Genomic DNA, 47550 nt, shown 5'->3' on the forward strand with positions numbered 1-47550 from the left:
CAACAAGGTCGGCGCGTTTTACCTGACGTAACTCTATGGCTGGTATAGGGGCTGCTTCGCAGCCCAGCGGGAGCAAGCTCCCTCGCCACAAAAGCGCTCTCCTTCTTTAGAGATTCCCCGTCTCATGTCCCAAACCCCACCCCCCAGCCAACTCGCCTACGTCCTGCACAGCCGCGCCTACCGCGAGACCAGCGCTTTGGTGGACTTCCTCACGCCCCAAGGCCGCTTGCGCGCGGTGTTGCGCAGTGCGCGGGGCAAAGCGGGTACGTTGGCACGGCCGTTTGTGGCGCTGGACGTGGAGTTTCGTGGCAAGGGCGAGCTGAAAAACGTCGGCCGCCTGGAGAGCGTCGGCACCTCGGCCTGGCTCAATGGCGAAGCGCTGTTCAGTGGCCTCTACCTCAACGAACTGTTGATCCGCCTGCTGCCCGCCGAAGACCCGCACCCCGCCGTCTTCGATCACTATGCCGCCACGCTTATGGCCCTGGCCGAAGGTCGCCCGCTGGAGCCGCTGCTGCGCGCCTTCGAATGGCGCCTGCTCGATGACTTGGGCTACGGCTTCGAACTGAGCAACGACCTGCACGGCGACCCCATCGCCGCCGACGGTATGTACCGCCTGCAAGTCGACGCCGGCCTTGAGCGCGTGTACCTGCTGCAACCGGGCCTGTTCCAGGGCACCGAGCTGTTGGCCATGAGCGAAGCGGACTGGACAGCCCCTGGTGCCTTGTCCGCCGCCAAGCGCCTGATGCGCCAGGCGCTGGCCGTGCATTTGGGCGGGCGCCCGCTGGTCAGTCGCGAGTTGTTTCGAAAGCCCTGACAAGCCCGTGTATGCTGTGCAGCGTTTCTTTCCCTTTTCAGGAGCGCTTCCGTGACCACCAGCAATCGCATTCTTCTTGGCGTCAACATCGACCACGTCGCCACCCTGCGCCAGGCCCGGGGCACCCGTTACCCCGACCCGGTCAAGGCCGCGCTGGACGCCGAAGAAGCGGGCGCCGACGGCATCACCGTGCACCTGCGCGAAGACCGCCGCCACATCCAGGAGCGCGATGTACTGGTGCTCAAGGACGTGCTGCAAACCCGCATGAACTTCGAGATGGGCGTCACCGAAGAAATGATGGCGTTCGCCGAACGCATCCGCCCGGCGCATATCTGCCTGGTGCCGGAAACCCGCCAGGAACTCACCACCGAAGGCGGCCTCGACGTGGCCGGCCAGGAAGCGCGGATCAAGGCGGCGGTGGAGCGCCTGTCGAAGATCGGCAGCGAAGTGTCACTGTTCATCGACGCCGACGAGCGCCAGATCGAAGCGTCGCGTCGCGTCGGCGCGCCGGCGATCGAACTGCACACCGGCCGTTACGCCGATGCCACCACGCCCACCGAAGTGGCTGAGGAACTGCAGCGCATCATCGACGGCGTCAAGTGCGGCCTCAACGAAGGCCTGATCGTCAACGCCGGCCATGGCTTGCACTACCACAACGTCGAAGCCGTGGCCGCAATCAAGGGCATCAACGAGCTGAACATCGGCCATGCGCTGGTGGCGCATGCGCTGTTCGTCGGTTTCAAAGGCGCGGTTGCCGAAATGAAAGCCCTGATTCTGGCGGCTGCCAAGCACTGATCAGACACTGGAAATCTCCTGTGGAGCGGGCTTGTGTGGGAGCTGGCTTGCCTGCGATAGCATCACCTCGGTAAAACTGAAAAACCGAGGCGCCTGTATCGCGGGCAAGCCCGGCTCCCACACAAGCCAGCTCCTACAGGAAATCTTCAGAGTCTTCATCGGCGTTTTCGCCATGCGGCAATGCGAAGCCTTACTGTTTAGCCGATGCAGGTGTATCGTATCTGCCCTTTGCGGGCCTCTGGCCTGCGGCAGATACGTGAGGTTGTTGTGTCCCGATCCTTTTCCCGTCGACAAATCCTGGGTGGCCTGGCAGGCCTGGCCGTCGTGGGCGTCGGTGCCGGTGGCGCCTATCGCTACTGGCTGGGGAAAGTCGCCGAGGCCAACGCGGGCCACGATTACGAGCTGATTGCCGCACCGTTGGACGTGGAACTGGTGCCCGGCCACAAGACCGAAGCCTGGGCGTTCGGCCCCTCGGCGCCAGGCACCGAGTTGCGTGTGCGCCAAGGCGAGTGGCTGCGGGTACGTTTTATCAACCACCTGCCGGTCGCCACCACCATTCACTGGCACGGCATCCGCCTGCCGCTGGAAATGGACGGCGTGCCCTACGTCTCGCAACTGCCGGTACTGCCCGGTGAATATTTCGACTACAAATTCCGCGTGCCCGATGCCGGCAGCTACTGGTATCACCCCCATGTGAACAGCAGCGAAGAACTCGGCCGTGGCCTGGTCGGCCCGCTGATTGTTGAAGAGCGCGAGCCCACCGGTTTCAAACACGAATGCACCTTGAGCCTGAAAAGCTGGCACGTGGACGAAGAGGGCGCTTTTGTCGCCTTCAGCGTGCCCCGTGAAGCGGCGCGTGGTGGCACGGCCGGGCGGTTGTCGACCATCAATGGCGTGCCCCAGGCGGTGATCGATCTGCCTGCCGGGCAGATCACCCGCGTGCGCTTGCTCAACCTCGACAACACCCTGACGTATCGCCTCAACATCCCCGACGTTGAAGCGCAGATCTACGCACTGGATGGCAACCCCATCGAGCCGCGCCCGTTGGGCAAAGAATACTGGCTGGGCCCGGGCATGCGCATTTGCCTGGCGATCAAGGCGCCACCGGCGGGTGAAGAGCTGTCGATCCGTAACGGCCCGGTGCGTCTCGGCACTTTCCGTTCAGTCGCCAATACCGACGCGCCGAGCGAATGGCCGCCAGCACTGCCCGCCAACCCGATTGCCGAGCCGGACCTGGCCAATGCCGAGAAACTCAACTTCAATTTCGAGTGGGTCGGCAGCGTGTCGGTGGATGACGGCAAACCGCCGAGCCTGTGGCAGATCAACGGCAAGGCCTGGGACATCACCGACAAGACCTGCGCCGACCGCCCGATTGCCAGGCTTGAGAAGGGCAAGAGCTACATTTTTGAATTGAAGAACATGACCCAGTACCAGCACCCGATTCACCTGCACGGCATGAGCTTCAAGGTGATCGCCTCGAACCGCCACAAGGTGATTCCGTATTTCACCGACACCTACCTGCTGGGCAAGAACGAGCGTGCGCGCGTGGCGTTGGTGGCCGATAACCCAGGCGTGTGGATGTTTCACTGCCACGTGATCGACCATATGGAAACCGGCCTGATGGCCGCCATCGAGGTGGCGTGATGCGCCAGATTCGCCCCGCAGCGATTATCGACCGCAGCCGCGACCAGCACTTCATGCGTGAGGCTCTGGCCCTTGCCGCCCAGGGCGCGGCACTTGGCGAAGTGCCCGTGGGCGCGGTGCTGGTGCAAGGCGGTGAAATCATCGGCCGTGGCTTTAACTGCCCGATCAGCGGCAACGACCCCAGCGCCCATGCCGAGATGGTCGCCATTCGCGCCGCTGCGCAGACGATCAGCAACTACCGGCTGGTGGGCAGCACGCTGTACGTGACGCTGGAGCCGTGCAGCATGTGCGCTGGTTTGATTGTGCATTCGCGTATCGCGCGGGTGGTGTACGGCGCGCTGGAGCCCAAGGCCGGGATTGTGCAAAGCCAGGGGCAGTTTTTTACCCAGGGCTTTCTCAACCATCGGGTGCTGTATGAAGGCGGGGTGTTGGCCGAGGAATGCGGCACGGTACTGAGTGAATTCTTCAAGGCCCGCAGAGCCAAGCCCACACTCTAAAGAACACCGAGGAGCCAATGTGGGAGCTGGCTTGCCTGCGATAGCGGTGCATCAGTCACTGATGAGTTGTCGGGCTGGCCGCCATCGCAGGCAAGCCAGCTCCCACATTTTGATCCCCATTTAGTCAGGGACATCAGTGTTTATTTCTTGGCGATAATCACCGCCCGCATCGGCGCCGGCAGCCCTTCGATGGTCTTGCTGTGATCATCCGGGTCCAGGAAATCACTCAGCGACTGATACTTCATCCACTCGGTGCCGCGTTGTTCTTCAACCGTGGTCACGCTCACATCCACACAACGCACCTCACTGAAACCCGCGCGGCGCAGCCACAGCATCAGTGCCGGCACCGACGGCAGGAACCACACGTTGCGCATCTGTGCGTAGCGGTCTTCCGGCACCAGCACTTGCTGCTGATCGCCGTCCACTACCAGGGTTTCCAGCACCAACTCGCCACCTTTGACCAGTGTGTCCTTGAGTGCCAGCAGGTGCTCGATCGGCGAGCGACGGTGATAGAACACGCCCATGGAAAACACCGTATCGAAGCCTTCCAGGTTCGACGGCAGGTCCTCAAACGGGAACGGCAAGTGCCAGGCCTTTGGCGCAGACAAGTAGCGCTGCACCGCCTGGAACTGGCAGAAAAACAGCCAGTTCGGGTCTACGCCAATCACGCTGTCGGCGCCCGCGCCGAGCATGCGCCACATGTAATACCCGTTGCCGCAGCCCACATCGAGGATGCGCTTGCCCTTCAAATCCAGGTGCGGCGCCACCCGCGACCATTTCCAGTCCGAACGCCATTCGGTGTCCACGTGCACGCCGAACAGGTTGAACGGGCCTTTGCGCCACGGGCTCAGGCCCATCAGGGCGGTGTGCATTTGTGCGCGGGTGGCGTCGTCGCAATCGGTATCAAGCGTCAGGCCATTGAGCAAATCGACTTCGCTGGGCTGGATCTGCGGCAGTGCGTCCAGCGCACTTTGCCAGCGCTCCAGGTCGCCATGGCCCTTTTCCATTTTGCTGTCGAGCTGCGCTTGCAGGCCCTGGGCCCATACGGCCAGAGGAGTACCGACCAAGTGGCGGGCGAGGGGGGACAAATCAATCATGGCAAGGCAATCAACGAGGCAAAGTTAAGACACTGGAACCACGGCACGACTTTCGAGAACCCGGCCGCCAGCAGGCGTTCGCGGTGTTCTTCGAGGCTGTCGGGTTTCATGACGTTTTCGATGGCGCTGCGCTTCTGGGCAATTTCCAGTTCGCTGTAGCCGTTGGCGCGTTTGAACGCGATATGCAGGTCGGTGAGCAGCGCGTGTTCTTCGGGATCGTTGAAACGCAGCTTTTCCGAAAGGATCAGCGCCCCGCCTGGCAGCAGCGACTGGCGGATACGCCCGAGTAACGCCAGGCGTTGGTCAGGCGCGATAAATTGCAGGGTGAAGTTCAACGCCACCACCGAAGCAGGCTTAAATTGCAGCGCGAGAATGTCGCCCTCAATCACCTCAACCGGCAGCAACTCCTGGAACATCGAGTCCTGACCGTTGAGGTATTCGCGGCAGCGCTCGACCATGGCGGCGGAGTTATCCACTGCAATCACCCGGCAGCCGTCGGTGCGCACGTGGCGACGCAAAGCTTGGGTCACAGCGCCTAGGGACGAACCGAGGTCGTAAAGCACGCTGCCCGGCTGGGCAAATTGCGCCGCAAGCACGCCGAGGTTCTCGACGATGGTCGGGTAACCCGGCACCGAGCGCTTGATCATGTCCGGGAACACCCGCACCACGTCCTCGTTAAAGGCGAAGTCCGGCACCTGGGGCAGGGGCTGGGCGAATAGGCGATCGGGTTCTTTGCTCACGGTTGTTCCGGCGACGAGGGGGGAAAGGCCGGCATTTTAGCCAAGTTGGCCCTCATGTGCGCGGGTTGTCTGATGGAAAGCCGAAGCGGTAATACCCCACTGACCCAGCCAATAGGTGGTGATCAGCAAATACGGTGCCGCATCGAAGGCCAACACAAACCGGTTGATGCCGATCAGCGTGTCGGAAAACACAAACGACACCGCCCCCGCTGCCGCAAGCCATGCCGAGCGTTTGGGCACTTCACTGCCCAGCCGTGCGAGCGCACGCCAAAGCATGGCACTGATCACCAGGGCGTAAACCACCACTGGAATCAGCAAGTCGCCGAGGCCGTGGGAAATCAAAATACTCAGCAGGATTGCCCCCACACCCAGCGCCAATACCAATGGCAACACCGCCAGGCGGCGGCAATCGCTGAAATAGGCTTTCAGATACGCCAGGTGCGCAAACAGGAACGCGCCGAGGCCAAAGATAAACAGGTCGCCCGGCCAAGCGAGCAGCACATCACCGACCAGGGAAAAAATCAGCCCCAGGCTGATCCAGCGTCGATAGTCAGTGGGCGGCGCATCATGCAGCCAGCCCAGCAGTGCCAGCACCGGCAGTGGTTTGACCAGCAGGCACAACAAGGTGGCGTGGGTGGTCAGGCCGTAGATAAAGGTGCCGGCGCCCATCAGCGCAAGGATCAGCCATGGCATATCAGTTCACCGTAATGGCGCAGTCGAAGGTTTCGGCCGGTTCGGCTTCCGGCTCCCAGGGTTGCTGGGATGTCAGGCGCAAACGGCCCTGGCCGGCCGCGAAGGCCTGGAAGCGCCAGGTGGAGTGGCCACCGCCGCCGATCACACCGGATTCCGCGCTGCTGTAGACCTCTGGGCTCAAGGCGCGCAGCACACCGCCGGCGGAATCCTGGATGGCCCAGCGGTAGCCGGTGGTGGGGTTGCTCGGCAGGGTGAGGATCAGGTTTTGTCCGGTTTTAAGCTGCAGCGGGCAGGCGCTCTGGTTGTCCACTGTGACGTTTTGCTTGGGGGCACTGGCGCATCCGGCCAGCAGGGCAAGGCTCAAGGGGAGAAGCAGGCGGGCAGCGGTCATGGAGGCTCCGTTGTGTGGCGACGAAGGGCGAGCATAACCGAAGATGAGACAAGGTGTGACAAGCAGACAGTGACAGAAACCTTTGTGGCGAGGGAGCAAGCTCCCTCGCCACAGGGTTGGAGTGAAATTTAGAAGAGCACCTTCGCCACATCCGCAAAGCGCTTGGCAAAGTGTACCGTCATGCCTTCCTTCAGGTACTCCGGCAACTCCTCAAAGCTCCCGCGATTCGGCTCCGGCAAGATCAGCTCGTGAATCTTCTGGCGGCGCGCCGCAATCACCTTCTCGCGCACGCCGCCAATCGGCAGCACATGCCCGGTCAACGTCAGCTCGCCGGTCATGGCCACGCCTTTTTTCGGCGGCTGGTTGCGCGCCAGCGACAGCAGCGCACTGGCCATGGTGACACCTGCGCTCGGGCCGTCTTTTGGTGTGGCGCCTTCCGGCACGTGCAGGTGTACGAAGGCTTCATCGAAGAACTTCGGATCGCCGCCAAACGACTTCAGGTTCGAGCTGATGTAGCTGTAGGCGATCTCGGCGGACTCTTTCATCACTTCACCCAACTGCCCGGTGAGTTTGAAGCCGCGATTGAGCGTGTGGATGCGCGTCGCCTCAATCGGCAAGGTCGCGCCGCCCATGCTGGTCCAGGCCAGGCCAGTGATCACACCAGTGCCCGACAGCACTTGCTCGTTGCGGAACACCGGCATGCCCAATGAGCTTTCCAGGTCCTTGTTGCCGATCTTGATCACCGAGTCTGGCTCATCCAGCAGCTTGACCACCGCCTTGCGCACCAGTTTGCCCAGCTGTTTCTCCAACTGGCGCACCCCGGCTTCCCGCGCATAACCGTCGATCAACGCACGCAGGGCGCCGTCGCTGATGCTCAGGCTGGTTTTCGCCACGCCGGCTTTTTCCAGCTGCTTGGGCCACAGGTGACGCTTGGCGATGGCGACTTTTTCTTCGGTGATATAGCCCGACAGGCGAATCACTTCCATACGGTCCAGCAACGGGCCGGGGATCGAGTCCAGGGTGTTGGCGGTACACACGAACAGCACTTTGGACAGGTCCAGGCGCAGGTCCAGGTAGTGATCGAGGAATTCGACGTTCTGCTCAGGGTCGAGGGTTTCCAGCAGCGCAGACGCCGGGTCGCCCTGGAAGCTCTGGCCCATCTTGTCGATCTCGTCGAGCATGATCACCGGGTTCATCACTTCCACATCTTTAAGCGCCTGCACCAGCTTGCCCGGCAGGGCGCCGATGTAGGTGCGGCGATGGCCCTTGATCTCGGCCTCGTCGCGCATGCCGCCAACGCTGAACCGATAGAACGGCCTGCCCAGGGATTCGGCGATGGATTTACCCACACTGGTCTTGCCCACGCCCGGCGGGCCGACCAGCAGCACGATGGAACCGGCGACTTCGCCTTTGTAAGCACCGACCGCGAGGAATTCGAGGATGCGACTTTTGATGTCGTCCAGGCCTGCATGGTGCTTATCCAGCACTTTGCGCGCGTGTTTCAGGTCGAGCTTGTCCTCGCCATATACGCCCCACGGCACGGAAGTGGCCCAGTCCAGGTAGTTGCGTGTGACCGCGTATTCCGGCGAACCGGTTTCCAGGATCGACAGCTTGTTCATCTCTTCGCCGATGCGTTTTTGCGCCTGGGCCGGCAGCACTTTGCCCACCAGGCGTTGCTCGAACTGTTCGACGTCGGCGCTGCGGTCATCCTTGGTCAAGCCCAGCTCTTGCTGGATGACCTTGAGTTGTTCCTTGAGGAAGAACTCGCGCTGATGCTCACCGATCTTGCGGTTTACCTCGGCGGAGATTTCCTTCTGCAGGCGCGCGACTTCAACTTCCTTGCGCAGCATCGGCAATACTTTTTCCATGCGCTTGAGCATGGGGACGCAGTCCAGCACTTCCTGCAACTCGTTACCGGTTGCCGAGGTCAACGCGGCGGCGAAGTCGGTGAGCGGCGACGGGTCGTTGGGGCTGAAGCGGTTGAGGTAGTTCTTCAACTCTTCGCTGTACAGTGGGTTGAGCGGCAGCAGTTCCTTGATCGCGTTGATCAACGCCATGCCGTAGGCCTTGACCTCGTCGGTCGGCTGGGTGGGCTGGTGCGGGTATTCGACTTCCACCAGGTATGGCGGGCGATGGTGCTTGAGCCAGGTCTTGATGCGCACGCGGGTCAGGCCCTGGGCGACGAACTGCAGCTTGCCGTTCTCGCGGCTGGCGTGGTGCACCTTCACCAGCGTGCCGTACAGCGGCAGGCTGGAGGTGTCGAAGTGGCGCGGGTCTTCGGGTGGTGTGTCCATGAAAAACAGCGCAAGCGAGTGATGGTCGGATTTGCTCACCAGCTCCAGGGTTTCGGCCCACGGATCTTCGTTGACGATGACCGGCAATACCTGCGCCGGGAAGAACGGCCGGTTGTGGATCGGGATGATATAGACCTTGTCCGGCAGGTTTTGCCCAGGCAGGGCCAGGCCGGTGTTGGACGAGGTTTCGTGCTCAGCGTTTTCGGGATCGGCGTAATCGTTCAGGTCGATGTCCGGGAATTCTTGCTGGTCGCTCATGGGGCACCTGCATAAGGAAGTATGCAGGTTAGATGGGGCGGGGTAGCGGTGGTTTCAATGGTGGGCGTGAGATAGCAACATATTGCATGAAATTTCTAAAACGACGCTGAGTCCATGTGGGAGCTGGCTTGCCTGCGATAGCGGTGTGCCAGTTGATACATCGGGTGACTGATACACCGCCATCGCAGGCAAGCCAGCTCCCACATGTCAGACCGAGTGGCGTCAGCTGATTTTGTGCAGGTAAGCCGGCAGCGGCTGCTCCGGTAACACCGACAGCACCTTCAGGCGCTGCAACATCCGCTGTCGCGCCCGCTGCAAGTGCTCACGCAAATTCAGCGCGGCCGCATCAAATGCCCCATGCAGCAACAACTCCAGAATCAAGCGATGTTCGGCGAGCATGGCGGGATCTGCACCGATTCCCAGTAAACGGTAAAAAATACGACTGATGATCATCGGGCTTTGGCCCTGGCGGATCAGCGCGGCGATCTTGCGGTTTTGCAAGCCGGCCAGGCAGCGTTGGTGCAAGTCCTCTTCGATCTGTTCGATGGTTTCCAGGCTGCAGTGTGGGCTTTGCTGGGCATCCAGCACGCGCTGCAACATCGCTTCGAGCATTTCGCGGTCCAGGTTCGGCGCACTCTGGCGCAGCGCTTCGGGTTCCAGGCAGGCGCGTAGTTCGTAGTCTTCGGTGACTTCCCGCGCGGTCAACGGCCCGGCCAGCCACTGGGAGTAGGGTTCTTTTTCCACCAGGCCACGGTCGCGCAGGCGCATCAGCGCTTCACGCACCACCGCGCGGCTGACGCTGTAGTGGTCAGCGGCGGCTTGCTCGTCCAGGCGGTAGTGGCCAAAAGCGATACACGTGGACAGCGCCGCGCCGATTTCCTCGACGATCCGCTCACCCAGCGGCCGCGTATCCACCAACTCAGCTTCGCCATCAAGGCCCAGGTGCGCATGGCTCAGGGGCAAGCGCAGCGGCTCCATGACCAGGCCTTTGGGGTTGATCAAGTAACCTCGGCCATTGAAACGGCAGATCAAGCCCTCGTCATGCAGCAGGTCCAAAGCCTTGCGGACTGGAACGCGGCTGGTGCCGAACAGCTCGGCCAGCGGCGCTTCCAGCAACACCAGCCCGTGGCGCGCAGTGCCGTTAACGATCGCATCACGCAACAGTTGGTGAATCATCGCGTAACGGGAGGCCGAGGCGGACACTGCTTTCATCGTGTTCTCTTGGGCGTGTAGGAAATTGGTCGGGGATTCTCTCATAGATGCACCTGTCACTCTGCGCTACAGCGGTGGCACTTTTTTGGGGCCGCCAAGAGAGAAACGTTACTTTTTGCACCAAAATGTATTTATTAATAAAAGATACATTATTTCAATTCGGGCCAGGCCATGCACGTGCGCCGATATTTTTTGCAGCCTGCAAAACCATCTATCCCGCTGGTGTTGACGTTATGGCTTAGGAACACCACAACACGTCCAAAGAGACTGGCACGAAATCTGCCTTTGTAAAACGTACATTTTATTAATATGTACGTTTTGTGAGGGTCATCTTGATGTCAGACGCCACCTCAATGGCCCAAGCGTTCGCCAGCGGTCGCAACGACCCGGTGCAGGCACTGGAGCAGGCACTCGTCCACGCGAGCATGGCGCCCAGTGTCTTTATTTCCCTGACCGCCGAGCGCGCACGCCGTGAGGCCGAGGCTGCCGCCGCGCGCTGGCGTGCCGGGCAGCCTTTGAGCGCATTCGATGGCGTGCCACTGGCCTGGAAAGATTTGTTCGACGTGGCCGGCAGCATCACCACCGCAGGCGCCGCCTATCGCCGCAAGGCTGCGCCGGCCTTGGTCGATGCGCCCAGTGTCGGGCTGTTGTGCCGCGCCGGAATGGTCAGCCTGGGCAAGACCAATCTCAGTGAACTGGCGTATTCCGGCCTGGGCCTGAACCCGCATTTCGGCACGCCCCATAACCCCAATGGCAGCGATCAACCGCGCATTCCCGGCGGCTCGTCGTCGGGCTCGGCGGTCGCTGTGGCGGCGGGGATCGTGCCCATTGCCATGGGCACCGACACCGCCGGCTCGATCCGCATCCCCGCAGCGCTCAATGGTGTGGTGGGCTACCGCAGCAGCTGTCGGCGCTACAGCCGTGACGGTGTATTCCCGCTGGCGCACACCCTCGACAGCCTCGGCCCGCTGACCCGCAGCGTGCGCGATGCGCTGGCCATCGACGACCTGCTCAACGGCCGCACGCAACAGCACGTCGCCCGCAGCCTCAAGGGCCAGCACTTCGTCCTTGAGCAGGGCACGTTGGAAGACATCGAACCCGCCGTACGCAATAACCTGCTGCGCGCGGTGGACCAGCTCAAGGCTGCCGGTGCGCTGATCGAGGTGCGCGCGTCAGCCACCTTCCAGGCCACCCTCAACCTGATCAAGCAGGACGGCTGGCTCGGCTCATTCGAAGCCTTCGCCCTGCACGAAAACTTGTTGGACAGTCGCGATGCCGAGCAACTCGACCCGCGTGTACGTCGCCGCCTGGAGGCCGCGCGTGAATTGCCTGCCAGCCAATTACTGCACCTGATCGACGCGCGTCGCCGCTTGCAACTCCAACTGGTCGATGAACTCGACGGTGCCGTTCTCATTACCCCGACGGTCGCCCATGTCGCCCCGGCCCTTGCACCGCTGCAAGCCGATGACGAGCTGTTCGTCAAAACCAACCTCGCCACCCTGCGCCTGACCATGCCCGGCAGTTTGCTCGACATGCCTGGCGTCAGCCTGCCCAGCGGCCGTGATGCCCTGGGTTTACCCACCGGCCTGCTGCTCAGCGCCCCAAGCGGCGAAGACGCACGTCTGCTCAGGGCCGCACTGTCGGTCGAAACCACCCTGAATTTTTAAGGAGACATACCATGGCTAAAGACATTCTCTGTGCATTTGGCGTCGACGTAGACGCCGTCGCCGGCTGGCTCGGCTCCTACGGCGGTGAAGACTCGCCGGACGACATCTCTCGCGGCTTGTTCGCAGGTGAAATTGGCGCGCCGCGCCTGCTCAAACTGTTCGAACGCTACGGCCTGCGCACCACCTGGTTTATTCCCGGTCACTCAATGGAAACCTTCCCCGAGCAGATGAAAGCGGTGGCCGACGCCGGCCACGAAATCGGCGTGCACGGCTACAGCCACGAAAACCCGATCGCGATGACCGCCGAGCAGGAAGAAATCGTCCTCGATAAGTCGATCGAGCTGATCACCCAGGTCACCGGCAAACGCCCGACCGGTTATGTCGCACCCTGGTGGGAATTCAGCAAGGTCACTAACGAGTTGCTGCTGAAAAAAGGCATCAAGTACGACCACAGCCTGATGCACAACGACTTCCATCCGTACTACGTGCGCAAGGGCGACAGCTGGACCAAGATCGATTACAGCCAGCACCCGGATACCTGGATGAAACCTTTGGTGCGTGGCGAAGAAACCGACCTGGTGGAAATCCCGGCCAACTGGTACCTCGACGACCTGCCGCCGATGATGTTCATCAAAAAAGCCCCCAACAGCCACGGCTTCGTCAACCCGCGCCACCTGGAAGAGATGTGGCGCGACCAGTTCGACTGGGTTTACCGCGAACACGAACACGCGGTGTTCACCATGACCATCCACCCCGACGTGTCCGGCCGCCCGCAAGTGCTGTTGATGCTCGAGCGCCTGATCGAACACATCCAGAGCCATGCCGGCGTGCGCTTCGTCACCTTCGACGAAATTGCCGACGATTTTATCCGCCGCCAACCGCGTACCTGATCTGAGTCATCCGTTACCTGTGGTTCAGGTTCCACCTTGGCTAGTCGGCATTTGCCCCAACCCTGCGAGGCGCGATTTATGTCCATCTACAACAAGCTTGACCTGACTGGCTGGAAACCCCGGCAACTGACGTCGCAAGAGGTGCGCTTTGCCACCTGGATCGCGTTTTTCGCCTGGGTGTTTGCGGTGTATGACTTCATCCTCTTCGGCACCTTGCTGCCGGAGATCGGCCGGCATTTTGGCTGGGGTGAAGTGGAGCAAGCTGAAATCGCAACATGGGTGGCGGTGGGCACAGCGGTGGTCGCCTTTGCGATTGGCCCGGTAGTGGACAAGTTGGGCCGGCGCAAAGGCATTATTTTTACCGTGGCAGGTTCCGCGCTGTGCTCGGCACTTACCGCGATTGGCGGTGCGTGGGGCAAGTCACCGCTGATTCTGATTCGTTCGCTGGGCGGCCTGGGCTATGCCGAGGAAACCGTCAACGCCACGTACCTGAGCGAGCTGTATGGCGCCTCGGAAGACTCACGACTGACCAAGCGCCGCGGGTTTATCTACAGCCTGGTGCAGGGCGGCTGGCCGGTGGGCGCGTTGATCGCTGCCGGGTTGACCGCGCTGTTGCTGCCGATTATCGGCTGGCAGGGGTGTTTCATCTTTGCAGCGATCCCGGCCGTCGTGATCGCGATCATGGCGCGCAAGCTCAAGGAGAGCCCGCAGTTCCAGATCCATCAGCGCATCAGCGAACTGCGTAAAAGCGGCGCGGTAAAAGAAGCGCAAAACGTCGCTGTGACTTACGGCGTCGACTACGACGAACACAGCAAGGCTGGCCTTAAAGCTGCCTTCCGTGGTCCGGCACGGCGCGCCACGCTGGTGATCGGCGCCGCGTTGTTGCTCAACTGGGCAGCGATCCAGGTGTTCAGCGTGCTCGGCACCTCGGTGATCGTCAGCGTGCACCATATTTCGTTCGAGAACTCGCTGATCATCCTCGTGCTGTCGAACCTGGTGGGTTACTGCGGCTACCTGACCCACGGCTGGATGGGCGACAAGATCGGCCGCCGCAACGTGATCGGCCTGGGCTGGATGCTCGGTGGCCTGGCATTTGCCGGGATGCTGTTTGGCCCAAGCAACATGCCGATGGTGGTCGGGCTTTACAGCCTGGGCCTGTTCTTCCTGATCGGGCCTTACTCGGCGGCACTGTTCTTTATCAGTGAGAGTTTCCCCACCAGCATCCGCGCCACCGGCGGCGCGATCATCCATGCCATGGGGCCGATTGGTGCAGTGGTCGCAGGGTTTGGCGCCACCCAGGTGTTGTCCGCCGGCAGTGACTGGCAGACCGCCGCGCTGTGGTTCGGCGCGCTGCCGTGCTTCTTGTCCGGTGCGCTGATGTTTGCCGCACGCCATGTGCGTCCGGAAACCGTTCAGTAAGGAGTGTTAGATGAGCCGTAAAGTTGCCTTGATTACCGGTGCCGCCAGCGGCATCGGCCAAGCCCTCGCCGTGGCGTATGCGCGCAGCGGCGTGGCGGTGGTCGGTGGGTATTTCCCGGCCGATCCCCATGACCCGCATACCACCGTGGCCCTGGTGAAAGAAGCCGGCGGCGAATGCCTGATGTTGCCGCTGGACGTGGGCAATAGCGCCTCGGTAAACGCCCTGGCCGAGGCCGCCGTGCAGCACTTCGGCCGCCTCGATTACGCCGTGGCCAACGCCGGTTTGCTGCGCCGCGCGCCGTTGCTGGAGATGACCGATGAGCTGTGGGACGAGATGCTCAATATCGACCTCACGGGGGTGATGCGCACCTTCCGCGCTGCAAGCCGGCACATGAAAGAGGGCGGCGCGCTGGTGGCGATTTCATCGATTGCCGGCGGTGTGTATGGCTGGCAGGAACACAGCCATTACGCGGCGGCAAAAGCCGGCGTGCCGGGGTTGTGCCGTTCGCTGGCGGTGGAGTTGGCGGCGTTGGGGATTCGTTGCAATGCGGTGATTCCGGGGTTGATCGAGACGCCGCAGTCGTTGGATGCGAAGAATTCTTTGGGGCCGGAAGGCTTGGCCAAGGCCGCCCGGGCGATTCCGTTGGGCCGGGTAGGGCGGGCGGATGAGGTGGCGTCGCTGGTGCAGTTTTTGACCAGTGAGGCGTCGAGCTATTTGACTGGCCAAAGCATCGTCATCGACGGTGGTTTAACCGTGCGCTGGCCCGACTGACGGTACTCGATCTAAACATGTGGGAGCAGGCAAGCCTGCTCTCACAGGAGACCGTGTTTGCCTTAGGAGATTTGTGTATGTCTCAATTGAACAACCGCCGCGCCGTGATCACCGGTGCCGGCAGCGGCATCGGTGCCGCCATCGCCCGTGCCTACGCCGCTGAAGGCGCACGCCTGCTGCTGGCCGACCGCAACGCCGTCAGCCTCGCTGAAACCGCGATCACCTGCCGCAACCTCGGCGCCGAGGTGGTCGAGTGCCTGGCCGATGTCGGCAGCGTTGAAGGCGCCCAGGCCAGTGTCGACCGCTGCGTCGAGCACTTCGGCGGCATCGATATTCTGGTCAACAATGCCGGCATGCTCACCCAGGCACGCTGCGTCGACCTTTCCATCGAGATGTGGAACGACATGCTGCGCGTCGACCTCACCAGTGTATTTGTCGCCAGTCAGCGCGCCTTGCCGCACATGCTGGCGCAGCGTTGGGGCCGCATCATTAATGTGGCCTCGCAACTGGGTATCAAGGGCGGCGCCGAGTTGACCCACTACGCCGCGGCCAAGGCTGGGGTGATCGGCTTCACCAAATCCCTGGCGCTGGAAGTGGCCAAGGACAACGTGCTGGTCAATGCCATTGCACCCGGCCCGATCGAGACGCCGTTGGTGGGCGGCATCAGCGAAGACTGGAAACGCGCCAAAGCTGCCGAGTTGCCCCTGGGCCGCTTTGGCCTGGCCGATGAAGTGGCGCCGACCGCTGTACTGCTTGCCAGCGAGCCGGGAGGCAACCTGTTTGTCGGCCAGACACTCGGCCCGAATTCCGGCGATGTCATGCCATGAGTGAGGTGTAGGCATGTGCGGACTCTGCGGCTTGCTCGGCGAAGACTTGCACTGGAGCGACCCCTTGGGCGATGAACTGCCCAGGCGCCGTGAGCGTCTGCGCCGCATTGCGGCGATCAATCAAGTGCTGGCGGTGTTCCGCCTCAAGGTCGAAGACTTCCAGGGCGCGTCCTACCTGTTGTTGGGCGCGACCGGCAAACAGGCATTGGCCAGTGGACTGGATCAACTGTGGCAGGCGGCGGAGACCATGCTCGGGCGCCCGCTGGACCCGCTGGACCCGCGTTTGCTCGATCATCTGGAGTCGTCATGAGCATCGCCCTTAATGTCATCACCGGCTTTCTCGGCAGCGGTAAAACCACCTTGCTCAAGCGTTTGCTGCAAGGCGAAAGCCTCGGTGATACGGCCCTCTTGATCAATGAATTCGGTGATATCGGCATCGACCATCTGTTGGTGGAAGAGGTCGCGCCAGACACCGTGTTGCTGCCCAGCGGCTGCGTGTGCTGCTCGATTCGCGGCGAGTTGAAAGACGCGCTGCTCGGCCTGTTGCAACGCCGTGAGCGCGGTGAGATCCCGGCGTTCAAGCGCGTGATCCTGGAAACCACCGGCCTGGCCGACCCGGCGCCGATCCTCGCCACCCTGAATAACGATGTGCAACTGCGTGGGCGTTTTCATATTGGCCTGGTGATCACCTTGGTGGATGCCAGCCACGCCCAATTGCAAGAGCGCCTGCACCCGGAATGGCTGGCCCAGGTGGCGGCGGCGGATCGTTTGCTGCTGAGCAAAACCGACCTGGCCGGCGATTGCACCGCGCTACGGGCGCACTTGCGGGCATTGAATGCCGGCACGCCAATCCTCGATACCCATGCGGTTCACAGCGGCGACCAACTGTTGCTCGGTGAGGGGGTGCGCAGCGCCGAGCCCGCGGTTGAAGTCAGCCGCTGGCAACTGCACCGCACCACCACGGCGAGCCACGGCGCTGCCCAAGTCTGCTGCCTGACCTTTGAGCAGCCGCTGGATTGGGTGGGCTTCGGGGTGTGGTTGTCGATGCTGTTAAGATGCCACGGCGAACGAATCCTTCGCGTCAAAGGACTGCTTAACGTGAACGCAAGCTCGGCCCCCATTGTTATCCATGGCGTGCAGCATTGCCTGCATGCTCCGGTGCATTTGCCTGCATGGCCAGGCACTGACCGCCAGTCACGCCTGGTGTTTATCCTGCGCGGTCTCGACCCGGCGTTGTTGCAGCGCTCCTTTGATGTGTTCTCACGGCGGTTCGCGGCATGATCACATTGCGTGTCCTCGGTACTTCCGTGACCTTGCTGGAATGCCTGCGCGTGCGCGCCGAGCAAGAGCTGGGCATTCGCCTGGTGTACCAGGTACACGATGTGGAGCAGGCCCAGCGCATTGCGGTGATGCAACCCGAGAGTTACGACCTGTACGACCAGTGGTTTCACAACGTCGACTTCGTATGGCCGGCGCGGGCGATCCAGCCCATCGACACACGGCGTATTGCGTTGTGGCATGAGATCAATGACCTGCCCAAGCGCGGCCGGCTGTCGGCCAGCGACCGCCTGGGCAGCGGCAGCGTGCCCAGTGAGCGCCTGTTCGTGCAGCACGACGGCAGCCTCGGCAGCACGGTGACCGAGCGCATCAGCATGCTGCCGCTGACCCACAACGCCGATAGTTTTGCCTACCGCCCCGAGCGTTTGCCCGATGGCTTCAGCCACGGCAATGAAAGCTGGGGCTGGCTGCTCGACCCGGCCTGGCGCGCGCGTACCGCGTTGCAAAGTGACGCGGCGATTGGCGCGCTGGATGCCGCGCTGGCCGTGCAAGGCGCGGGGCTGGCGCAGTTCAAGGACATCGGCAACATGAGCATCGAAGAGATCGATGTGCTGGCCGACATCCTGGTGCGCAAGCAGAAGGAAGGGCACTTCGCCGCGTTCTGGTCCGATGATGAAGAAGCCGCGCAGTTGATGCTCAGCCCAAGCATCGATATCCAGAGCCTGTGGTCGCCGACCTTGATGCGCCTGCACCGTGCGGGGGTGAAGTACCGGTTGGCGGTGCCGCGTGAAGGCTATCGCGCCTGGTTTGGCGGCTTGTCGTTGTCACGCCATGCCCAAGGCCCGGTGTTGGATGCGGCGTATGCCTATCTCAATTGGTGGTTGTCCGGCTGGCCGGGCGCGGTGATGGCGCGCCAGGGTTACTACATCGGCAACCCGGCGCGCACCCGCGACCATTTGAGCAGCGCCGAGTGGGATTACTGGTACGCGGGCCTTCCGGCCCGCGAGGAGTTGCCGGGCAGCGATGGGTTGCCGTTGATCGACATCGGTGACGTGCGCGATGGCGGTTCCTACGAGCAACGCATGGGGCATATCGCGGTGTGGAACTCGGTGATGGATGAGCACAACTACTTGGTGCGCCGTTGGGGGGACTTTATGCGCGCGCGCAGCGTTTAAGCCGGATCTTTCCCACGCTCCGCGCGGGAGTGCCGCCCCGGACGCTACGCACGCCTTTACCGCCAATAAAATGACATTCAAGTCCCCGCTCCAATTGGGTGTACTTATCCCAAGTCCCAGCTAATCTGCTAAAACCAAATATTCAGTTTAAATGGATGTTTTTTTGACGCCAGATCAGCTTCGTCAGGGATGCGTATGACCAAGGAACCCAGTGGCACAGAGAGGCGAACGCGGCCGCAGGGTTCGGCCATGCAGTGGCGCCACACGTTCCAGACCCGTATCGCCGGGGTGCTGGCGCTGTTGTTGCTGGTGGTGGTGGCGGCCACTTACTTTGCGGTCAAGGCTGCTACCACTCGTGCCGTGGAGAACCAGGCCCAGGTTCAGCTCAGTACCGGCATCCAGGTCTTTGAGCGCCTGTTGGACCTGCGCGGGCGTCGCCTGCAATACGGCCTGGACTGGCTGACGGCGGACGGCCCTTTCAAACACGCAGTGATCGACGCCAAGGCTGATTCGATCCTGACTGCGCTGCGCCGGCATGGCACCGGTATCCACTCCACCGAGGTGTTTGTCCTCGACCTGGATGGCAAGGTGATGATCAGCACCTTGCCGGTGTTGGTACAGGGCGCGGTGTTTCCTTATGAGCAGGCCTTGCGCCATGCGCGGCGCAGTGGCCAGCAAATGTTCATCGTCGCCATGGACGGGCAGCCGTATTTGCTGGTGCAGGATGAAGTACTCGACCCGGAGCCCATTGCCCGCGTGGTCATGGGTTTCCCCATGGACAAGTTGTTCGCCAATGAATTGCGCTCCATGAGCAACCTTGAAGTGTCGTTCCTTGGTGAGCAGGACGGCCTTGTCGGCCAGTTGTTCAGCACCCAGCCTGAAGCCTATCAAGACACCGTCATCAGCCTGATGCGCGAAAGCCCTCCCAACCCTGAGGCGCAGATCAATGTGTTTCACGGGCAACGTGCACTGAGCCAGGTGCTGCCGCTGGCCAACACCGGCGATGGCGATCAAGTACGCGTGTTGCTGCAAAGCCCGCTGGACCATGCGCTGGAATCCTTTGCGCCGCTGGACCGGCAGTTCCTCGGGATTGCCCTGGCGGTGCTGCTGGTGTCATTGGCGGCGGCGTTGTTGCTGGCGCGCCGTGTGTCGCGCCCGCTCACTGCCTTGGTGGAGGCCGCTGAACGCATTGGCGCCGGTGACTACCGCACGCCAGTGCGGGTGCGCAGTCATGACGAATTCGGCTTGCTGGCCCGCGCCTTCAACGCCATGCAAAGCGGCATCGCTGTGCGCGAGCGGCAACTGGCGCATAACGCCTTGCATGATCCGCTCACCGGCTTACCCAACCGCGCCTTGGCCATGGAGCGCCTGGGCAGTGCGATCAGTGCGCGGCGGCCAGTTGTGTTGCTGTACGTGGGGATCGAAAACTACCGGGTGATCAACGAAGGGTTTGGCCCTCAGGGCGTCGAAGAAATGCTGCGTGAAGCCAGCCGGTGTTTGTCCATGAGCCTGTTGGCCAGCGACACCGCGGCGCGCATCGCTGGCAGTGAGTTCCTGCTGTTGCTGGAAAACACCGAGATCGACCGCGCCGTGGCCCGCGCCGATCGCCTTTACGGGCTGCTTACCGAACCCCAGCGTATCGGCAATGACGAAGTGCGCCATGAAGTCAGCATCGGCATCGCCGCGTACCCCACCGACGGTCAACAGGTCGAAGAGTTGATCAGCCGCGCGGCCATTGCCAGGCATGATGCGGCGAGCCTGCCGGGGCATTTGCAGATCTACCAGCAAGACCGCGACCTTGCACACCAGCGCCAGATCACCCTGATCCGCGACCTGCGCCGGGCGGTGGTCGAGGGCGAATTGTTCCTGTGTTACCAGCCCAAGCTCGACCTCAGGCACGGCCATGTGCGTCAGGCAGAAGCCTTGCTGCGCTGGCAGCATCCGACCCTTGGGCAGGTGTCGCCCACCGAATTCATTCCATTGGCCGAGCGCACCGGCAGCATGGGCAGCCTGACCTTGTGGGCAATCGAGGAAGCCATCCGCCAAATGGCCGAGTGGGCGCAACGGGGTTTGCACCTGCAACTCTCGGTCAATATCTCGGTGGATGATTTGGCTGATGATGACTTGGCCATACGCGTCACCGCCTTGTTGATGCAGTACAAGGTCTCGGCCGACCAACTGATTTTCGAGATCACCGAAAGCGCGATCATGCATAACCCGCAACAGGCCCTCAGTGTGCTGGAGCAACTGCGTGGCTGCGGCATCAGCCTGTCGGTGGATGACTTCGGCACAGGCTATTCATCGCTGGCGCAATTGCAGCGTTTGCCGGTGCAGGAATTGAAGATCGACCAGTCGTTTATCCGCAACCTCGACAGCGCCAGTGGCGACGGTGTGATCGTGCGTTCGACCATTGAAATGAGCCACAACCTGGGGCTCAAGGTGGTGGCAGAGGGCGTGGAGTTTGAGCCCAGCCTGAAGTTGCTCAGGCAGTGGAAGTGCGACACGGCGCAGGGGTACTTGATCAGTCGGCCGTTGAATGCCATGGCATTTGAAATGTGGATGCGGCGCGAGCGGATGGTGTTGTAAATCGTGATCTCCAGGCATTCCTGTGGGAGCTGGCTTGCCTGCGATGGCGGTTGGGCAGACGACCTGAGTGTTGAAGCCGTGCTCGGTCAAAATGGTTTCCAGCAGGGCATAAAAAAGGCGGCTACCCATCAGGTAGCCGCCTTTGTTTTACCGCCGGTTCAGCTTAATCCGGCAGTTTGAACGCCATCACATAGTCACCCTGTTTGGTGCCCAGCGAGCCGTGACCGCCGGCCATGACCAGCACGTACTGCTTGCCGTCCTTGCCGGTGTAAGTCATCGGTGTGGTCTGCGCGCCTGCAGGCAGGCGGCCTTCCCACAGTTGCTTGCCGTTTTTCACGTCATAGGCACGCAGGTACTGGTCGAGGGTGCCGCTGAGGAACGCGACGCCACCGGCGGTGGTGAACGTACCGCCCAGGCTAGGCACGCCCATGGTCAGCGGGATCGGAACCGGCGAGCTGTCGCGCACGGTGCCGTTCTTGTGCATCCAGATGGTCTGGTGGTTGGTCAGATCGACCGCCGCCACATAACCCCACGCTGGCGCCTGGCACGGCAGGCCCAAAGGCGACAGCAGTGCTTCGAGGATCACGCCATACGGCGCGCCTTTGTTCGGCTGCACACCTTCGGTTTCGCTGACGCGTGGGCCTTGCTTGGCAATGTCGGCCGCCGGGATCAGTTTCGATTTGAACGCCATGTAGCTCGGGTTCACGAAAGCGATCTGGCGAACCGGGTCAACCGAGATGCCGCCCCAGTCGAACACGCCGAAGTTACCCGGGTAAACGATCGAGCCTTGCAGCGATGGCGGGGTGAATGGGCCGTCGTAGCGCATGGATTTGAAATCGATACGGCACAGCATCTGGTCAAACGGGGTCACGCCCCACATGTCGCGTTCTTTCAACGGCGGCGGCATGAAGTTGAGGTCGGACTTCGGCTGGGTCGGCGAGGTGTGATCACCGGCCACTGCGCCTTGCGGTACAGGGATTTCGTTGATCGGCACCACCGGCTTGCCGTTGCTGCGGTCCAGCACGTAGATGCTGCCTTGCTTGGTCGAGGCCATGACTGCTGGCTTGACGCCGTCAGCGGTCTTGATGTCGATCAGCGAAGGCTGGCCGCCCACGTCCATGTCCCACAGGTCATGGTGAGTGAACTGGAAGGTCCACTTCACGTGGCCGCTGTCGATGTCCAGAGCGGTCAGGCCGGCGCTGTATTTTTCCGAGTCTTCGGTACGGTCGCCGCCGTATTGGTCAGGCATCTGGTTGCCCATCGGCAGGTAGAGCATGCCGAGTTTTTCATCGACGCTGAACATGGACCACATGTTCGGCGAGTTGCGGGTGTAAGTCTTGCCCTCGGCCAACGGCGTGGTGTCGTCCGGGTTGCCGCTGTCCCAGTTCCACACCAGTTTGCCGGTGTGTACGTCGAACGCGCGGATCACGCCGCTAGGCTCGTCGGTGGAGACGTTGTCGGTCACGTGACCGCCGATCACGACCAGGTTCTTGGTCACGGCCGGTGGCGAGGTGGAGTAGTAACCGCCTGGAGCGAAGCTGCCGATGTTGGCACGCAGGTCGACCTGGCCTTTGTCACCGAAGTCTTCGCACATCTTGCCGGTGTCGGCGTTCAGGGCGATCAGACGGGTGTCGGCAGTCGGCACGAAGATGCGTTTAGGGCAGACAGCGCTGACAGGTGCAGTGCTGGCGCTGCCGGTAGGGCTTTGCGCGGAAGCGTAGACGGCGTCATCGTGATACGACACGCCACGGCAGGTCATGTGCGCCCAACCTTTGAAGTTCGCGGCACCCTGGCTGCTGATCTTCGGGTCGAAACGCCAGATTTCCTTGCCGGTGTCCGGGTCCAGGGCAATCACCTGGCTGTGCGGCGTGCACACATAGAGCATGCCGTTGACTTTCAGCGGGGTGTTTTCTGCGGTGGTTTCACCGGGATCGCCTGGGCCAGGGATGTCACCGGTGCGATAGGTCCACGCCGGCACCAGCTTGTGGGCGTTTTCCGGGGTGATCTGCGCCAGAGGCGAGTAACGATCACCGAAGGCCGAGCGGCCATAGGAATTCCAGTCGCCATCAGCCTGGGCCGGTGCAGCGCTGGCCATGCCAGGCGCGGCGTCGCGGTCCAGTTGGCCGGTCTTGACCATCTCACCCGGGTTGGTGAATTGGCTGGCCAGGGCGGCAGCGCCCGCCAGCACCACGGCTACGCTCAGCGCGCCAGTGCCCAGCGGCGCGGGTTGGCCACGCAGCAACGGACGGCGAAACCACGGCAGCAGCAAGACGATGCCCAAGGCGAACAGCAGGGCCAGGCGCGGCACCAATTGCCACCAGTCCAGGCCGACTTCCCACAGTGCCCACACGGTACTGGCGAACAGCACCAGTGCGTACAGGCCCAGCGCTGCGCGGCGGGTGGCCAGCAGCAACACGCCGGTGAGGGCGATGCCGATACCGGCCAGCAGGTAGTACAGCGACCCGCCGAGCATGCTCAGCTTGACGCCGCCAGCCAGCAAGGCCAGCCCCATGATCAGCAGCAAGACGCCTAGCAGCCTGGGCAGCAGGCGGCTTGGGCTTGAAGCACCATCAGTGCTCATAGTGTGTTTCTCCGTGACGTTGGAATTATGTAACCCCGTGCTTCACTGTAGATGACGATTCGGCGCGGGCTTGGTTCAGCGTTAAATTGGGTTTTTCTGGGGATAAGTCGGTTATCCACAGGCGGGCGATTGAACCCCACGCGCGGGTCGGTTTAAGACAGCGCTGTCTTTAAGGCAAGGAACATTCGGCAAGATGGGATCGACCGCAGGCGTGAAACGTTTCAGTTTGTTGCGGCAAGGATAAAGCGCCTTCTCATTTTGAGAAAGCGTAATTAGAGAGATGCATCATTTCAGATCTGGTAACAGTGACAGAACGTCGCTGCAAGAATGCTTGTAGCGGCTAGTGTCTGTGGGAGCTGGCTCGCCTGCGATAGCAGTTGTGGCGAGCAGGCTTGTCCTGCGTTGGGGCGCGAAGCGGCCCCGGTAAAGGCACTGTAACTTTCCTGAAGGAACTCAGCGTCTGGGTCTGGGGGCTGCTTCGCAACCCAACGCAGGACAAGCCTGCTCGCCACAGGAGAAATTGGCAGCCTTAAAAAGTGTGTAGATACCTATGGCTATCGCGGGCAAGCCCGGCTCCCACAGAAGCCGGCTGCCACAGGGGATTTGTGCTGCTGTTTAGAAGGTGGTGCGCACGCCGAACTGTACGCTGCGCCCAGGCGCCGGGGCGATATCGCGCAGGATCGAACTGGCATAGCGCACGGTCTGGTTGGTGAGGTTTTCGCCATTGACGAACGCCAACCACTGGCTGCCACCCACATTGAAGTGATAACCGGCGCTGGCGCCCAAGGTGGTGTAGCCGTCGGTGCCGCTTTCGTTATCCGGCACACGCCCTTGGCCCGCTGCGTGTTCCACGTCGATCCGCGCCTGCCAGCGGTCCAGTTCCCACAGTAAGCCGCTGTTCAAGCGCAGAGGCGCAATACGCGGCAAGGCTTCGCCCGTGTCCAGGTTGGTGGCGCGGGTGTAATCGCCCGACAGCTCCAGGGCGAACTTGCCGTAGGCGCTTTCGCCCAACTTCCAGTGATCCTGGGCTTCGAAGCCGGCGAAACGTGCGCGCACACCGGAATATTTGTATTCCGGGATACCGCCCGCGTCTTCTTCGCCTTCATCGTTCAGCGTGCGCCCTGTGCCCAGCAAGCCGATGTAGTTGGAGAAGCGGCTGTAGAACACGCCGAAACTGCCTTTGTGCGTGCCGTTGTCAAAGCGCAGTGCCAGGTCGCTGGACACGGCTTTCTCTTTCTTCAGGTTGGCGTCACCCAACTCGTAAGTGCCGGTGGCGACGTGGGCGCCGTTGGCGTACAGCTCGTAGAAAGTCGGTGCGCGCTCGGTGTAGCCCAGTGTCGCGGCCAGCGACCAGACCGGCGTGAGGCTGTATACCGCGCCGGACGACAGGCTGCCGGCGGTAAAGTCATTGGATTTATCGGCACCGGCAAAGCGCGCATTACCCTTGGCATTCGGGTCGACATTGGTGTGTTCCACACGCCCGCCAAGGCTGAGCTTGAGACGCTCGGTGGCCTGCATCTCTTCGAGAATAAACAGCGCGCCGGCGTTGGTGTCGGTCTGCGGTACAAAGGCCTCTTCACCCAGTGCCGAGAACTCATTGCGCGTCACTTGGGCGCCGACCACACCCTCGAACGGGCCGAGCGGCTGGTGGCGCGCTTCAACGCGGGCTTCATAGCCCTTGTTCTTGAAAATGGTGCCGGTTTCGCCGCCTTCGATTTCACGGTGCTCGTAATCGGTGTAGCCCGCGTCAAGTTTCACCGAGCTAAACGGGCCTTGCAGGTTGCGGATCTCGGACGCAAAGGCGTAGTGATCCTGCTTCATGCGGATGCGCACATCTTGCTCGGCGGGTGAACCGTAGTTGCTGTCATAGTTGCTGTAGGACAGCCCGGCATAACCGTCGTCCCAGGTGTAGGAACCGCCGACCGCGCCGCCATCCTGACGCCCGTCGCTGTTGCCCAGTCGACCATTTTTGCCGGGGCCATCCTCGGTCTCCGGGGCATGGCGGCTGCGGGCCTGGCCTGGGATTTTGAGGTCGTTGAATTCCCGCGCGTTCGCGTCCAGGTGCAAGGCGAAGGTGCCGTTGCCGGCTTCCAGTTTACCGGCGCTGCTGCGGGTGGTGTCGGCGCCGCCGTAGCGCAGTTCACCGGCACCGTGGATGCCTTCGATGGCTTCTGTGGGAATACGGTTGTCGAAGGTGCTGACCACACCACCGATGGCGCTGCCGCCGTAGAGCAAGGCTGCCGGGCCACGTACGATTTCGATGCGGTCGACGTTGATCGGGTCCAGGGGCACGGCGTGGTCATAGGACAGCGACGAGGCATCCAGTGCACCCACGCCGTTGCGCAGGATGCGAATGCGGTCGCCATCCTGGCCACGAATGATCGGGCGGCTGGCACCTGGGCCAAAGTACGACGACGACACGCCTGGCTGCTTATTCAGGGTTTCGCCGAGGCTGCCTTTTTGTTGCAGGGTCAGGTCATCGCCTTCCAGCACCGTGGTGGGCGAGGCGAGTTGTTCGCTGCCCAAGGGGTTGCCGGTAATGACTTGGGGTTGCAGTTCCAGGGCGTGGGCTTCGGAGCCGATCAACAGGGCGGCGGCAAGCGGGGTCAAGCGCCACAGAGTAGAGAGGGACATCAAACATTCCTTGGTAAAAGGCGCAGAAAAGAGAAGGCTTAAAACGGTATCGATTTTGATAAGTATCGTTACAATATAACATCACTTTTTTGCCTGAAAAGGGGAACTTTTTTCCAGGGGCTATATTCAATGCAGTGCTTCCACCTCTACGCCCCGTCGGCTAAGGTGCGCGGCTGTGTTTCCTCTTTTTGCAAAAGGCCTGGCATGACCGCGACAAGCAACGACCCACTTCACGGCGTGACCCTGCAGCACGTCCTCACCACCCTGGTGGAACACTACGAATGGAGCGGTCTGGCCGAACGCATTGATGTGCGCTGTTTCAAGAGCGACCCCAGCATCAAGTCGAGCCTGACCTTCCTGCGCAAAACGCCGTGGGCGCGGGAGAAAGTCGAAGGTTTGTACGTCAAGCTGATGCGTACCAAACGCCCGCTGGATTGAGGCCATGAAGCGGTATGTGGCCACGGCGGCGCTGGCTGGCTGGACAGGGCTGGCGATTCAGCAATACTTGATTTTCTATTCGCGCTGGGAGGCCGGCGCGAGCCTGTTGGGCGGGCTGATCAACTTTTTCAGTTTCTTCACGGTGCTGACCAACACCCTGGTGGTCGTGGTGTTGAGCTATGCGCTGGTCAATCGCGAGTCGGCGGCAAAACGTTTCTTCCTGGCGCCCGCTGTCAGTAGCGGTATTGCCGCGAGCATCGTGGTCGTGAGCCTGGCCTACAACCTGTTGCTCCGACATTTGTGGAGCCCCACCGGCTTTCAATTTATCGCCGACGAGTTGTTGCACGACGTGATGCCGCTGCTGTTCGTGATCTATTGGTGGCGGTGTGTGCCCAAGGGCACGTTGCGCTTCAAGCACATTGGCGGGTGGGTGATTTACCCGCTGGTGTACTTCGGCTATGTGCTGCTGCGCGGGCATTTGCTGGGGCAGTATCAGTACCCGTTCATCGATGTGGACAGCCTCGGTTATCCACAGGTGTTTGTGAATGCCGGGGGGATTTTGGCGGGGTTTGTTGGGATTGCGTTGGCGGTGGTGGGGTTGGACAAAGTTCTTAAACGGGCAGCGTAAAAATGTGGGAGCTGGCTTGCCTGCGATGGCGGTGGGTCAGTTGGACAATTTGTTTCTGATGCACCGCCATCGCAGGCAAGCCAGCTCCCACATTGGATCTTCAGTGGACTTGAGGGCTTTATTCTTCTTCGCTGCCCTCGGCACGCCAGTAACCCACGGCCTTGAGGAACTCCTCATTGACCTGGTGCGTGTCCAGCAACACGCGGCGCAGCTGGCGCGACAGTTTGGTTTCCGTCGCGACAAAGCTGTACAGCGAACCGCCCGGCAGGGTCAGGTTGCGCACCGTCTCCAGCAGGTCGTCGTGGCCGCGCACCACCCAAATCACCTCTACATCGGCAGCGCTGTTCAGTGGCTGCTGTTCGGCGCTATTGGCGATTTCAATCACCGTCAACACCTTGCGCCCGGCCGGCAATTCTTCCAGGCGACGGGCGATGGCCGGGATCGCGGTTTCATCACCAATCAGCAAATAGCTGTCGAAGATGTCCGGCACGATCATCGAGCCGCGCGGCCCGCCGATGTACAGGTGCTGGCCAACCTGCACCTGTTCGGCCCAGGTAGAGGCTGGGCCATCGCCGTGCAGCACGAAGTCGATATCCAGCTCGCCGATGCTCAGGTCGAAGCGCCGTGGCGTGTAGTCGCGCATGGCCGGTTGCGGGCCGTCGCCCTTGATGTTGAAGGTCGGGCTTTCCAGCGCAGCCTGCTCGGCGGCGTTTTGCGGGAACAGCAGTTTGATGTGGTCGTCACTGCCCAGGCTGATAAAACCGGCCAGCTCCGGCCCGCCCAAGGTGACGCGGCGCATGCGTGGGGTGATGTCGACCACCCGCAGCACTTGCAGGCGGCGGCGTTTGATCTCGTGGGTAACGCGATGGATAGCTTGAGTATTCATTGGTTTTTCCCGTCGGCAATGGCTTGAGCGGTGCCGTTGAGCAGCGCCGCGACACGAACGATTTCTTCCGGGCTCCAGCGCCCGTGGTGCGAATGCAAGGCGTGGCGCAGGTTATGCACCGCCTCGTGAATCTCGGGTGGGCGGTCGTGGCCACGCAGCGAGCGCTTGCTGACATCAATGCGCATGCGCACGCCTTCCAGGGCAACGGCTTGCTCGCTTAAGAAGAGACGACCGGCGTCGGTGATTGTGTAGCGTTTTTTTCCATTCTCGGCGTCGCCGCTGATCAACTCGCTCTCTTCCAGAAAGGTCAGCGTGGGGTAGATCACTCCGGGGCTGGGGCTGTAGGCGCCGTCGAACAGGCTTTCGATCTGGCGGATCAGGTCATAGCCATGGCAGGGCTGCTCGGCGATCAAGGCCGGTAGCAGCAGTTTCAGGTCGCCAGGGGCAAATACCCGAGGGCCGCGGCCGCCGCGTTTTTCAAATTCACTGCGATGCTCGTGTCGCATGGTCTGTCCTCCGTCCTATTTAGATATAACTTAAGATATATCTTATGGTGACGGTAGCCCGAGACGACCAACGGTCGTGAGCAGCGTCAAGCCGCTCACGTTCGAGGGGCATGGACGATAAAAGTATTTAGAGTTATAACTTTAATTAGAGTTTGTGCTCGAACAGGCGCGTTAACAGGTTGCTCTTTATAGCAGCGCTTGTGCGTGTAGTATTGCTCTTACAGCCCCTTCCCGTTATGACACTTATGTTCAAGTAGGCTGATTCTTACGGCTATTTTTAAAGTTTTGGCAAAGTGCCATACTTTTCGTTCGCCCCCTGTTTCTAAAGGCTACTAGGCCGTGGGAAGCGACCTGCATACCGGTTGTTGATTTGAATTGATCATTGCTTGGCGTTGTGCGGTTCAACTAACCGTCTGCGTTATTCGTTGTTGAGAAGTTGCTTGGCGACGAATCAATCAATGTTGATAACTACAGGTATTGATCATGTTCAAGAAGTTTGCTGTCGCTGTTCCCCTGGCTGTTCTGGCACTGTCTTCCTCGGTAACAGCTACTGCTGCCGGTGAAGCCCGCCACACCGTCAATGTCCAGGCAAACATCCCGACCACCGTGTTCCACGCACAACCGCGTGATCCGAACTGGGGTCGTGACGAAACCATGACCTACAACCTGGTCAGCGGTGAGCTTGCTTCGTTGAGGGCCACCTACGACGTCAAGAACACCAACGGTTCGGTTGCTGCCTACATCGAAGGTGGCCCGGCCGTACTGTTCAACGGTGATGCCGCGCAAAACATCCCGGTCACCACCACCTTCAATGGTGTGATCTTGAGCGGCAGCCCTCAGGAAGTGGTCAACGAAGCCGACTCCACCCCGGGTATAGGGGCGGAAATGCACATCGCCGCGGCCAAGCCTACGGCCACTCAGCGTGGCTCCTACACAACCACGATCCCGGTAGTGTTCGACGCGGTACTGCCAGTCACCCCATAAGGCCAATGCGTGCTCGTTAACCACGGGCATCTGCTTGCAGGTCGGCTGACTTCCCTCCTCGGTCCGCCGGCCTGATTTTCTCTCCAGTCTTCTGGCATTCAGAGTGTTCCGTTCATGTTTCCGATGACGCCTATCGCGGCTGCGCTAGCGCTGCTGATGTGTACGAGTGCCCTGGCTGCACCTGCTTCTTCCGGTGCTTCAACCCCCGGCAGTCTGATTACTCAGGCGCAAGGCTTGCCCGCTGGTTTTACTGATCATTTTTTCGAGGTGCCGTTGGCGGTACGTGTGGACCTTGACCAGCAACTGTTGGGTGAGGCGCTGATTGTTTTGTCCCGCGATGACCGTGTCACCTTGCTTGAATTTACCGACACCGCCGACAGCAAAGTCCCGGCCGCCACCCGCGACACCTGGCAAGCGCTGCTGGAGAAAGGCGTGTCATTGGGTGCTTGTACCCAGTCCTGCCCGCAGAAAATGCTCTCGGCCTTCTACAACCTGGAAAGCTCCCAGCTGTCGATCCTCACCCAAGACGTCGAACTGAGTGGCGACATCCCGCGTTTCCATGAGCAGCCCGAAGGTGGCAGCCTCGGCTTGATCATCAACAACCAGCTCAACCTTAATGGCAGCCAAGAGGACAGCCTCGGCGGACGCTATGGTTTGCAAGCCAGTTCCAGTCTGGGTAACTGGAGTCAGGTGTTCAACCTGCAGCTGGCGCGCCAGAGCGGCGATGACGAGCCCATGCGCCATGCGATCCATGAGCTGTATACCCAGCGAGAACTCGAAGGGCAGTTTTTCCGCCTGGGCCACTTCACCCCCAATTCCGATGGCCTGACCCGCCAACTGCGCAGCTTCGGCGCCAGCCCCGATACGGCGCTGGGCCTGATGTATGGCAGCTCCGACAGCCTGGCCATCAACAACGCCAAGCCCAGCGTGTACCCGATCTATGTCACCGCCAACCGCCAGGCGGCGGTGGAGATTTACCGTAATGGCCTGTTGATTAACACGCAGGCCGTTGCGGCCGGCCTGCAAACCCTGGACACCCGGCCCTTGCCCGGCGGCATCTATGAAGTGGAAGTGCGCCTTATCGAAGACGGCCTGACCACCAGCACCACCCAGGAGCTGGTCTACAAACCCAGCAACTGGCGCAACGCCGAAGACCGCTGGCGCTATAACCTTTTCGCCGGGCGCGAGACCAAGTTGTTCAGCAACTGGGAAGAACAAGCTTCCGGCGCGGTGACGGCCGGTGCGTCGCTCAACTATCTGGTACACCCGCGCGTGATCCTCGGCCTGTCGGCCCGTCAGGTGCGCGAGCAGTTGCAATACGGCGGCTCGGCGGACTGGACGGTGGCCAACAATACCAGCCTGTATGCCAACCTCTACCAGACCCAGGAACACGGCACCGGCATGGACCTGCAAGGGCTCTATACCCTGGGCGCGACCAACCTGGTGTTCAGCCATAACCGCAGTTGGCTCGACACCCGCGACACCTACGAGACTCTGCCCGATGGCACACGCCTGCGGCGCAACACCTTCGTCGGTGAAGCCAGCAACACGGCGTTGTCGGTCAACCACCGGCTGGATGCGAAAAACACCCTGAACATGCGCCTGTCCCACAGCGAAGGCAATGTGGAGGGGGCCGGCATCGACCTGGGTTGGAGCCGCCACGACAACCTGTTCGGCAGTGACGCCAACTGGCGCTTCTCGGTGTTCGACCGGCCCGGCAGCGCCGGCACCAACGACGCGCGCAACCGCGGCGTGGACGTGAGCGTCAGCGTCAACCTGGGCACCGAAGGCCGGCAGATTTCCGGCAGCATCGGCACCCGTACTGCCCGTGACGGTGGGCGTGACAACAACGCTTCGGTGACGTTGCGCCAGGACCTCACCGACCACTTGCTGCAAAGCGTCTCGGCCACGGCGATCACCGACACCTACGGCGTCGGCCTGTCGGGCATGGCCAGCTTCAATACGGATGCGGTCAGCGGTGACGGGTTTGTGCAACGCAGCTCGTTCAACGGCGACCTGAGCGGTGGCTTGAACCTCAACAGCACCTTCGTTGCCGGCGCCGGCCAGATGCTGCTGAGCAGCCAGTACCAGGGCAACGGTGCGGGCATGATCATCGACGTGGAAACCGACCTCGACGAAATCGCCCTGCGTGCCGACGACCTCGGCGGTGGCGGCGCGATCTTGCGGCCGGGGCGCAACTACGTGCCGGTCTCAGCCTACAAGAGCAGCAGCGTGAGCTTCGACTTTGAAGGTAATCACCCGCCCGCGGCGAATATCCAGCCGACCCGCGCCAGTTATCACCTGAACAAGGGCGGGGTCGACTACCGGAAAATCACCGTGATGAAAACCGTCACCGTGCTCGGCCGGTTGTTGGATGAGCGTGGTGCACCGCTCAAGGGCCATCACGTGATCAACCACGCCAGCCGTGGGGTCAGCGAAGTCGACGGGTTTTTCTCGATGGAAATGAGCGCCAGTTCACCGACCTTGCAAGTGCGCTACCAGAACCAATTGCTCTGTCAGTTCCGCCTGGACCCTGCCAATGCGCCGAGTGAGAGCGATGTGTTGATGATCGGCGATTTGCGCTGCACCAAGGACACCCTGGCAGAAGCAACCCACAACGCCGAAACCGCTGGTTGATGGCATGGACTGGATTTTTATGAACGTGAAAAACGTAACGAGAACCGGCTTGAAGCAGTGTGCGTTCGCGCTGGCGCTGGTCAGCATGAGCCTGCCTGCGCACGCGCTGGTGCAGAACATCACGGCGGTGTTTCGTCCTGACCCGTCGAACCCGATGGTGAATAAATTCGAAAACACCACGCCCCACAGTGGCGTCTGCGCGTGGCACGTACCGGCCAGGTGCGAGGCGTTGAATACCTTCAGTATCCGTGATGCGGCATTCAGGGCCGAGTCGGTAGAGCCGATCGAAGCCAACCATGAAGACCCTCGAAAAGGCGCCTATTTCAAAGTGCCTTCATCTTGGCGTGATGTACAGGTGGTCCATGTCGGGACGGGTGAGGTTGAAACCGTACAAATGCGCATTGCGGGTATTGGTACGCGTTGGGATGTGCCGCGTCCGCCTGGCGTCAGCGGGTGGGCTAACGGAGGAACCGGTTGGACCTACTATTGGAGTAACGGTGCGCCTCCTTGCCAGGGGGTTAACTATTTGGCGGCATCCGCCAGTTACGCACTGTTTTTCTGGATCGTCCCGGAGGGCGTGGGGGCTTGTACGGTAAACCCGGGCACCACTTTTGCGCGTTTGACCTACAGCCACTTGGAGTACGGCTACGAACTTAAAACCCCCAACCCGCTAGGCATGGCCAGCGGCGAATACCGCGGCTCCCTGACTTACAGCATCGGGCCGGGCGGGGATTTTGATTTCGGTGACGTGATGGCGTCCACCGAAAGCGCCCTGACGTTCAATTTTCAATTGGCTGTAGAGCATGAGCTCAAGGTCGATCTCCCACCGGGCGGCAACCGCATCGAGTTGCTACCCGAAGGCGGCTGGCAAGCCTGGCTTAACCGTGGGCGCCAACCGGCGCGGTTGTTCCGTGACCAGACCTTTGTCATTTCCGCCAGTGGGCGTTTCAAGATGCAGCTCGAATGCAGCCTTGCGGTGGGCAACACCTGTGGCTTGCGTAACGGCGCGGGGGATCAGGTGCCGTTGCAGGTTGCTGTCAGCCTGCCCTTTGGCTTGCAGAACCAGGCCGGGCAGGCGGTCAACAAGCAGCCCTTGCGCCTGGATGGCGTGGGCACCGAGTTGTTCCAGCCTGCGTTTTACGTGAACAACCGTGCTGGAACGCTGCACTTCGAAGTCGAAAAAGACCAGGTCAAGGACATGCTCGAACAGCCGGGCAGCACCTATTTGGGTGTGGTCACGGTGATCTGGGATTCGGAAGTCTGAGCGGATATTTGCCGCACGCCGGCCGCTGGGCTGGGTTCAATCAATAAGGCGTAATCAAACATGAAACATGCAGTGTTATCAGTGGGGCTGTGGCTGGTGTCTTTGGCGGTTCATGCGGGACCTGCGATCAACGTCGGCGTGGTCTACGACTACCTGGAAGGCGACCGCAGTTCTTACCTCAAGCGTGTCTACAACGGCGGCACCAGTACCGCGTTTATCAAAGTCAATGTGCTGGAGATCGTCTACAACGCCGACGGCACGTCCAGGGAAGTGCCCGTCGCGTCGATGACCGACGCCAAAGGCAGCACCACCAACCGCGACGGCCTGATGGCCAGCCCGGCTCGTCTGATCGTACCGGCCGGCGGGCGTCAGGGCACTCGGTTGCTGTACATGGGCCAGCGAGACAAGGAGCGCTATTTCCGTGTGCGTTTCATTCCGGTGGTACCGGAAAAGGAAGATGACTTTGCTGTCACCGATGCCGAACGCGCCGAATACAAGGACGCCCTGGCCGCCGGAGTCAACGTCATGGCCGGGTACGGCACGGTGTTCTTCGTGCGCCCGCAAGACACCCGTTTTGATACCCGGATCAGCGAAACCGCCAGCCAATACACCATGCGTAATGCCGGCAACAGCGTGGTGGTGCTCGATGAGTTCCGCGATTGTTCGGTGACGAAAAAGACCGAATGTGAGGCCACCACCAAGCACCACATTCTGCCTGGCCGCCAGTTGGTGCTGGAGAAAAAGTCGGAGCGTCAGTTCAACTTCCAGCTGATCGAAGGTCGCAACAAAAAAACGATGACGGTCAACAGTAACGGGTGATGACAATGTTCAAGCAACTGACGGTACTGGCTGTGCTGATGGCGCCTGTGTTGGCGGGTGACCAGGCGCAGGCATTTCAGGAGCGCCACAGTTTTGATGTATCGGTGACCATCCCGATCCATGAGGCCTATGTGCTGCCTTCCGAGTCCGATTGGATGGGCCAGGACCAAGTGCTGCCCTGGGACCTTGCGACAGCCCGGCTGGGCCGTCTGCGCAAGAACTTTGATGTGAAAAACATCAACGGCGGCGTGGCGGCGCGCCTTGGTGACACGCCTTATCTGTTGAGTGGCCGCAACCGTATCGATTTGCAGGTGTTGTTCAACCGGGTGCCGCTGACTCTCGATTCTACCCTGGTGATCAGCGCCGATGAAGCCCGCTCGGGCCGTCGCGCTGAACTGGAAATCACCGCCGTTGAACCGGAAGACGGCTACAAGGGCGGCGAGTATTACGGCACGGTACACCTGCTGTTTGATTTTCCGGCGCCTTGAGACATGCACTTTGCTGTTCGCGAAATTGGCGGCACAGGCAAGTTATAAGTTGCCTGGCCCACCGCTTTCGCAGCCTCGCTAAAGCTCGACAGCTCCCACAGGGGATCAGTGTTGCCAGCGCTAAAAATTAAATGTGGGAGCTGGCTTGCCTGCGATAGCAATAGTGAATTCATCACCGCCATCGCAGGCAAGCCAGCTCCCGCACAAACCCCATTTCACCCCAGGCGCTTCGGTCATGCCCCGTGGCACAGCAGGGTGCCGCTGCCTTGCAAGTACGGGGTCAAAATCGGCGCCATGCCTTTGAGCACCTGCACCGGCAGTGCCGAAGTGAACTTGAAGTTTTGCGCCGAACTGCCTGGCACAAAGGCGGTTAGGGTGCCGAAGTAGCGCTCGCTGATGTAGAACACGAACGTGGCGGTGCGGTTGATCGCTTTGGAGCTGATCACTCGGCCGCCGGCGCCCATCGCTTCTATGCGGTTGTCGCCGGTGCCGGTCTTGCCGCCCATGGCCATCGGCGTACCGTCGGCCTGCACGAAACTGCCGGAAACACGCTTGGCCGTGCCCGCGTCCACCACTTGCGATAACGCGCCGCGCAGCGCGGTAGCGACCTCGGACGGCATCACTCGTTTACCCGCATCGGGCGTGTTGACCACGCGGGTTTCGTACGGCGTATCGGCGGCAAAGTGGAGACTGTCGATGCGCAGCACTTTGCCGCGCACGCCGTCGTTGAGGATGATGCCCATCAGTTCGGCGAGCGCGGCGGGGCGATCGCCCGAGCTGCCAATCGCGGTGGCCAGCGACGGCACCAAATGGTCGAACGGGTAACCCACCGCCTGCCAGCGCTGGTGAATATCCAGGAACGCCTCGACCTCCAGTATGGTGCGAATACGACTGTCGCGCGCGCTTTGGTGACGGCTCTTGAACAGCCAGCTGTAGACCTCCTGGCGTTCAAATTGGCTGGCCTTGACCACTTCGCTGAAGGTCGCGTCGGGGTGGTTGAGCAGGTAACCGAGCAACCACAGGTCCAGTGGGTGGACCTTGGCGATGTAGCCCTGGTCGGGCAAATCATAGCGGCCCGGGCCGTAGTCGGTGTAAAGGCGTTGCAGGCGTTCGTCGGTGAGTTTGTCGCTGGTTTTGGCATTCACCAGATGTGAACGCACGAAGCGATTAAAGGTGTCTTGGTCGGCCTCGGGGAACAGGTAGCGATGCACAGCCGCCATGCGGATCGCGGTGGGGTGCAGCCCGTCAAGAAAGGTCTCAAGGCGCGCCTGGGTGTCTTTTTTCTGGTACTTCTTCCAGAACTTGAGCAGGAAGGTGGTGCCTTCGCGATCAGCGAATTGGGCCAGGTACTCCTGGCGCCGTGGGTCGTTATCATCCTTGAGCAATTGCGCACTGTTGTTGGGGCCTGCGTAAGTAACGTAGCGTTCCAGGTCGCGCATCAGCCGGATAAATGGCAGGTTGATCGACTCGCGCAAGGCGTCTCGCAGCGACGGGCTGCGGCCATTGTCCTGGTTGCGGAAGTTGTGGAAGTGGTGCATGCCGCCGCCGGTGAAAAAGCCTTCGTTGGGGTTGGCCGAGTAAGTCCGGTCGAGGGCGGCATCGAGCATGTTGGCCAGGGACTTATCGGGATTCTGGATCAGGTAATCGACCGCCCACCGGCTGATGCGGTCCTGCTCGGCAATCTCGGTTTTTTTCAACGCGGCGGGTGTTTGCGCCGCGTAGCGATCATGCAGCTCGCTGATGATCTGCAGGTAAGTGGTGAGCACTCGCAGCTTGGCCGTGGAGCCCAGCTCCAGCTTGCTGCCCTCATTGATGTCGAAAGGCTGATCAGTGTTGTCGGTTTGCACGCGCACCCGCGAGCCATCCGGGGTCAGTTCGAACAGGGTGAAGCTGTAGCGCACCTGGGGCGTGCTGGCGGGCGTGAGCAGGCGTTCGCCGAGCAGGCCCATTTTGCCGGCGAAGGCGGGGTCGGCCAGTTGCTTGAGGTAGTCGGTGGCCTGGCTTTGCAGCTCGGCTTGCAGGGTGCTGGTGGCCGACAGGTCCAGGCGGTCGAGGTCGTACAGCGGCCGGTTGAGCAGGGCGGCGAGACGGCTGCGGGCAACGCTGATGCCCTTGTTGGTGTCGATGGGCTGCACGGTCGGCTGTTGCTGCCAGTCGCGGTAAGTGACGTGGGATGCCAGGGCGGCCTTGAGCAACGGCGGGTCGATCACGGCGTTCTGCGCCAGCAGGCGCAGGTGGCTGTCGGTGAGTTGCGCCAGTTCATCGCGGCCGTTGGCCAGGTAGTGAGACGGCCGGCGTTGGGCGATCATCAGCGACAGCACCTGGCGCAAAGCCAGGCCACGTTGGGCCACATGGACCGCATCATTTTCAGTGCCGCTAAGGGCCAGGTTCACCTGCTTGAAGTCAGCGCCGTACCACACGCGCAAACCCTCGGCCATGCCATGCACTTCGCCATGCCCCGGCACGGCGGACAGCGGCACGCTGTTGAGGTAGTCGCGCACGATATTCTGGCGTGCCACCTGGGTGTCAGGCCCAGGCTGGTAGGCGCGCACACCGGCGGACAGCATCTGGCGCAGTTTTTCACTGCCGGACAAGGTCAGGCCGTCGGGCGAATGCCGGTATTTTTCCAGCTGGGTGGCCAGGGTACTGCCGCCGGCACTCTGACCGGGCAGGTGCAATACCTTTGCGACTTGCGACCAGGCCGCCATGGCAAAGCGCGGCCAGTCCACCGCCGGGTTGGCCTGGGGCTGGGCGGGGTCGAGCAGGTCACGGTTCTCGATGAACAACAGGCTGTTGACCACCAGCGGCGGGATGGCGGCAAAACTTGAGTACAGCTGCTGCGGGTACTCGAACTGGTACAGGGGCAAGGCGCGACAGTCGGTGATCGAAAGGCCGGCCTGGATTTTCTCCGGGTAAGGCACGAAGAGACCGTGGCCGGCGTAGCTCATTAGCGCTGGCGAAAACTGCACCTGGGACTCGATCACATAACCGCGCTTGAGCAGGCGCGGCAAAAAGGTGCCGAGGTCGCTGTAGCCCAAGCGGCGATCGAACGGGCCGGCGCCGGGGTAAACCATTGCCTGGCTGGGGCCGGGTTCCAGCCGGTAGGTGAGGTCGTGGGCCAGCCGGCTCAGTTGCCGCGCTTGCAGTGCGGATGTGCGTATCTCTTTGGCGGCGGCGAACCCCAGCGCAATCACCACCATCAACACAATCAGCCAGAACAGGCGACGTATGTAACGGGGTCTGGGTTTATTTTTGGGTAAAGGCGCTGGGTCCGAACTGCCTTGTAATTTCGCAGCCTTGGTCGATTCGGTTTGCCACAGTGCGCCCATAGTCGATTGATCCTGCACGCAGATTGATCGGACTTGCCTGAAGCTTAGTCGCTGGGCGACAGGTGTGAGGGAATTGTGGTTGGGTAGTCGGAATCTTCTTGGATGGCGTGTGAATGCAGGGTGGGTTGCGACGTTTTGTCGCTCAGTGCAGGTAATATGCTCCTGTAAAGTGGCTTTTTAGCCGGGTCTTTCACTGAATTGCATGGTTTTTATAGTGAAAGACCCTGGTCCCGGCTTTTTATACTGCACGTCCCGCTGATCTTGCCCGGCAAGAAGGGCCCGTCCATGAGGCGGCCCCGGTTTCAACAAGGGCACAGGCTTACCGGCCTGGCCCCGGAAACTCGACGGACAATCCAATAACAAAATGAGGTTGTTTCCCTATGCCTGTCGGCAAACCACTGCCCCCTGGCGAGACCGCTCAAGGCGGCCCGCTCAAACGTGAACTGGGTGAACGACACATCCGTTTGATGGCGCTCGGCGCCTGCATCGGTGTGGGCCTGTTCCTCGGTTCGGCCAAGGCCATCGAGATGGCCGGCCCGGCAATCATGCTCTCCTACATCATTGGCGGCCTGGCCATTCTGGTGATCATGCGCGCCCTTGGTGAGATGGCCGTGCACAACCCGGTAGCCGGCTCGTTCAGCCGTTATGCCCAGGATTACCTCGGCCCGTTGGCGGGCTTTCTCACAGGTTGGAACTATTGGTTCCTGTGGCTGGTGACCTGTGTCGCGGAAATCACCGCCGTGGCGGTGTACATGGGTGTCTGGTTCCCCGACACGCCGCGCTGGATCTGGGCCCTGGCGGCGCTGATCAGCATGGGCACGATCAACCTGATCGCCGTCAAAGCCTTTGGTGAGTTCGAGTTCTGGTTTGCGCTGATCAAGATCGTCACGATTATTGCCATGGTGATCGGCGGCGTCGGCATCATTGCATTCGGCTTCGGTAACGACGGTGTGGCCTTGGGTATTTCCAACCTGTGGGCTCACGGCGGCTTCATGCCCAATGGCGTGCAGGGCGTGTTGATGTCCTTGCAGATGGTGATGTTCGCCTACCTGGGCGTCGAGATGATCGGCCTCACCGCCGGTGAAGCACGCAACCCACAGAAGACTATTCCTAGCGCCATCGGCTCGGTGTTCTGGCGCATTCTTTTGTTCTACGTCGGCGCGTTGTTTGTGATCCTGTCGATCTACCCGTGGAACGAAATCGGCACCCAGGGCAGCCCGTTCGTGATGACCTTTGAACGTTTGGGCATCAAGACCGCCGCAGGCATCATCAATTTCGTGGTGATCACCGCCGCGCTGTCGTCCTGCAACGGCGGCATCTTCAGCACCGGGCGCATGCTCTACAGCCTGGCGCAGAACGGCCAGGCGCCGGCGACTTTCGGCACCACCTCCAGCAATGGCGTACCGCGCAAGGCGCTGCTGCTGTCGATCTTTGCCTTGCTGCTGGGCGTGTTGCTCAACTACCTGGTACCTGACCAGGTGTTCGTATGGGTGACCTCCATCGCCACCTTCGGCGCAATCTGGACCTGGCTGATGATCCTGCTGGCCCAGCTCAAGTTCCGCAAAGGCCTGAGCCCGGCCGAAGCGGCGGGCCTCAAGTACCGCATGTGGCTGTACCCGGTCAGTTCCTACCTGGCGCTGGCGTTCCTGGTGCTGGTGGTGGGCCTGATGGCGTACTTCCCGGATACGCGGGTGGCGCTGTATGTGGGGCCTGCGTTCCTGGTGCTGCTGACCGTGCTGTATTACGTGTTCAAGTTGCAGCCGACCAATGCGGCGGCACGCTCCGTCGCCTGACGGCCTGGCGCACAACAAAAAGCCCCTTGATCGGGGCTTTTTGTTTTTAGGCGGCGGCCATGCGTGTCGATTGGTCCAGCCGTTTGTTGAACTCCAGCCAGGCGCCCAACATCGCCATCAAGCCAGCGCCCACAAGCGCGGTAAAAATTTGCATGGCAAAGGCATCGCCGGCCATGGCGTTGACCATGTCCGCCAACGGCGCCAACAACACGCCAAGGCAGAACACTTCCAGCGAAAAGCGGCCCATCCGGCAGGTCTGCTGTGCCAGCCAGTTTTGCGTCCAGGCACGCCCCGGCAACAGTTTGGCGGTGACATAGGCCAAGGCCAAAAAATGCAGCAGACGCACCGGCGACAGGTCGGTCTTGCTGATCGGGTACAACAGTTCGCTGAGCGCGTGCGGCATCAGTGCGTCATGCACCTCGGGCCAGCGCCAGCCGATTGTGATCACGCCGGCCATCAATGCGTAGGTCGCGGCCATCATGAATAACGGCTGCCGCAGCAGTGGCCGATGCTCCTGCGCGCGGGGTTGTTGCCCATGAATCGCCGCCGCGCCGCCCAGCACGAACAGGAACTGCCAGGTAACCGGGTTGAAATACCACACCCCGTCGGCAATCGCTGCCAGGTTCCAACCCAGGTGTGGCGCCAGCAGGTACACCGCCATCGACCCCGCCACCACCCACCACGTTTTGCGCAAGAGCCACGGCAACACCAGCGGCAGGCCGGCCAGCAGCACGATATACAAGGGCAACGGGTCCATCAGGTTGGGCTTGAAGCGCAGCAGCAATTCATCCACCAACGCTTGCTGTGGTTGGGTGACAAAGTGCGTCAGGCCCATCTCCTGCACCAGATCGCGGGTTTCCACATGGCTGTTGGCGAAGAACACGATGCCCATCAGCATCGCCAGCAAGAAAATATGCACCACGTAAAGCACCCAGGTGCGCCGCAGGATCTTCAGGCAGGCCATCCAGTAGCCTTCGCGTTGCAAGACCTTGCCATAGGCCAGCACTGAGGCATAACCGGCAAGAAATACAAACACTTCAGCGGCATCGCTGAAACCGATATTACGCAGGGTGATCTGGCCGAGTGGGTTGTGGGGGACGTGATCCCAGAAAATGAAGATCAACGCCAAGCCCCGAAAAAAATCGATGCGCGGGTCGCGTCCGTTCAGCATGGCAGCGGGCTCTTGAACAGGGGTTTAAGTCATGACAGGCGAATGCGCGTGTTGTCACACGCCGCACGTCGGGCGCGCGCAGGTTGGCGGTATTTGTAAGCAATTGCAAAGGCTGGGTATTACTGAATGTCTCTATACATCGATGATGACCAACGTGCCCCGGCTGCCGGGGCTCACAGCATGGGGAGTGCCGGCTTCTACGAGGTACATCTGGCCGGCAGCAACGCGTATTTGCTCGGTGCCAATGCTCAGGTACAACTGGCCGCTGACTACCAATAACCCCTCGTTGTAATCATGGGTTTCCTCTTTATAAGCCTGCTCATCCATACGCAACACCTTGATCCGCGCTGGGCCGACCTGGCCCAGGCGTGCGGATTGCCAGCTGTCGGGCAGTTGCGCCGCAATGGCGCTGAAGTCGAGTAACGGCATGTGAAGCTCCTTGTTTCAACGATGCCGTCGGTGGTCCGGTTCAGCGGTCAAGAGTGTTCGGATATTTATGCGGCAGCCACTTCCTGCGGCTCAAAACTGTCCGCCCGTGCCATTTGCCACATGCGCGAATAGAACTCGCCGTTCACCTCGCCGGTGAGCAACTCGCCGGGCTTGAGGAACACATGCAGCTGCGAGAACAGTTTGATTTCGGTTGCCGACATGCGCCGCACCAAATGCTTGGCCGACAGTTGCGACGGATGATCCAGGCCGGCCGCAGCGAGCATTTCCGCCAAGGCGTGCAGCGTGTTGCGGTGGAAGTTGAACACGCGCTGGGCTTTGTCGGGCACCACCAGCGCACGCTGGCGCAGCGGGTCTTGGGTGGCGACGCCCGTCGGGCATTTGTTGGTGTGGCAGCTTTGCGACTGGATGCAACCGATGGCGAACATAAAGCCGCGCGCCGAGTTGGCCCAGTCGGCGCCGATGGCCAGCACGCTGGCGATATCGAAGGCGCTGACGATTTTGCCGCTGGCGCCCAGCTTGATCTTGTCGCGCAGGTTCAGGCCCACCAGGGTGTTGTGCACAAACAGCAGGCCTTCACGCAGCGGCACGCCGATATGGTCGGTGAACTCCACCGGCGCGGCGCCGGTGCCGCCTTCCTTGCCGTCGACCACGATAAAGTCCGGGAGGATGCCGGTCTCGAGCATGGCCTTGGCGATGCCCATGAACTCCCACGGGTGGCCGAGGCAGAACTTGAACCCCACCGGTTTGCCGCCGGACAGTTCACGCAGTTGCGCGATGAACTGCATCATCTCGATCGGGGTGGAAAACGCGCTGTGGCGCGATGGCGAGATGCAGTCTTCGCCCATCATGATGCCGCGCGTCTCAGCAATTTCCTGGGTGACTTTGTGCTTGGGCAGAATCCCGCCATGGCCGGGTTTGGCACCCTGGCTCATTTTGATTTCGATCATGCGCACTTGCGGGTTCTGTGCCTGTACGGCAAAGCGCTCCGGGTCGAAACGGCCGTCGCTGGTGCGGCAGCCAAAGTAACCGCTGCCCAGTTCCCAGGTCAGGTCGCCGCCGTTTTCGCGGTGGTAGGGGCTGATGCTGCCTTCGCCGGTGTCATGGGCAAAGTTGCCGAGCTTGGCGCCTTGGTTCAACGCGCGAATCGCATTGGCGCTCAACGAGCCGAAGCTCATCGCCGAGATGTTGAAGACCGAGGCCGAGTAAGGTTGCGTGCACTGCGGGCCGCCGACCATCACGCGAAAGGCGCTGGGGTCGCTGAGCGGCGCCGGACGCATGGAGTGGCCGATAAACTCGAAGCCCGACTGGTACACGTCGATCAGGGTACCGAACGGCTTGTCGGCGGTTTCGTTTTTGGCGCGCGAGTAAACCAGCGAGCGCTGAGCCCGGGAGAAGGGCAGGGCGTCGCTGTCGGATTCGAGCAGGTACTGGCGGATCTCCGGGCGAATGGCTTCCACCAGGTAACGGATATTACCCAGGATCGGGTAGTTGCGGCGCACCGCGTGGGGGCTTTGCAGCAGGTCGAAAACGCCGATCAGGCTGAGGATGCCGGTGACCACGGTGATAGGCCACAGCCACTCATGTTCGATAAACGGAAGGCTGGCGAGGGTGAAAATAACGCACACGGCAAAGAAGGCGTAACGGCTTAGCAACGACAGGCTCATACGGTTTTTCCTCAGGTTCAACTCTACAGGTCGATCGGGCATTCTGCGCCTGTACGGAAACCATAGACAACCTGTGGGAATAATCAGTTTGGCTGCACCTGTGGGACAGACTGGCCCGGAATAGACAACTGGCGGCTATCGGTGACCTCGAATTGCGCCTGTTGGGTGGCGGTCGAGTCGGCCCCGACGAAGACGGTAAAGGTGCCCGCTTCGACCACTGGCGAGAGGTTCATATCCAGCAAGGCGAAGTCCTCTTGATCGAGGGTGAAAGTCACGCTCTGCGCCTCGCCGGGGGCCAGGTGCACTTTGCGAAACCCGCGCAGCTGTCGGACCGGGCGGGTCACACTGGCGACGTCATCGCGCAGGTACAACTGGACGATTTCATCGCCGGCACGCTTGCCGGTGTTGGTGACGGTGACCTCGACGGTCAGGGTTTGGGTGGACGCAAGCCGGGTGCTACTCAGTTTGGGCGTTGAGTAGCTGAACGTCGTGTAGCTCAAGCCGAAGCCAAATGGATAGGCTGGCGTGTCATTGATGTCCATGTAGTTGGAGCGATAGCCGGACGGCGAACCGTCGATATTGCTGTTGGGGCGGCCAGTATTTTTGTGTGCGTAGTAAAGGGGGACCTGCCCGATGCTGCGTGGGAAGGTGATCGGCAATTTGCCGCTGGGGTTGAAATCGCCAAACAACACATCCGCCACTGCATGCCCCATTTCGCTGCCGAGAAACCAGGTTTCAAGCAATGCAGGCGCCTGTTGAAGGGGCTGCGCGAACACCAATGGGCGGCCGTTCATCAGGATGACTACCACAGGTTTTCCGGTGTCCAGAAGCGCGCGCAATAACGCATCCTGGCCGCCGGGCAAGCCAAGTTCGGCGCGGCTCTGACCTTCGCCGCTGTACTCGGCATTTTCGCCCAGTACGGCGACCACTACGTCGACGTCGCGGGCGGCTTTTTCGGCGGCTGCGATACCTTGGGTGTCGGCGCTGCTGGGGGAGGCGCCGGGCAGGTAGGTTACGTCGGTGTCGGTGGAGACGGCGTTCTGTATGCCTTGCAGGACTGTTACCGCGCCGATGGGGGTGCCTGGCCAGGACGCCGGGCCGAGCGTGGCGGCGGCATCTTTGGCCAGGCTGCCGACCACCAGCAACCGGCGCAGTTTCTTTGACAGAGGCAGTAATTGACCGCTGTTTTTCAACAATACGATAGACTTTTGCCCCGCCTCACGGGCCAAAGCACGATGCTGCGGTATATTCGCGCTATTGGCTTCGCGGATCGGGTCACTGTAGCGGTAAGGGTCTTCAAACAGTCCCAGGCGCTGCTTGGCCTTGAGTACGCGGCGCACGGCTTCATCCACGTCTGCCATTGAAACCTGGCCGTTGCGTAGGAGCGTCGGCAGGTGTTGCCGGTAAGTCTGGCTGGCCATTTCAATATTGATGCCAGCGTTAAAGCTTAACCATGCCGCATCCGATGGGGTGCGGGCGATGCCGTGCTGAATCAGTTCCTCTACGGCGGAGTAATCGCTGACGATAATACCGGTGAAGCCCAACTTCTGACTCAACAGCCCTGTCAGTAGGGCCTTGTTGCTGTTCATGGGCGTGGCGGCGACCTCGTTGAAGGCGGGCATGATTGCGTCAACGCCCGCGGCTACGGCCGCCTGGAAAGGGGGCAGGTAGACCTCCATCAAGGTTCGTTCCGACAGATCGGCGACGTTGTAATCCCGCCCGCCCTCGCCAGCCCCATAGGCAACAAAGTGTTTAGCGGTAGCCATCATGTACGAGTTGTCAGGCCGGCCTGAGCCGTGAAAACCGCGCACCCGCGCAGCCGCCAGGATCGAGCCGAGAAACGGGTCTTCACCAGCACCCTCCACCACGCGTCCCCAACGTGGGTCACGCGCTATGTCGACTACGGGAGCGTAGGTCCAGTGCACACCGCTGGCGGTGGCTTCAACAGCTAACGCGCGGGCACTTCGTTGCGTCAGTTGAGCGTCCCAGGCCGCAGCCTCCGCCAGGGGCACCGGGAACACGGTGCGAAAGCCATGAATGACATCGAGGGTAAACAACAGCGGTATATGTAAGCGCGAACCTTGTACCGCCTGTTTTTGCAGCTGGCGAGTCAGGTCGGCACCGTAGGCTCCGATGACAGAACCGACGGTTATCGTTGACCGTTCTTCCAAGCCGTTTTGATCAACGACAGTGCCGGTCGGTGTTTCCTTGATGCCGAGCAGGCTGAGTTGGGCGACTTTTTCCTCCGGCGTCATATGCGCCAGTAGGCGTTCGACAACATCATCCTGGGCGGTTGCTGCCAAGGCCAAAAAGCTCAGTAATAGCATCAAGAAGCGAGTAGACATGGGTATCAACGCTGGCCGAAATATGCACATAAGTGTTCAGCGCGCAGGCAAACCCAGCTACTGTCAGAAATAACAGTTCATCAACGGTTTCAGACAAACGGTCAGGCGTTTTGCGCCTGAAGAAAGATCGAGAACAGCTCCGACTGGGATTTGATCCCTAGCTTGCTGTACATGTGTTTCTTATGGACTTTTACGGTTTCAACAGAGATTTCCAGCTTGCGGGCGATCTCCTTGCTGGAGCAACCGCTGAGCATCAAACGGCCTACATCCAGCTCACGGGCGGTGAGTTGTGCGCCCCAGCCATCATTTTGAATCGGCGGTTGCGGCGCGCTCACCTGGTTCAGTTCATGGGGCAGGCGCTGGCGCAGCAGGCTCAACACCCACGGCTGGATCAGTGACAGCAGGGCAATTTGCTGTGGGTCAAAACGCTGTTTCGAACCCAGCGACAGGCACAGGGTGCGCCCGTCCGGCAGGTGGCAATTGAACTGGATTTCATCGGCCACCACGTTCAGGCGAAAGTAGCGCTGGTAGTACTCGGTCAGCTCGAAATGCTCCGGCGCCACGTCCGCCAGGCGCAACAGGCCGGTGCGCGCGTGTTCGCGGCTGGCGATGTAGAACGGGTCGAGCAGGTACAGGCCGTTGAGGTAGTCCTGGAACAGAGGGTCCGGCGTGCCATCGGCGCCCGGGGATTCGGCGAACACCAGCGGGCGGTGCTGACTGCTGAACAGCAAGGCCACCCAACTGTCGGACGGCACGTATTGGTCCAACAGCCGCACAAGCTGGGTCCAGAAATTGGGCTGGTCCAGGGCGTCTATCATTTGCCCCACCGAACGGTGCCAGGCGATGTCTTGCAGCGTCATGCTCATCAATCTACCCCTATCGGGTTACCTCGGCCGCGTAATTCCCTGGCCGGTGTTGGCTGCGCATACTGCGACACGGATAAAGAACAAGGAATACCCATGAAGGTCGAATTTGCCCAATTGGCAGGCCGCGATAACGGTACAGCTTACAACCTTGAGCGCGCCTTGGCGGCCATTGCTGCGTGCGCCGCCGACACGCAACTGATCGTCTTCCCGGAAACCCACCTGATGGGCTTCCCGTCGGCCGAGACCGTCGCCACTATTGCCGAGCCGGTAGACGGCCCCACCGTACAAGCGGTTATCCAGGCGGCCCGTGCGCGCAATATCGCCGTGGTCATCGGCATGGCCGAACACGACGGTGGCCAGTTCTATAACACCACCTTGCTGATCACCCCCGAGGGCATCGCCCTGCGTTATCGCAAGACGCATCTGTGGGCTTCGGATCGCGGCGTGTTCACCGCTGGTGATCGTTACGCCACATGCCTGTGGAACGGCGTGCGCGTCGGCCTGCTGATTTGCTACGACATCGAGTTCCCGGAAACCGCCCGCGCCCTGGCGCAACTGGGTGCCGAGCTGCTGATCGTCACCAACGGCAACATGGACCCTTACGGCCCCACGCACCGCACCGCGATCATGGCCCGCGCCCAGGAAAACCAGGCGTTTGCGCTGATGGTCAACCGGGTCGAAGAGGGCGACGACGACCTGTTGTTCGCCGGTGGCAGCGCCCTGGTGGACCCGATCGGCACCTTGCTGTTTGAAGCGGGGCGTGAGGAAGGGCAATTCACCGTCGAGCTGGATTTCGACCAATTGGTGGCGGCTCGCAAGGACTACCGCTACCTGGATGACCAGCGCTTGAAATTGCCCGGCGAGGTGATTGAGCGCAGCGATGGGACGCGCGAATTGCTGATCCCCCACGTTTAAGACTGGCCCCTAGTGGCGAGGGAGCTTGCTCCCGCTGGGCTGCGCAGCAGCCCCCCAACCTTATGGGCGCCGCGCGCGCCCGCCCGGGCGAGCGCCCCCCCCA

General features: G+C 61.2%; 38 protein-coding genes. 22 read left to right on the top strand and 16 right to left on the bottom strand.

Annotated features, from left to right (window positions below; translation table 11 throughout):
- Positions 1 to 124 precede the first annotated feature (124 nt).
- From recO to tadA, 4 genes are all read left to right on the top strand, one after another.
- The gene (gene recO, locus GIW48_RS25640; RefSeq protein WP_099548483.1) at positions 125 to 814 is read left to right on the top strand and encodes a DNA repair protein RecO; all 690 of its coding nucleotides are present in this window, start codon (positions 125 to 127) and stop codon (positions 812 to 814) included.
- Positions 815 to 865: 51 nt separating this feature from the next.
- Positions 866 to 1609 (top strand): pyridoxine 5'-phosphate synthase, encoded by a 744-nt coding sequence (pdxJ, locus tag GIW48_RS25645; RefSeq protein ID WP_017136297.1) that lies wholly within the window; start codon positions 866 to 868, stop codon positions 1607 to 1609.
- 267 nt (positions 1610 to 1876) lie between these two features.
- The gene (locus GIW48_RS25650) at positions 1877 to 3253 is read left to right on the top strand and encodes a multicopper oxidase family protein (RefSeq protein ID WP_170036334.1); all 1377 of its coding nucleotides are present in this window, start codon (positions 1877 to 1879) and stop codon (positions 3251 to 3253) included.
- Positions 3253 to 3750 (top strand): tRNA adenosine(34) deaminase TadA, encoded by a 498-nt coding sequence (gene tadA / locus GIW48_RS25655; protein ID WP_177032809.1) that lies wholly within the window; start codon positions 3253 to 3255, stop codon positions 3748 to 3750. The genes GIW48_RS25650 and tadA overlap by 1 nt, the downstream gene beginning before the upstream one ends.
- A gap of 140 nt (positions 3751 to 3890) precedes the next feature.
- On the opposite strand, the gene cmoB is transcribed toward tadA, so the two are convergent.
- The 6 genes from cmoB to GIW48_RS25685 form a co-directional block, all read right to left on the bottom strand.
- Positions 3891 to 4847 carry a tRNA 5-methoxyuridine(34)/uridine 5-oxyacetic acid(34) synthase CmoB gene (gene cmoB / locus GIW48_RS25660; RefSeq protein WP_017136301.1) on the bottom strand — a complete coding sequence of 319 codons (957 nt, stop codon included), beginning with the start codon at positions 4845 to 4847 and terminating at the stop codon, positions 3891 to 3893.
- A complete protein-coding gene (gene cmoA, locus GIW48_RS25665) occupies positions 4844 to 5587 on the bottom strand; it encodes a carboxy-S-adenosyl-L-methionine synthase CmoA (protein WP_017136302.1) in 744 nt (247 codons plus the stop codon). Before cmoA ends, cmoB begins: the two co-directional genes overlap by 4 nt.
- Before the next feature lie 36 nt (positions 5588 to 5623).
- Entirely contained in the window at positions 5624 to 6280 is a 657-nt protein-coding gene (locus GIW48_RS25670) for a lysoplasmalogenase (protein WP_099548485.1), read from the bottom strand.
- Position 6281: 1 nt separating this feature from the next.
- On the bottom strand, positions 6282 to 6671 hold the full coding sequence (locus GIW48_RS25675; protein WP_017136304.1) for a protease inhibitor I42 family protein: 390 nt from the start codon (positions 6669 to 6671) through the stop codon (positions 6282 to 6284).
- A 128-nt stretch (positions 6672 to 6799) separates the two neighbouring features.
- Positions 6800 to 9223 (bottom strand): endopeptidase La, encoded by a 2424-nt coding sequence (gene lon, locus GIW48_RS25680; RefSeq protein WP_236460774.1) that lies wholly within the window; start codon positions 9221 to 9223, stop codon positions 6800 to 6802.
- Between the two features lie 222 nt (positions 9224 to 9445).
- Complete coding sequence (locus tag GIW48_RS25685; protein WP_017136306.1) at positions 9446 to 10435, bottom strand: GntR family transcriptional regulator; 990 nt, start codon at positions 10433 to 10435, stop codon at positions 9446 to 9448.
- 335 nt (positions 10436 to 10770) lie between these two features.
- On the opposite strand from GIW48_RS25685, the gene GIW48_RS25690 reads away from it, so the two are divergent.
- From GIW48_RS25690 to GIW48_RS25730, 9 genes are all read left to right on the top strand, one after another.
- Positions 10771 to 12102, top strand: coding sequence for an amidase (locus GIW48_RS25690; RefSeq protein WP_138453977.1), 1332 nt, complete (start codon positions 10771 to 10773; stop codon positions 12100 to 12102).
- Between the two features lie 11 nt (positions 12103 to 12113).
- A complete protein-coding gene (locus GIW48_RS25695; RefSeq protein ID WP_003234086.1) occupies positions 12114 to 12992 on the top strand; it encodes a polysaccharide deacetylase family protein in 879 nt (292 codons plus the stop codon).
- Between the two features lie 78 nt (positions 12993 to 13070).
- A complete protein-coding gene (locus GIW48_RS25700; protein ID WP_236460775.1) occupies positions 13071 to 14411 on the top strand; it encodes an MFS transporter in 1341 nt (446 codons plus the stop codon).
- Positions 14412 to 14421: 10 nt separating this feature from the next.
- Positions 14422 to 15183, top strand: coding sequence for an SDR family NAD(P)-dependent oxidoreductase (locus GIW48_RS25705; protein ID WP_176991327.1), 762 nt, complete (start codon positions 14422 to 14424; stop codon positions 15181 to 15183).
- Between the two features lie 77 nt (positions 15184 to 15260).
- On the top strand, positions 15261 to 16010 hold the full coding sequence (locus tag GIW48_RS25710; protein WP_170036344.1) for an SDR family NAD(P)-dependent oxidoreductase: 750 nt from the start codon (positions 15261 to 15263) through the stop codon (positions 16008 to 16010).
- 13 nt (positions 16011 to 16023) lie between these two features.
- Complete coding sequence (locus GIW48_RS25715) at positions 16024 to 16320, top strand: hypothetical protein (protein WP_017136312.1); 297 nt, start codon at positions 16024 to 16026, stop codon at positions 16318 to 16320.
- A complete protein-coding gene (locus tag GIW48_RS25720) occupies positions 16317 to 17291 on the top strand; it encodes a CobW family GTP-binding protein (protein WP_236460776.1) in 975 nt (324 codons plus the stop codon). The genes GIW48_RS25715 and GIW48_RS25720 overlap by 4 nt, the downstream gene beginning before the upstream one ends.
- On the top strand, positions 17288 to 18463 hold the full coding sequence (locus GIW48_RS25725; protein ID WP_099548491.1) for an ABC transporter substrate-binding protein: 1176 nt from the start codon (positions 17288 to 17290) through the stop codon (positions 18461 to 18463). Before GIW48_RS25720 ends, GIW48_RS25725 begins: the two co-directional genes overlap by 4 nt.
- Before the next feature lie 249 nt (positions 18464 to 18712).
- Positions 18713 to 21049 (top strand): putative bifunctional diguanylate cyclase/phosphodiesterase, encoded by a 2337-nt coding sequence (locus tag GIW48_RS25730; protein WP_099548492.1) that lies wholly within the window; start codon positions 18713 to 18715, stop codon positions 21047 to 21049.
- A gap of 163 nt (positions 21050 to 21212) precedes the next feature.
- Here the strand turns inward: GIW48_RS25730 and GIW48_RS25735 are convergent, their stop codons facing one another.
- Positions 21213 to 23630, bottom strand: a complete 2418-nt coding sequence (locus GIW48_RS25735; protein WP_017136316.1) for a glucose/quinate/shikimate family membrane-bound PQQ-dependent dehydrogenase — start codon at positions 23628 to 23630, stop codon at positions 21213 to 21215.
- A gap of 615 nt (positions 23631 to 24245) precedes the next feature.
- Positions 24246 to 26264 (bottom strand): TonB-dependent receptor, encoded by a 2019-nt coding sequence (locus GIW48_RS25740; RefSeq protein ID WP_236460777.1) that lies wholly within the window; start codon positions 26262 to 26264, stop codon positions 24246 to 24248.
- Positions 26265 to 26468: 204 nt separating this feature from the next.
- Between GIW48_RS25740 and GIW48_RS25745 the strand changes: the two genes are divergently transcribed.
- Positions 26469 to 26702, top strand: a complete 234-nt coding sequence (locus GIW48_RS25745; protein WP_010212838.1) for a VF530 family DNA-binding protein — start codon at positions 26469 to 26471, stop codon at positions 26700 to 26702.
- Positions 26703 to 26706: 4 nt separating this feature from the next.
- A complete protein-coding gene (locus GIW48_RS25750) occupies positions 26707 to 27330 on the top strand; it encodes a Pr6Pr family membrane protein (protein WP_236460778.1) in 624 nt (207 codons plus the stop codon).
- Between the two features lie 118 nt (positions 27331 to 27448).
- Here GIW48_RS25750 and GIW48_RS25755 read toward each other — a convergent pair whose 3' ends face one another.
- Together GIW48_RS25755 and GIW48_RS25760 are read right to left on the bottom strand one after the other, a co-directional pair.
- Positions 27449 to 28216, bottom strand: coding sequence for a siderophore-interacting protein (locus GIW48_RS25755; protein ID WP_169985302.1), 768 nt, complete (start codon positions 28214 to 28216; stop codon positions 27449 to 27451).
- The gene (locus GIW48_RS25760) at positions 28213 to 28722 is read right to left on the bottom strand and encodes a PadR family transcriptional regulator (RefSeq protein ID WP_017136320.1); all 510 of its coding nucleotides are present in this window, start codon (positions 28720 to 28722) and stop codon (positions 28213 to 28215) included. Before GIW48_RS25760 ends, GIW48_RS25755 begins: the two co-directional genes overlap by 4 nt.
- 483 nt (positions 28723 to 29205) lie before the next feature.
- Between GIW48_RS25760 and GIW48_RS25765 the strand changes: the two genes are divergently transcribed.
- The 5 genes from GIW48_RS25765 (at position 29206) to GIW48_RS25785 (ending at position 34914) form a co-directional block, all read left to right on the top strand.
- A complete protein-coding gene (locus tag GIW48_RS25765; protein ID WP_170036354.1) occupies positions 29206 to 29706 on the top strand; it encodes a CS1 type fimbrial major subunit in 501 nt (166 codons plus the stop codon).
- 114 nt (positions 29707 to 29820) lie between these two features.
- Positions 29821 to 32343: a CS1-pili formation C-terminal domain-containing protein gene (locus tag GIW48_RS25770; RefSeq protein ID WP_138451895.1), complete on the top strand. Its 2523-nt coding sequence runs from the start codon at positions 29821 to 29823 to the stop codon at positions 32341 to 32343.
- A 19-nt stretch (positions 32344 to 32362) separates the two neighbouring features.
- Positions 32363 to 33607, top strand: coding sequence for a hypothetical protein (locus tag GIW48_RS25775; protein ID WP_236460779.1), 1245 nt, complete (start codon positions 32363 to 32365; stop codon positions 33605 to 33607).
- Positions 33608 to 33667: 60 nt separating this feature from the next.
- On the top strand, positions 33668 to 34426 hold the full coding sequence (locus GIW48_RS25780; protein WP_017136324.1) for a p pilus assembly chaperone: 759 nt from the start codon (positions 33668 to 33670) through the stop codon (positions 34424 to 34426).
- Positions 34427 to 34431: 5 nt separating this feature from the next.
- The gene (locus GIW48_RS25785; protein ID WP_017136325.1) at positions 34432 to 34914 is read left to right on the top strand and encodes a CS1 type fimbrial major subunit; all 483 of its coding nucleotides are present in this window, start codon (positions 34432 to 34434) and stop codon (positions 34912 to 34914) included.
- Between the two features lie 233 nt (positions 34915 to 35147).
- On the opposite strand, the gene GIW48_RS25790 is transcribed toward GIW48_RS25785, so the two are convergent.
- On the bottom strand, positions 35148 to 38243 hold the full coding sequence (locus tag GIW48_RS25790; protein WP_236460780.1) for a transglycosylase domain-containing protein: 3096 nt from the start codon (positions 38241 to 38243) through the stop codon (positions 35148 to 35150).
- 380 nt (positions 38244 to 38623) lie between these two features.
- Here GIW48_RS25790 and GIW48_RS25795 point away from each other — a divergent pair, with 380 nt between their 5' ends.
- Positions 38624 to 40036, top strand: a complete 1413-nt coding sequence (locus GIW48_RS25795; protein ID WP_099548500.1) for an amino acid permease — start codon at positions 38624 to 38626, stop codon at positions 40034 to 40036.
- A 46-nt stretch (positions 40037 to 40082) separates the two neighbouring features.
- Here GIW48_RS25795 and GIW48_RS25800 read toward each other — a convergent pair whose 3' ends face one another.
- The 5 genes from GIW48_RS25800 to GIW48_RS25820 all read right to left on the bottom strand — a co-directional run bounded on the left by GIW48_RS25800 (position 40083) and on the right by GIW48_RS25820 (position 46532).
- A complete protein-coding gene (locus GIW48_RS25800) occupies positions 40083 to 41207 on the bottom strand; it encodes an OpgC family protein (RefSeq protein ID WP_099548501.1) in 1125 nt (374 codons plus the stop codon).
- A gap of 132 nt (positions 41208 to 41339) precedes the next feature.
- The gene (locus tag GIW48_RS25805; protein ID WP_236460781.1) at positions 41340 to 41636 is read right to left on the bottom strand and encodes a cupin domain-containing protein; all 297 of its coding nucleotides are present in this window, start codon (positions 41634 to 41636) and stop codon (positions 41340 to 41342) included.
- Between the two features lie 65 nt (positions 41637 to 41701).
- A complete protein-coding gene (locus tag GIW48_RS25810) occupies positions 41702 to 43321 on the bottom strand; it encodes an FMN-binding glutamate synthase family protein (protein WP_169985314.1) in 1620 nt (539 codons plus the stop codon).
- Between the two features lie 83 nt (positions 43322 to 43404).
- Positions 43405 to 45666, bottom strand: a complete 2262-nt coding sequence (locus GIW48_RS25815; RefSeq protein ID WP_236460783.1) for a glycoside hydrolase family 3 N-terminal domain-containing protein — start codon at positions 45664 to 45666, stop codon at positions 43405 to 43407.
- 101 nt (positions 45667 to 45767) lie between these two features.
- On the bottom strand, positions 45768 to 46532 hold the full coding sequence (locus GIW48_RS25820; protein WP_099548505.1) for a helix-turn-helix transcriptional regulator: 765 nt from the start codon (positions 46530 to 46532) through the stop codon (positions 45768 to 45770).
- A 93-nt stretch (positions 46533 to 46625) separates the two neighbouring features.
- On the opposite strand from GIW48_RS25820, the gene GIW48_RS25825 reads away from it, so the two are divergent.
- A complete protein-coding gene (locus GIW48_RS25825) occupies positions 46626 to 47447 on the top strand; it encodes a carbon-nitrogen hydrolase family protein (RefSeq protein WP_017136333.1) in 822 nt (273 codons plus the stop codon).
- Positions 47448 to 47550: the final 103 nt, after the last annotated feature.

This window comes from Pseudomonas sp. PA-6-3C (assembly GCF_021605825.1).
Classification (GTDB): domain Bacteria; phylum Pseudomonadota; class Gammaproteobacteria; order Pseudomonadales; family Pseudomonadaceae; genus Aquipseudomonas; species Aquipseudomonas edaphica.

Coding starts and splice junctions, on each gene's coding strand:
- recO (WP_099548483.1), top strand. CDS start 125: ATGTCCCAAACCCCACCCCCCAGCCAACTCGCCTACGTCCTGCACAGC.
- tadA (WP_177032809.1), top strand. CDS start 3,253: ATGCGCCAGATTCGCCCCGCAGCGATTATCGACCGCAGCCGCGACCAG.
- cmoB (WP_017136301.1), bottom strand. CDS start 4,847: ATGATTGATTTGTCCCCCCTCGCCCGCCACTTGGTCGGTACTCCTCTG.
- GIW48_RS25670 (WP_099548485.1), bottom strand. CDS start 6,280: ATGCCATGGCTGATCCTTGCGCTGATGGGCGCCGGCACCTTTATCTAC.
- GIW48_RS25675 (WP_017136304.1), bottom strand. CDS start 6,671: ATGACCGCTGCCCGCCTGCTTCTCCCCTTGAGCCTTGCCCTGCTGGCC.
- lon (WP_236460774.1), bottom strand. CDS start 9,223: ATGAGCGACCAGCAAGAATTCCCGGACATCGACCTGAACGATTACGCC.
- GIW48_RS25685 (WP_017136306.1), bottom strand. CDS start 10,435: ATGAAAGCAGTGTCCGCCTCGGCCTCCCGTTACGCGATGATTCACCAA.
- GIW48_RS25690 (WP_138453977.1), top strand. CDS start 10,771: ATGTCAGACGCCACCTCAATGGCCCAAGCGTTCGCCAGCGGTCGCAAC.
- GIW48_RS25695 (WP_003234086.1), top strand. CDS start 12,114: ATGGCTAAAGACATTCTCTGTGCATTTGGCGTCGACGTAGACGCCGTC.
- GIW48_RS25700 (WP_236460775.1), top strand. CDS start 13,071: ATGTCCATCTACAACAAGCTTGACCTGACTGGCTGGAAACCCCGGCAA.
- GIW48_RS25705 (WP_176991327.1), top strand. CDS start 14,422: ATGAGCCGTAAAGTTGCCTTGATTACCGGTGCCGCCAGCGGCATCGGC.
- GIW48_RS25710 (WP_170036344.1), top strand. CDS start 15,261: ATGTCTCAATTGAACAACCGCCGCGCCGTGATCACCGGTGCCGGCAGC.
- GIW48_RS25715 (WP_017136312.1), top strand. CDS start 16,024: ATGTGCGGACTCTGCGGCTTGCTCGGCGAAGACTTGCACTGGAGCGAC.
- GIW48_RS25720 (WP_236460776.1), top strand. CDS start 16,317: ATGAGCATCGCCCTTAATGTCATCACCGGCTTTCTCGGCAGCGGTAAA.
- GIW48_RS25725 (WP_099548491.1), top strand. CDS start 17,288: ATGATCACATTGCGTGTCCTCGGTACTTCCGTGACCTTGCTGGAATGC.
- GIW48_RS25730 (WP_099548492.1), top strand. CDS start 18,713: ATGCAGTGGCGCCACACGTTCCAGACCCGTATCGCCGGGGTGCTGGCG.
- GIW48_RS25735 (WP_017136316.1), bottom strand. CDS start 23,630: ATGAGCACTGATGGTGCTTCAAGCCCAAGCCGCCTGCTGCCCAGGCTG.
- GIW48_RS25740 (WP_236460777.1), bottom strand. CDS start 26,264: ATGTCCCTCTCTACTCTGTGGCGCTTGACCCCGCTTGCCGCCGCCCTG.
- GIW48_RS25745 (WP_010212838.1), top strand. CDS start 26,469: ATGACCGCGACAAGCAACGACCCACTTCACGGCGTGACCCTGCAGCAC.
- GIW48_RS25750 (WP_236460778.1), top strand. CDS start 26,707: ATGAAGCGGTATGTGGCCACGGCGGCGCTGGCTGGCTGGACAGGGCTG.
- GIW48_RS25755 (WP_169985302.1), bottom strand. CDS start 28,216: ATGAATACTCAAGCTATCCATCGCGTTACCCACGAGATCAAACGCCGC.
- GIW48_RS25760 (WP_017136320.1), bottom strand. CDS start 28,722: ATGCGACACGAGCATCGCAGTGAATTTGAAAAACGCGGCGGCCGCGGC.
- GIW48_RS25765 (WP_170036354.1), top strand. CDS start 29,206: ATGTTCAAGAAGTTTGCTGTCGCTGTTCCCCTGGCTGTTCTGGCACTG.
- GIW48_RS25770 (WP_138451895.1), top strand. CDS start 29,821: ATGTTTCCGATGACGCCTATCGCGGCTGCGCTAGCGCTGCTGATGTGT.
- GIW48_RS25775 (WP_236460779.1), top strand. CDS start 32,363: ATGAACGTGAAAAACGTAACGAGAACCGGCTTGAAGCAGTGTGCGTTC.
- GIW48_RS25780 (WP_017136324.1), top strand. CDS start 33,668: ATGAAACATGCAGTGTTATCAGTGGGGCTGTGGCTGGTGTCTTTGGCG.
- GIW48_RS25785 (WP_017136325.1), top strand. CDS start 34,432: ATGTTCAAGCAACTGACGGTACTGGCTGTGCTGATGGCGCCTGTGTTG.
- GIW48_RS25790 (WP_236460780.1), bottom strand. CDS start 38,243: ATGGGCGCACTGTGGCAAACCGAATCGACCAAGGCTGCGAAATTACAA.
- GIW48_RS25795 (WP_099548500.1), top strand. CDS start 38,624: ATGCCTGTCGGCAAACCACTGCCCCCTGGCGAGACCGCTCAAGGCGGC.
- GIW48_RS25800 (WP_099548501.1), bottom strand. CDS start 41,207: ATGCTGAACGGACGCGACCCGCGCATCGATTTTTTTCGGGGCTTGGCG.
- GIW48_RS25805 (WP_236460781.1), bottom strand. CDS start 41,636: ATGCCGTTACTCGACTTCAGCGCCATTGCGGCGCAACTGCCCGACAGC.
- GIW48_RS25810 (WP_169985314.1), bottom strand. CDS start 43,321: ATGAGCCTGTCGTTGCTAAGCCGTTACGCCTTCTTTGCCGTGTGCGTT.
- GIW48_RS25815 (WP_236460783.1), bottom strand. CDS start 45,666: ATGTCTACTCGCTTCTTGATGCTATTACTGAGCTTTTTGGCCTTGGCA.
- GIW48_RS25820 (WP_099548505.1), bottom strand. CDS start 46,532: ATGAGCATGACGCTGCAAGACATCGCCTGGCACCGTTCGGTGGGGCAA.
- GIW48_RS25825 (WP_017136333.1), top strand. CDS start 46,626: ATGAAGGTCGAATTTGCCCAATTGGCAGGCCGCGATAACGGTACAGCT.